45 protein-coding genes, 1 rRNA gene and 3 pseudogenes are annotated in these 51,316 nt (G+C 40.3%); 18 read left to right on the forward strand and 31 right to left on the reverse strand.

Annotated features, from left to right (window positions below; genetic code table 11):
- The 5 genes from rrf to gntU all read left to right on the forward strand — a co-directional run.
- Nucleotides 1-81 (forward strand): 5S ribosomal RNA (gene rrf, locus AACQ38_RS24180); the annotation flags it as partial.
- A gap of 1,032 nt (nucleotides 82-1,113) precedes the next feature.
- Nucleotides 1,114-1,290: a hypothetical protein gene (locus AACQ38_RS19635; RefSeq protein ID WP_162129052.1), complete on the forward strand. Its 177-nt coding sequence runs from the start codon at nucleotides 1,114-1,116 to the stop codon at nucleotides 1,288-1,290.
- Nucleotides 1,291-1,319: 29 nt separating this feature from the next.
- Complete coding sequence (gene gntR, locus AACQ38_RS19640) at nucleotides 1,320-2,315, forward strand: gluconate operon transcriptional repressor GntR (protein ID WP_011144881.1); 996 nt, start codon at nucleotides 1,320-1,322, stop codon at nucleotides 2,313-2,315.
- Nucleotides 2,316-2,483: 168 nt separating this feature from the next.
- Nucleotides 2,484-3,023 carry a gluconokinase gene (gntK, locus tag AACQ38_RS19645; protein ID WP_058588617.1) on the forward strand — a complete coding sequence of 180 codons (540 nt, stop codon included), beginning with the start codon at nucleotides 2,484-2,486 and terminating at the stop codon, nucleotides 3,021-3,023.
- Entirely contained in the window at nucleotides 3,023-4,360 is a 1,338-nt protein-coding gene (gntU, locus tag AACQ38_RS19650) for a gluconate transporter (RefSeq protein WP_011144883.1), read from the forward strand. Before gntK ends, gntU begins: the two co-directional genes overlap by 1 nt.
- Nucleotides 4,361-4,449: 89 nt before the next feature.
- Here the strand turns inward: gntU and AACQ38_RS19655 are convergent, their stop codons facing one another.
- The 13 genes from AACQ38_RS19655 to AACQ38_RS19715 form a co-directional block, all read right to left on the reverse strand.
- Nucleotides 4,450-5,370 (reverse strand): GNAT family N-acetyltransferase, encoded by a 921-nt coding sequence (locus AACQ38_RS19655; RefSeq protein ID WP_113026820.1) that lies wholly within the window; start codon nucleotides 5,368-5,370, stop codon nucleotides 4,450-4,452.
- A gap of 210 nt (nucleotides 5,371-5,580) precedes the next feature.
- Nucleotides 5,581-6,801 carry an SGNH/GDSL hydrolase family protein gene (locus tag AACQ38_RS19660; RefSeq protein ID WP_165578861.1) on the reverse strand — a complete coding sequence of 407 codons (1,221 nt, stop codon included), beginning with the start codon at nucleotides 6,799-6,801 and terminating at the stop codon, nucleotides 5,581-5,583.
- Complete coding sequence (locus AACQ38_RS19665) at nucleotides 6,788-7,924, reverse strand: SGNH/GDSL hydrolase family protein (protein WP_165578862.1); 1,137 nt, start codon at nucleotides 7,922-7,924, stop codon at nucleotides 6,788-6,790. The genes AACQ38_RS19660 and AACQ38_RS19665 overlap by 14 nt, the downstream gene beginning before the upstream one ends.
- Complete coding sequence (locus AACQ38_RS19670; protein WP_165578863.1) at nucleotides 7,911-9,332, reverse strand: MBOAT family O-acyltransferase; 1,422 nt, start codon at nucleotides 9,330-9,332, stop codon at nucleotides 7,911-7,913. The genes AACQ38_RS19665 and AACQ38_RS19670 overlap by 14 nt, the downstream gene beginning before the upstream one ends.
- 205 nt (nucleotides 9,333-9,537) lie before the next feature.
- Entirely contained in the window at nucleotides 9,538-10,329 is a 792-nt protein-coding gene (locus AACQ38_RS19675; RefSeq protein WP_165578864.1) for a protein bax, read from the reverse strand.
- A 1,267-nt stretch (nucleotides 10,330-11,596) separates the two neighbouring features.
- Nucleotides 11,597-12,688 carry a fimbrial protein gene (locus AACQ38_RS19680; protein WP_113026826.1) on the reverse strand — a complete coding sequence of 364 codons (1,092 nt, stop codon included), beginning with the start codon at nucleotides 12,686-12,688 and terminating at the stop codon, nucleotides 11,597-11,599.
- 11 nt (nucleotides 12,689-12,699) lie between these two features.
- Nucleotides 12,700-15,174 carry a fimbria/pilus outer membrane usher protein gene (locus AACQ38_RS19685; protein ID WP_165578865.1) on the reverse strand — a complete coding sequence of 825 codons (2,475 nt, stop codon included), beginning with the start codon at nucleotides 15,172-15,174 and terminating at the stop codon, nucleotides 12,700-12,702.
- Nucleotides 15,175-15,199: 25 nt separating this feature from the next.
- On the reverse strand, nucleotides 15,200-15,898 hold the full coding sequence (locus tag AACQ38_RS19690) for a fimbrial biogenesis chaperone (protein ID WP_011144891.1): 699 nt from the start codon (nucleotides 15,896-15,898) through the stop codon (nucleotides 15,200-15,202).
- A 67-nt stretch (nucleotides 15,899-15,965) separates the two neighbouring features.
- Complete coding sequence (locus AACQ38_RS19695) at nucleotides 15,966-16,547, reverse strand: fimbrial protein (protein WP_011144892.1); 582 nt, start codon at nucleotides 16,545-16,547, stop codon at nucleotides 15,966-15,968.
- Between the two features lie 832 nt (nucleotides 16,548-17,379).
- Nucleotides 17,380-18,501 carry a DUF4056 domain-containing protein gene (locus tag AACQ38_RS19700; RefSeq protein WP_011144893.1) on the reverse strand — a complete coding sequence of 374 codons (1,122 nt, stop codon included), beginning with the start codon at nucleotides 18,499-18,501 and terminating at the stop codon, nucleotides 17,380-17,382.
- On the reverse strand, nucleotides 18,498-19,643 hold the full coding sequence (locus AACQ38_RS19705) for a BamA/TamA family outer membrane protein (RefSeq protein ID WP_165578866.1): 1,146 nt from the start codon (nucleotides 19,641-19,643) through the stop codon (nucleotides 18,498-18,500). Before AACQ38_RS19705 ends, AACQ38_RS19700 begins: the two co-directional genes overlap by 4 nt.
- Complete coding sequence (locus tag AACQ38_RS19710; protein WP_165578881.1) at nucleotides 19,643-20,629, reverse strand: hypothetical protein; 987 nt, start codon at nucleotides 20,627-20,629, stop codon at nucleotides 19,643-19,645. Before AACQ38_RS19710 ends, AACQ38_RS19705 begins: the two co-directional genes overlap by 1 nt.
- Before the next feature lie 176 nt (nucleotides 20,630-20,805).
- A complete protein-coding gene (locus AACQ38_RS19715) occupies nucleotides 20,806-21,999 on the reverse strand; it encodes a benzoate/H(+) symporter BenE family transporter (protein WP_113026830.1) in 1,194 nt (397 codons plus the stop codon).
- Between the two features lie 143 nt (nucleotides 22,000-22,142).
- Between AACQ38_RS19715 and AACQ38_RS19720 the strand changes: the two genes are divergently transcribed.
- Both AACQ38_RS19720 and AACQ38_RS19725 read left to right on the forward strand, forming a co-directional pair.
- Complete coding sequence (locus AACQ38_RS19720; RefSeq protein ID WP_207631931.1) at nucleotides 22,143-22,298, forward strand: hypothetical protein; 156 nt, start codon at nucleotides 22,143-22,145, stop codon at nucleotides 22,296-22,298.
- A 114-nt stretch (nucleotides 22,299-22,412) separates the two neighbouring features.
- Entirely contained in the window at nucleotides 22,413-23,081 is a 669-nt protein-coding gene (locus tag AACQ38_RS19725) for an epoxyqueuosine reductase QueH (protein ID WP_011144897.1), read from the forward strand.
- 116 nt (nucleotides 23,082-23,197) lie between these two features.
- Here AACQ38_RS19725 and AACQ38_RS19730 read toward each other — a convergent pair whose 3' ends face one another.
- Complete coding sequence (locus AACQ38_RS19730) at nucleotides 23,198-23,416, reverse strand: hypothetical protein (protein ID WP_113043867.1); 219 nt, start codon at nucleotides 23,414-23,416, stop codon at nucleotides 23,198-23,200.
- A gap of 944 nt (nucleotides 23,417-24,360) precedes the next feature.
- Between AACQ38_RS19730 and AACQ38_RS19735 the strand changes: the two genes are divergently transcribed.
- Nucleotides 24,361-25,953 carry a toxin gene (locus tag AACQ38_RS19735; protein ID WP_165578867.1) on the forward strand — a complete coding sequence of 531 codons (1,593 nt, stop codon included), beginning with the start codon at nucleotides 24,361-24,363 and terminating at the stop codon, nucleotides 25,951-25,953.
- Nucleotides 25,901-26,287 (forward strand): hypothetical protein, encoded by a 387-nt coding sequence (locus tag AACQ38_RS19740; protein WP_165578868.1) that lies wholly within the window; start codon nucleotides 25,901-25,903, stop codon nucleotides 26,285-26,287. Before AACQ38_RS19735 ends, AACQ38_RS19740 begins: the two co-directional genes overlap by 53 nt.
- Here the strand turns inward: AACQ38_RS19740 and tcaC are convergent.
- Together tcaC and AACQ38_RS19750 are read right to left on the reverse strand one after the other, a co-directional pair.
- The gene (tcaC, locus tag AACQ38_RS19745; RefSeq protein WP_165578869.1) at nucleotides 26,247-30,704 is read right to left on the reverse strand and encodes an insecticidal toxin complex protein TcaC; all 4,458 of its coding nucleotides are present in this window, start codon (nucleotides 30,702-30,704) and stop codon (nucleotides 26,247-26,249) included. The genes AACQ38_RS19740 and tcaC overlap by 41 nt on opposite strands.
- A gap of 220 nt (nucleotides 30,705-30,924) precedes the next feature.
- Nucleotides 30,925-31,215 (reverse strand): annotated as a pseudogene (locus AACQ38_RS19750) (hypothetical protein); the annotation flags it as partial.
- 250 nt (nucleotides 31,216-31,465) lie between these two features.
- Here AACQ38_RS19750 and AACQ38_RS19755 point away from each other — a divergent pair.
- Together AACQ38_RS19755 and AACQ38_RS19760 are read left to right on the forward strand one after the other, a co-directional pair.
- Complete coding sequence (locus tag AACQ38_RS19755) at nucleotides 31,466-31,603, forward strand: hypothetical protein (protein ID WP_158536608.1); 138 nt, start codon at nucleotides 31,466-31,468, stop codon at nucleotides 31,601-31,603.
- 11 nt (nucleotides 31,604-31,614) lie between these two features.
- The gene (locus AACQ38_RS19760) at nucleotides 31,615-32,388 is read left to right on the forward strand and encodes a TatD family hydrolase (protein WP_165578870.1); all 774 of its coding nucleotides are present in this window, start codon (nucleotides 31,615-31,617) and stop codon (nucleotides 32,386-32,388) included.
- Between the two features lie 56 nt (nucleotides 32,389-32,444).
- Here AACQ38_RS19760 and AACQ38_RS19765 read toward each other — a convergent pair whose 3' ends face one another.
- On the reverse strand, nucleotides 32,445-33,140 hold the full coding sequence (locus AACQ38_RS19765; RefSeq protein WP_207631935.1) for a phosphohydrolase: 696 nt from the start codon (nucleotides 33,138-33,140) through the stop codon (nucleotides 32,445-32,447).
- 372 nt (nucleotides 33,141-33,512) lie between these two features.
- Here AACQ38_RS19765 and AACQ38_RS19770 point away from each other — a divergent pair, with 372 nt between their 5' ends.
- The 4 genes from AACQ38_RS19770 to deoD all read left to right on the forward strand — a co-directional run bounded on the left by AACQ38_RS19770 (nucleotide 33,513) and on the right by deoD (nucleotide 38,106).
- Complete coding sequence (locus tag AACQ38_RS19770; protein WP_173362516.1) at nucleotides 33,513-34,778, forward strand: NupC/NupG family nucleoside CNT transporter; 1,266 nt, start codon at nucleotides 33,513-33,515, stop codon at nucleotides 34,776-34,778.
- A 326-nt stretch (nucleotides 34,779-35,104) separates the two neighbouring features.
- Nucleotides 35,105-35,884 (forward strand): deoxyribose-phosphate aldolase, encoded by a 780-nt coding sequence (deoC, locus tag AACQ38_RS19775; RefSeq protein ID WP_165578871.1) that lies wholly within the window; start codon nucleotides 35,105-35,107, stop codon nucleotides 35,882-35,884.
- A 199-nt stretch (nucleotides 35,885-36,083) separates the two neighbouring features.
- Nucleotides 36,084-37,307: a phosphopentomutase gene (gene deoB, locus AACQ38_RS19780; RefSeq protein ID WP_165578872.1), complete on the forward strand. Its 1,224-nt coding sequence runs from the start codon at nucleotides 36,084-36,086 to the stop codon at nucleotides 37,305-37,307.
- Between the two features lie 82 nt (nucleotides 37,308-37,389).
- Complete coding sequence (gene deoD, locus AACQ38_RS19785; RefSeq protein WP_011144906.1) at nucleotides 37,390-38,106, forward strand: purine-nucleoside phosphorylase; 717 nt, start codon at nucleotides 37,390-37,392, stop codon at nucleotides 38,104-38,106.
- Between the two features lie 90 nt (nucleotides 38,107-38,196).
- Here the strand turns inward: deoD and AACQ38_RS19790 are convergent, their stop codons facing one another.
- From AACQ38_RS19790 to movA, 9 genes are all read right to left on the reverse strand, one after another.
- The gene (locus AACQ38_RS19790; RefSeq protein WP_011144907.1) at nucleotides 38,197-39,351 is read right to left on the reverse strand and encodes a trans-sulfuration enzyme family protein; all 1,155 of its coding nucleotides are present in this window, start codon (nucleotides 39,349-39,351) and stop codon (nucleotides 38,197-38,199) included.
- 17 nt (nucleotides 39,352-39,368) lie between these two features.
- Nucleotides 39,369-40,736, reverse strand: coding sequence for a pyridoxal-phosphate dependent enzyme (locus tag AACQ38_RS19795; protein WP_011144908.1), 1,368 nt, complete (start codon nucleotides 40,734-40,736; stop codon nucleotides 39,369-39,371).
- A 125-nt stretch (nucleotides 40,737-40,861) separates the two neighbouring features.
- On the reverse strand, nucleotides 40,862-41,050 hold the full coding sequence (locus tag AACQ38_RS19800) for a hypothetical protein (RefSeq protein WP_165578873.1): 189 nt from the start codon (nucleotides 41,048-41,050) through the stop codon (nucleotides 40,862-40,864).
- 15 nt (nucleotides 41,051-41,065) lie between these two features.
- Complete coding sequence (locus AACQ38_RS19805) at nucleotides 41,066-41,608, reverse strand: GNAT family N-acetyltransferase (protein ID WP_011144909.1); 543 nt, start codon at nucleotides 41,606-41,608, stop codon at nucleotides 41,066-41,068.
- Nucleotides 41,569-42,795 carry a hypothetical protein gene (locus tag AACQ38_RS19810; RefSeq protein ID WP_207631932.1) on the reverse strand — a complete coding sequence of 409 codons (1,227 nt, stop codon included), beginning with the start codon at nucleotides 42,793-42,795 and terminating at the stop codon, nucleotides 41,569-41,571. Before AACQ38_RS19810 ends, AACQ38_RS19805 begins: the two co-directional genes overlap by 40 nt.
- Nucleotides 42,767-43,273 (reverse strand): hypothetical protein, encoded by a 507-nt coding sequence (locus AACQ38_RS19815; RefSeq protein WP_165578875.1) that lies wholly within the window; start codon nucleotides 43,271-43,273, stop codon nucleotides 42,767-42,769. The genes AACQ38_RS19810 and AACQ38_RS19815 overlap by 29 nt, the downstream gene beginning before the upstream one ends.
- On the reverse strand, nucleotides 43,248-44,027 hold the full coding sequence (locus AACQ38_RS19820; RefSeq protein WP_165578876.1) for a multinuclear nonheme iron-dependent oxidase: 780 nt from the start codon (nucleotides 44,025-44,027) through the stop codon (nucleotides 43,248-43,250). The genes AACQ38_RS19815 and AACQ38_RS19820 overlap by 26 nt, the downstream gene beginning before the upstream one ends.
- 3 nt (nucleotides 44,028-44,030) lie before the next feature.
- On the reverse strand, nucleotides 44,031-45,107 hold the full coding sequence (locus tag AACQ38_RS19825) for a multinuclear nonheme iron-dependent oxidase (RefSeq protein ID WP_207631933.1): 1,077 nt from the start codon (nucleotides 45,105-45,107) through the stop codon (nucleotides 44,031-44,033).
- Between the two features lie 58 nt (nucleotides 45,108-45,165).
- Entirely contained in the window at nucleotides 45,166-45,243 is a 78-nt protein-coding gene (gene movA / locus AACQ38_RS24185; RefSeq protein WP_434086436.1) for a methanobactin-like peptide MovA, read from the reverse strand.
- 219 nt (nucleotides 45,244-45,462) lie between these two features.
- Here movA and AACQ38_RS19830 point away from each other — a divergent pair.
- The 3 genes and pseudogenes from AACQ38_RS19830 to AACQ38_RS19840 all read left to right on the forward strand — a co-directional run.
- A pseudogene (locus tag AACQ38_RS19830) lies at nucleotides 45,463-45,977 on the forward strand (transposase); the annotation flags it as partial.
- A 183-nt stretch (nucleotides 45,978-46,160) separates the two neighbouring features.
- Nucleotides 46,161-46,805, forward strand: a complete 645-nt coding sequence (locus tag AACQ38_RS19835; RefSeq protein ID WP_049789728.1) for a hypothetical protein — start codon at nucleotides 46,161-46,163, stop codon at nucleotides 46,803-46,805.
- A gap of 127 nt (nucleotides 46,806-46,932) precedes the next feature.
- Nucleotides 46,933-47,148, forward strand: a pseudogene (locus AACQ38_RS19840) (transposase); the annotation flags it as partial.
- 1,694 nt (nucleotides 47,149-48,842) lie between these two features.
- Here AACQ38_RS19840 and AACQ38_RS19845 read toward each other — a convergent pair.
- The 5 genes from AACQ38_RS19845 to AACQ38_RS19865 form a co-directional block, all read right to left on the reverse strand.
- Complete coding sequence (locus AACQ38_RS19845; protein ID WP_207631934.1) at nucleotides 48,843-49,091, reverse strand: hypothetical protein; 249 nt, start codon at nucleotides 49,089-49,091, stop codon at nucleotides 48,843-48,845.
- A gap of 187 nt (nucleotides 49,092-49,278) precedes the next feature.
- Nucleotides 49,279-49,482, reverse strand: coding sequence for a hypothetical protein (locus AACQ38_RS19850; RefSeq protein ID WP_165578879.1), 204 nt, complete (start codon nucleotides 49,480-49,482; stop codon nucleotides 49,279-49,281).
- Nucleotides 49,483-49,486: 4 nt separating this feature from the next.
- Nucleotides 49,487-49,633, reverse strand: coding sequence for a hypothetical protein (locus tag AACQ38_RS19855; RefSeq protein ID WP_165578880.1), 147 nt, complete (start codon nucleotides 49,631-49,633; stop codon nucleotides 49,487-49,489).
- A gap of 176 nt (nucleotides 49,634-49,809) precedes the next feature.
- Complete coding sequence (locus AACQ38_RS19860) at nucleotides 49,810-50,250, reverse strand: hypothetical protein (RefSeq protein ID WP_228903144.1); 441 nt, start codon at nucleotides 50,248-50,250, stop codon at nucleotides 49,810-49,812.
- The coding region (locus tag AACQ38_RS19865) for a VENN motif pre-toxin domain-containing protein (protein ID WP_242685632.1) at nucleotides 50,250-51,316 on the reverse strand (1,067 nt) is incomplete at its 5' end. The genes AACQ38_RS19860 and AACQ38_RS19865, both read right to left, overlap by 1 nt.

Consider the following 51,316-nt stretch of genomic DNA (forward strand, 5'->3'; position numbering starts at 1 on the left):
CATGCCGAACTCAGCAGTGAAACGCCGTAGCGCCGATGGTAGTGTGGGGTCTCCCCATGTGAGAGTAGGACACTGCCAGGCTTTAAATACCGTAGAAACCCTCAGCGAAAGCTGGGGGTTTTTGCATATCAGGGTCTGTATCATTTTATTTGCTTATATTATCTGGTTACCGTGTCTACCGCGACCTGTCTATCCGCATTATATAGGACAACTCCGTCGGAAATCGGATTTGAACGTCGCGACTCGCGACGGCCCACAAAGTGAACGGCTAAAGAGCTGTTTATAAGCCGATGAGATTTGTAAAGTTATCATGCTGACCGCCTAATAGCTGGAAATTTTGTATTTAGCGGTATGTTTTTTCACCCTCTGTATAAAATTTGCTTTGGGAAAATTTTTTCCCGCTTTTCTTAGATGATATAATTTGTTCTTCTTCCCGTAATTGGTGAAACTTCTTTGGGGTTTTGTCCTACACATCGTAAAAACTTTGCACTAGGGCTTACACCATGAGCTGCTAGACGAACTAAATTGTAGGAAATGAGGCTCGTTCGTCACTTTTAATGAATGCTTTCAATACGCTGATGATAAGTGTATACGCATGATTTCATTGTCTACGTTTTATCTCCCCGTAGCTGAGTTCAACCTTCTATATATGTTCCGTTGGGCGATATAGGCATGTCGGTTAACGGGTTATTTTCGATATCGGTTTTGAGCACCTTAATAACGCCGCTTTTTCTTAATTAGTTAAGTTAACGAGAGTTCTTTCCTAATTGCATGGCTACTTTGCTTAAGCTGACGACGTAGTTCATATCAAGTTTGAGCCAGTATCGAATGATTAAACCTTAATTTCTTCTGGACATTTCTCCTAAGCTGACTTAATGTCCCTGCTTCTGATTTTGATAGGTTTGGCAATTTTTGAGCTCTTACTTATTGTCATAGTGTGGTTCTTGTTGGTTGTGGTGGCTCATTGCTCTAAATCATTCGGTAATATATTAGCGGCGAAATCCTCTTAGCCACAAAAAATATGTCTTATATCTCCACTCTAAAGAATAAGACTTTACGATACACTAAATAAATTGGGATTACAGTTTCACATCCAGACTAAATTTTAAAAAAATGTATCCTTATAGTGTATATACCCAATGGATTTCAAGATGCATCGCGGCGGCAAGGGAGCGAGTCCCCGGGAGCATAGAGAACTATGTGACCGGGGTGAGAGAGTGCAGCCAACAAAGAAGCAACTTGAAAGATGACGGGTATAAATATGTCATAGCACTACGTTTATCATTCTAAACTTTACTCATTCTATATTGCATTGAAATATGAAGAAAAAACGTCCTATTTTACAAGATGTTGCTGATCGTGTTGGTATAACTAAAATGACGGTAAGTCGTTTCTTGCGTAATCCTGATCAAGTTTCTGAGCAATTGCGAAAGAAAATAGCGGATGCTTTAGATGAACTAGGTTATATCCCAAATAAAGTGCCGGATATTCTTTCTAATTCCACTAGTCATGCTATTGGTATTTTATTGCCTTCTTTGACTAACCAAGTTTTTGCGGAGGTTATTCGTGGTATCGAATATGTGACGGATAGTTATGGTTATCAAACTATGTTGGCTCACTATGGTTATCGCTCAGAAAAAGAAGAAGAGCGTTTGATTTCTTTACTTTCCTATAATATTGATGGTTTGATTCTTTCAGAACGTACTCACACTCCACGAACTTTGAAGATGTTGGGAACGGCTGGTATCCCTGTCGTTGAACTGATGGATTGTGTTTCTCCTTGTTTTGATATGGCAGTTGGTATTGACAATTTTGAAGCAGCTCGGCAGATGGTAATAGCAATGATTGAGCGTGGTTGCCAGCGGGTGATTTATCTTGGTGCGAGACAAGATGAAAGGACAATTATTCGTCTGGAGGGCTATGAAGCTGCAATGAAAAGCGCCGGGTTAAAGCCAGGCAAGATAATGACACCAGACAGCTCTTCTTACACATTAGGGGGGCAGTTACTGAATGAAGCACGAACAAAATATCCTGATGTTGATGGTCTATTCTGCACTAACGATGACCTCGCAATCGGAGCAATTTTCGAGTGCCAACGTCAAGGGATAGCTGTACCACATGATATTGCGATAGCTGGCTTTCATGGCCATGATGTTGGTCAGGTGATGACACCAAAACTTGCCAGTGTATTGACGTCTCGTGACTTATTGGGGCGGAGGGCTGCCGAATTATTAATGGCTCGGCTGAAGGGCGAACATTTACCGCAAAAAATAATTGATATCGGTTTTCAGTTATCTCTGGGAGAGAGTATCTAATCGGTCTGCTGGATTTGCGTTTTTTTGAACTCATTTGTGATAAATATCACATTTATATTTCCTGAATATTCTGTGTTGTTGCGAATTTCATCTCTACTTCTGATAATGTTACCGATAACAGTTACCGGTAACATTTTGTGGATAAAATATCTACGTTGAGGAGTTTATATGAGCGATACCCAGCATTCGAATCATGTTTTTGTGCTTATGGGGGTATCCGGTAGTGGTAAATCTGCTGTTGCCAGTGCTGTGGCCTATAAATTGGATTCTGCTTTTTTAGATGGTGATTTTTTACATCCAAGATCTAACATTAATAAGATGGCAGAAGGCTACGCGCTGAATGATGAAGATCGTGAACCTTGGTTGAAATCACTGAATCATGCAATTTTTGCTATGCAACGCACAAACCCGATTTCCCTGATTGTTTGCTCTGCTTTAAAAAAACATTATCGGGATATACTGCGTGATAATAATAAGAATCTTTCATTTCTTTATATGAAAGGCGACTTTGATTTAATTGAAAGTCGATTGAAGGCACGTAAAGATCATTTTTTTAAATCTCAAATGTTGGTATCTCAGTTTGAGGTATTAGAAGAGCCGGGGAGTGATGAACAGGATGTTTATCTGGTTGACATTAGATCATCTCTTGATGAAGTGATAAATCACTCGATAAGAATAATTAATAGTGTCATTTCAGGGGAAAAATAATGAGTACTTTAACCTTAGTGCTGACAGCGGTGGGTTCTGTGCTTTTACTATTGTTTTTGGTGATGAAGGCCAGAATACATGCTTTTGTTGCGTTAATACTGGTTTCTATGGGAGCGGGTGTTTTTTCTGGTATGCCACTGGATAAAATTGCTGAAACAATGCAAGAAGGAATGGGAGGAACGTTAGGTTTTCTGGCTATTGTTGTCGCACTGGGCGCGATGTTTGGTAAAGTTCTGCATGAAACAGGCGCACTGGATCAGATTGCGGTTAAGTTACTAAATAGTTTCGGTGAAAAGAATGCTCATTATTCATTGGGGATCGCTGGCTTGGTTTGTGCTTTGCCTTTGTTCTTTGATGTAGCTATTGTTTTATTGATTGGCGTGGCGTTCGCAGTCGCGCGTCGTACTGGCGGTAATGTAGTGAAGTTGGTTATTCCTCTGTTTGCTGGTGTCGCAGCCGCAGCGGCATTTTTGTTACCTGGTCCAGCGCCGATGTTGTTGGCTTCACAGATGAATGCTGATTTTGGCTGGATGATCTTGATCGGTATCAGTGCAGCGATTCCTGGGATGTTACTGGCGGGGCCAATCTTCGGTAATTTTATCAGTAAGTATGTCACTCTGGATTTGCCCGTGGATATAAGTGAGCCAAGCCTTGGTCAAGGTAAGATGCCATCTTTTGGTTTGAGTTTGTCACTGGTTCTGTTCCCTTTGGCTTTGGTTGGGTTAAAGGCTATTGGTGAGAATTTTGTTGAACAGAGTTCTGAGTTGTATCAGTGGCTTGAATTTATCGGTCATCCATTTTCTGCGATTTTGGTTGCTTGTTTGATTGCTATTTATGGTTTGGCAATTCGCCGTGGGATGAGTAAAGAAAAAGTGATGGATATTTGCTCTTCGGCTATTCAACCGGCGGGAATTATTTTATTGGTGACTGGGGCTGGTGGTGTATTCAAACAAGTATTAGTGGATTCTGGTGTTGGCCCTGCTTTGGGAAACGCATTGATTGGGGCGGGTCTGCCTATTGCATTAGCGTGTTTCATCCTTGCTGGTACAGTACGCGTTATTCAAGGTTCTGCAACTGTTGCCTGTTTGACAACTGTTGGTCTGATTTTGCCCGTTGTTGATCTTCTGGGATATTCTGGTGCCCAGCTTGCCGCTCTTTCAATTTGTATTGCGGGTGGTTCTTTGGTATTGAGCCATGTTAATGACTCAGGCTTTTGGTTATTTGGTAAATTTACTGGTGCAACAGAATCTCAAACACTGAAAACTTGGTCAATTATGGAAACTATTCTTGGGACAATAGGTGCCATTGTTGGAATGGTTTTCTTTGCCATGTTGTAATTCATATGAATTAAGAGATTGTATTAGATTAGTACCGCCTTCCTTAGAAGGCGGCAGGATAAGTTAACTATTTGGAAATATTGGTGACATTAAAATAGTGTTCTTGCTAACGGGTGGCGATGGCACCAGCGATCTTTATAGGCAAAAGTAGGTTTACCAATAGAATAGCGCATCGTTTTTTGATTCTGCTGACAGAGCGTTGAAGCATTTTGAATATTTAACCACATGACAATGCTTCCAAGGCTGAGATTAGCGTATTCAGGATCGTATCCACCGTTTACTGCATCGAATGAAACCCATTGAGGGCTGTCTGATTTTATAACTAAATCGTAGGCGGCTGGGGTTCCATTGATAGTTAATACACATCCGTACAGATGTTGTTTGAGTTCAGTGTATAGTTCGGTTAATTTTCCTTTTTCTTCTTCACTGTGTTTTTTTTCCCACCGTTTTTCGTACAGTGTGGTATAAATATCAACAAATTCTTGGCAGGTGAAGTCATCAATTTGATGTATTTCTCCGCCTGCACGCTTAAATTTATTAATTTCATTACTCCGATTTCTTCTTGTTTTATAAGAAAAATCTTCTTTAGCAAGGCATATTGTTCGCTTGTTTAATCGGCCATAATAGATGTTGACGAAGTTTTCTTTGTGCAGAGGTGATATGGTTTTTGACTTCCCAGGGATAATAGTTTTTAGATGTTTGGCAATAGGGAAGAGAATTTCATCGTAACTGAAAAAATAGTAGTCCTTTTGGTGACTTGCTGCCAGATGATGATCTTTACATGTAAAGTATGCCCCTTCGATAACGTTTTCTATTTGTGGATTTTCTTTGACGTAAAAGATAAAACTATTGCCAAATTTTTCATTTAAAAAACGTACAATATCTGGATGAGTAGATATTCCACCACCATAGAGAGAATACGCTTGTTGGTAACGTTCGAAACTACATTCTTTCCAGCCGGAGATGAGCCTTTTTATCGTGCTGAGAGGATACTTTTTTGGAAAAATCATATTTTAAATACTCTTTTTAACGCTATGCTTTACACATGGTATAAACTTATTTTCAACGCATTAAATACAGCAAAAAAGATAGTTTGTCTTTATCAAATGGGTTTTGTGTGAGCTCATACATATTGTAAATCTAAGATTATAAGTTTAATTTTTCTGCACTAAAAACAAGATAAGTATTTAGCACTACTCCCAGTCAAGCCTTATTGTTGCTTATTGACCGAGAGCATCTATTAACTGTTGATATAAAGTTTCAGCACTGCGCTCATAACCTGCGGCTGAAAGGTGAACATAATCAGGACGAGCAAGATCTTGTTGCGCCCAGCGCCTAATTGAGCATTTTCCACCCATATATGCACGCCAGTTCCAGAATAGTGTGTGCTGATCTTGAGCGACTTTTTGTTGAATATGGATGATATTATCCAACATTGTTGATTGTTGTGCTATACAACTTGTAAATTGGTTGTTTTTCAAAGAATCACCCGGCCCAATGATAAGGATAACTGTTTGTGGTAACTGATTACGAATCTGCTTTATCTTAGTTTCCAGTTGCTGGCGATAGCTTGGTAAGTCCAGCGAATGATTAAATGCCTCATTTGTGCCATAAGCGAGGATCATCATATCAGGATGCATTTGAACTAATGTATCAATCCATTCGGGCTGCCACTTATCCATCATATTAATAGTCGCACCATTGATACCCAAGGCGGATAACATAACACCTGGTTGTTTACGATTAATAAACCAGCCGCCTAATTTTAACTGATTATTTTGTATCGCCATAATATTAACTGGGAATGTCACTGATTCTTCAGTAGAAAATTGCCAGTGATCGTGGGTTGCCGGTAATTTCAGTATTCGTTTGGTTGCAGATTGTACCAGAATCTGAGCATCATCCGATGCTTGGTATAACGTTTTGAGTTGATAGCGATCATGGGATGGTGCAAACAGTCTTAGAATTAATTGACTTATTTGGCTATTGGGCTCTGCAATTGTACCGCCGATAGGAAAATCAGGCCGATTATCTTTGCGGCTGGTGGTGAGTTTCCATTGCTGCTTATTATCGGTCATACTGACCATAGCGTTACGTTGACCAGGTACATTAATTGGGCTAACAAAACCAATCCCTGCATTGCCAAAACGTTGTTGCAATAAAGAGCGGAGCTTGCCGGTAAAAAAGTCAGCGGCAGTATGGGAATCTCCTATCTGAACAAAATGCAGTTGATTATGGCGGCTGTTGTGAAGTTTATCCGCCAGTAAAGCTAAATTCGGTTCACCAAAGTCTATTAGCTGTTGGCCCTCTTTTGCAGACTGTTGTGTTGGCAACGGCCCTGGCTTTTGTTTATGGCACGATATCAAACTTAAAGAGAGTGTGATGACCAGACTAATGCTAGCAGCTTGGTATCGCCGACGAAGTTGTTTAACTATTTTCATTTTGTTTAGCGGGTTCCTGAATAAATTTAATCAATGAAAATATGTTATCTGAGATAGTTTGCTGGCCTTTCAGGCTAAAGTGTATACCATCACCGCTTCTGAGTTTAATTTTGTTACTATTGTCGCCGACATAATCGGAATAATCATTTGCATGATATTTGAAAATATCATTAACAGAAACATAGATTTCTCCGGCTTTCGTGACTTCTGATTGATACAAGGATCTCAGATATTTCATGCTGGCAGAAAGTTTTTTCTGTCGCATATTGGGAGGAGCAACCCAGATAATATCAGCACCGTGGTTACGTGCTTCGGTAAGGACCATTTCGATACGTTGGCGATAGAGGTTTTCCCAATCAGGACTGGCAAATTTCAGGTAGATGTTTCCATGTTTTGGTGGCATATCCCAGGGATCATTTGGCCCCAAAAAAATAACAACCAGCTTGATATCATGGTTGGCTTCCAGTGTTTTATTGATAGTTTCCGGCCAATTAAAAAAACTGGGATAAGCAAGTCCAGTACTTTGTTTGCTGAGATTAATACTTGAAATACTGTAATCCTGGTAGAGCCGACGTTTCAGATGGGGGGCGATACCCTGCATCATTGAATCTCCAGCAAACAGCACTTTATCTTTGGCTGTCAGTGTCACGTTGGTTTTAGCGATAACCGTACTGGGGGAAACATTATTCCTTAAATCATGGGGTATTGGTGAATTAACAGGATGAGTATGGGGCGATTTTTGTAATAACTCAGGGAAAGTTGCAGGCAGATTTGTAACAGGAGAGGGATAACCACTCAGAAGCTTGAGTCCAATCTGAAAATCCGCAGGCAGTGTGATATCAGTTTTCTGGAGAGTTTCCTGATGGTTGTTACTGTTATTGCTGGTAGTATGTGACAGGAAAGCTTCCCCCGCAGCGAGTACACCTTGTTCCAGGTTATCACCGAAATCCCAGAGCGGATGACCTTGCAAAGTCGCCCAAAGACTTTGCCGGTGATATTCCTGTTGCCAGAATCTATCCAGTGAACGATGATTTAGCCAAATTAACAGTAGGCTAGCTAATATTACGATAAAAATGACTTGCCCAGCCGTTTTTAAATTAGATTTGAATTCAGAAATTGGCATAAATGAATCCTGGTATTCCTTGTGGTGAAATCATAAATACCAAAGTCAGAATAATTGCTAATGGTATTGGGTAGCATATCCATGAAATCTGAGAATACATTTTCTCAACCATTATTTTTAGATTAATCAGCCACGGATAAATAATAAAGAGTCCCCAGAACATCAGTAACAACCCACTATTGGCTATTATCGAATGAAATAAATTTGATGATATCAATTGATTTAATAATATTAGTGCATCATCTAGAGTAGGACAACGGAAGAAAACCCATGCCAGACAGATAAAGTGGAAAGTAATGATTCTGGATAGAAATGAGATGACTGGGTTTTGGGGAATGTTTTGATTTTTTTTGTCTATTGGAGGAAATAACTGGTATTTAACATTGAGGATGATTAATCCCAATCCATGAATAGCTCCCCAGATAATGAAATTAATTCCGGCTCCATGCCATAACCCAGAGATTACCATAGCGACAAACAAATTAAGATTTTTACGTAAAAATCCTTTCTTATTACCACCAAGAGGAATATAGACATAATCACGGATAAATTCAGATAAACTGATATGCCAACGGTGCCAGAAGGCTTGTAAGTTTTCAGCCAGATAAGGGGCATTGAAGTTTTCAGGTACTCTGAATCCAAGGAGTAGTGCTAATCCAGTAACAAGATTGGTATAACCAGAAAAATTAAAATAGATATGCCAAGCATAGGCATAAATACTAACCAAGATTTGCCCTGCATTGTAGCTGACAGGATCATCAAAAACCGGATTAACATAATTTTCGGATAAATAAGAGCTGAACAAAAATAGTTTGGTTATCGCCAATGTAATCAATAATATGGCTCTTGATGGTTCAATGATCACTCTTGATGATATCTGGATTTGAGGCAGAAAATCTTTAGCTCGGTTTATTGGTCCGGCAACAATACTCGGAAAAAAGCATAGATATAAAGCGACATCAGGAAATGATGCTTTGGGTATTTCTTTTCTGGCGACAGCAACGACATAGCTGACGGAATGAAATGCATAAAAAGATAAACCCAGAGGGACGAGTAGTGTTAGTACGGGTAAATCTATGGACAAACCAAATTTGGCAAACGCTTGTTGGAGACTTTCTTGAAAGAAAGAATAATATTTGAATAGAGTAAAATACCCCAAAATACCTATTGTCAGGATAGTAAACGTGATGCGGTTGGATAGAAATTTGCTGGCTACGTTTGTTAAAAGATAAATAAATAGCGTATAGCCAAATAGGATGCTGGTGAAAAGCGGATTAAAGGAAAAGACAAACAGATAACTTGCGATTATCAGCAGGTAGTTTTGTGTTTTCGCATGTTTTTGTAGCATCCAATACAAGAGAAAGAAAGCAACAAAGGAACCAAGAAACTCAAAAGAAAAGAAATTCATATTAAACTCTGGTAAATCATTTTATCTCAATATAAGATTGAGTGATATTATAGTATTTAACCTAAACATTCTATCAATGAAAAGAATAAACCGGTGGACATAAGAAAATCATCCGTTCCATAGTTGGTTATGGTAACGGATGATTTTGGTACTTAGCACAAATATTCAAACACAAGATATTCATGCTAATGACTTACTCAGGCTCTTAGTCGTGATCGTTTTTAGCTAACTTCTGTGCCTGAGTAATAAGCCCTTTATTGCTGTTAAATACTTTGTGCAGGTAGTTGTTGTAAGTCGAACCCAATTGTGAATACCCTTCAAGATTATCAATCAATTTGCTGGTATTGAGTGATTCCTGAAGGCTTCTCTGCTTGGCGCGTGAAGCACGCAATGATTCATAAGCGTTATGGGTGTTCATATTTCTCATATAGGCTTTGACCGAATCATTGATAGTCGGATAGGCGGAATAACCTTTTATTTTACCTTGGGTTTTCTTACAGTTGTTACCGCAACGCATACCAAATAAGTTGTTATTCTGTTGTGCAAGCTTAGATGTTCCCCAACCAGATTCTGTTGCGGCCTGAGTGGCAACAAAATGGGTTGGGATGATGTCAACACGACTTAGTAGCTTGTTCCAGTTAATTTTTTTAGGCGAGCTGCTACAGCTCACGTTGTAGTTTTTACAAATTTGTAGCAGGCGCTTGATACCCTGTATAGACCAAAGCTTGTCATTTTGGTGTTCCAGTAGCCATTTCCGTTCCTGCATAATTTGTTGATTGTGTTGATCAATCACGGGGACAACAACATTTAAAAACGCTTTCTTACGTAGGGTGCCCGAAGGGTATTTTCGCAAATCTGGCAAATTGCTTTGCATGTCATTGTGAGAATACTCTATGCTTTTAGCTGTGCTAGTTGAAGCATGACTAAAAGCGGAAAACAATAGTGAGATAAAGAAAGCGAAGATGGCAGTTGTCCTCATCGTTGTTTGAGAGGGCATTGCTTTTCCTCGTTTGCTCTGAATAAAAAACAGGCTGATATTAGCAAAATAAATCCAGCATAGCCAGAGTTATTAGTGATTCATAAATATATTTTCTGTAATAAAAATTATTATTTTGCTAATTTGTTCTGTGGTTTTTTATTAATTTCTATATGGTTATGTGCTGTTTGTGTACAAAATATTGCCTGTCTAGATTGAATTATTCATCAGATATGATCATGATTTTTGAGTTAATTTTGTGCCTGTAAGTCGCTTTATCAAAAGAAAAGTGATTTGTAAACCAGCTAGTGTAATATCGGAAGTGATTGAACTTAGTTTTATATAGTACTGTTAATTATAGTACTGCCAATCGTAAGAACACCGCAGCGAGTAATAAACTAATTGATATTAATATTGCCGTTATAAGAATAAGTATCATTTTCATAAAAAGGTAACCTGTTACCGATATGGTCTCTTTCCTCTGAGTTAAAACTAAGTCGTATCTGTCAGGTTTGAGCTAATTTCATAATAGAGCCATTGTTATTGGTGCGGTGCAGGATATTCGATATGGTTATAAATGTTAAGTTAAAATAAGTAACAATGTGTTACAAATATTTACTCCGGGTGATATTGTAAGAATATAATAATAGAGGGGTATATAAGAATAAAAAAATTTTAATAATTTATTTGTGGATAATATAAATATTTATCTTTCTATTTTTATATTAAAGGTGTTTTTGGAGAATAAAATTTATATTGTTCCTGTGCTATTTCAAGTTATTTTTCACATTTTTATATTACGTGTAATTATATTTTTTTCTAAGGTTTTTATTTGTTATTTATTTTTATATCATTGATTTTAATGAAATATTTTTATTGTCAATCAATGGTGATTGAATGTTTTCATATGTTTTATTTTTCTATTTATGTGGTTTTTTATTGTATTACTCTCTTTTGAATATATTTTTTATTCTGGTTGTTTGTTATTTTTATTTATTCTTTAATAAGGTTGTAAAATATTATCTTGATATTATTTTTTTAATTTTATTGATAAGTGAAAGTATGTTTTTTTCTATTTTTCATAGAATTCCACTATTTTGTTGATAAATTAAGCGAGTTTGAATAATTACTTAATGTTAGGATTATCATTGTGTTACGTAAATTCAGGGAAGGTTATAAATGTAAATGAATTTTTCTATAGAAACACTTTATTACAAATTATTACTGATTGAAACATAAAATTTTAATTCGAATGAGGGAAATAAGAGGCATTCCCTTTGCCTCTTGATTAATTGTATTCAAAGTTCAGTACAGAAGTTGCTTTCAGTTCCCCTGCTATGATGTTTTGGGGATCATAAACGTGGTAGTAAGCATTAAGGTCGATGGTAAAGTGTTTATCGATGACATTACCGGAGTTTTTACTGAATAGTAGTGTTGCACCTTGGGATGAGGATTGCGAAGCACTGAAAGTTATCGGCGTTGAATCATTTGTCTGAGAAACACGGATACCAACACCTTTAGCGGCACCTGCTTTGCTATCAATTAAAGTTCGATTGTCATTTGGTAGCAGATTATTACTGCTCAGGTAAGCTTTAACTGAGCGTGAAGTTTTACCGTTTTGGAGATATTTGCATTCAAAGTTGAGGGTAAAAGGCGTTTCTCCTTTATCTGCTCCGTTAAGCAATCTAATGCGGTTGACTTTTGGTAGATTCACTGTTAACCCCGCATTTAAGAAGTGACAAGTTGTATCTCTGTGATTAAAAATCATCGTGACGGGTTGATAATAGATATCTTCAGAATGTGTCGGCCACTCCCAAGTAAGAATAAAAGTCAGGAAATCGGTAGCGAAACGGAGAATGGCATCAAGGAGTCCTAAGTTGGTGGTATCCATCGCAATTACAGCCGTTTTTAATGTTGCAGAATTGCCGGAAAAGACGTGAATATTACTACCACCGGGTCTGCCACTCAGTAGCTTTACATTAAGTGTAAATTGGGCTTGCAATTTGCTGGCAGGGTATGTGTCGTTACTGTTTCCCAGATTAATACTGTTGCCAGGAGAAAGATTCGTGATAGTCACTTCGGCATAATTTTTGCCACCATTGAATCCTAAAACAACTTTGTTTTTGGTAAAAGGCGAACCGTTAGCAACCGAGTTTTGTTTCCATAGTGAATTTCTTGTGCATGTAAAATAGCCAGAATATTGGGTGTTGAGTATCCAGGTTGCATTACTGTTCAGAGTGAGATGATCTGTCATATCAACCAGGATTGCCGGTGCCGGTATTGCATATTTGGGTTGGCAATCGGCATAGGCTATGCCACTGCTCAAACTGATTATGGCCGCCAGATACAATGGCTTAAGATATGATGGTTTAAGTTTCATTATCTTCTCCCTTAACGGCAAATATTGGCGTTTGAGCTCATTTCAGGCTGTGGATCATTTATTATGCAGCTCTTTTCACCTAGTTGACCGATGTGGACATAAATTTGCGGTGGTAATTTTTCTACTCGTAGGAAAACCATACTACCCTGACCAACGTATCCTAAGCTGTTACCTTCTGAATCGACAATTTCAGTACCGAAAGGTAAAGGTTTACCATCAGCCTGAGCGGCGTAGAAGATAAAAGTCTTCCGCTGGTCTGTTTTAAATCCGATATGGGTAATCGCGCCGGAATATGGCGCGACATCTCTGATGTTACCGATAAGTTCAGCGGCCCCTTCTGGCACTTCACTGGTATCTAGCATGATGGCATTTTTACGATAAGGAGAAAGATAAGGTATCAGCAACTTACCGCTGGTGTTTGTCACCATGCTTTTATCACCATTCACAGAAGCGTTTGCTGTGCCCGGTGCGTCAATGATGGCGAAAGTTTCCCCAATTTGATTAGCCGCCAGAATTCCGCCTCGATAAGCAACTAAACTGCCGGTTGCGCCAAGTCCCATTTGGCGGTACTCCTTGGATTGGCTATAAGAACTACTCAGTGTGGAAACGGATGTTTTGTAGGTCAAATTTGCACTGGTTGTTGTCGAACCACTTTTCTGATCTGAAATGTTGAAGTGGTAATTCAAACGGTTGTTTGGGCCTGCGCTGCCGCTTAATCCTAAGTTACTGTTGTCATAGTGACTTTCATTGATTGAGACATTATTGGTCAAATAGGCAGGGTAGCCAAACAACTCAAAAGGAACAGACAGCATCAGATAATAGCGCTGTTCCTCTTTACTTTCTGTTTCATTGATATTGTATCGGACACGGTTTGCTGTCAGGGAATAATTGATTTTCCCCAGACTATTGGAATACCCCATTTGATATTCTCTACTTTTATTCTGGGTTCCCCAGTAATTACGAAATGTTCCCGAAAGAAAAAGTGAACCTGCACGACTACCAAGATTCTGGTTCAAATTGATATTAAAGGTATTTTTTTGATGAGAATAATATTGTTGGTTATATCCATTGCTTATCCAGTCATGCAGATCAATCGCATCGATTAGGGTGAGATAATTTTTAGTTGAATAACGATAAGCCGCCAGCGAGAAATTTGTTTTTGTTTGTGGGATATAACGGCTATAAGCCAATTTGTAGCTTTGCCCTTTCATGGTTGGGCTATTATCAAATTTGGCGCTGGACTGTGAAACGTCAATTGAGACAGCGCCAATGGGTAGATTAAAGCCACTACCTAGCAGTAGTGAGTAATAATCTTTACTGATAATGGTACCTGTATAACCGGTCAGGACATTATTAAAACCATATTGATAGCTGGCTTGAAAAAAGTTTGGTTTATAACGACTGTTGGCAATATGTGTTTTACCTGCACTGATATCATATTTGCCAAGACCTTCTTTCATCATATTAGGAACGGATGAAAAGGGAACGGTAAAACTGTTAGTACGCCCGTCTGCTTCCGTCACTGCAACTAGCAAATCACTACCTGAACCTGTGGGTAAAATAGTATCAATAGCAAACGGTCCGGGTGGTACATTACCTTGATAAATAACAACATTATTTTGGGTGATTTTTACCAGAGCATTAGTCTGCGCAACTCCCCGAACGATAGGGGAAAACCCTTGCCAGGCATCGGGGTACATGCGCATATCGGTTTTCAAATTGATACCTCGGAAGCGGAAAGAGTCGAATAAATCGCTTGATGTATAGCTGTCACCAATGCGAAATTCTGAATTAATTGATGAAATTCCTCGTTGCAGATAACGGGTATTGTTACTCCATTTATCACCATTTGAACGCGTATAGTGATAAGAGGATTGATCACGTAATTGCCAGCCAAATAGATTCAAACCGCTATTAAGTGACACGTAAGCATTATCTTCATCTTCACGGTCGCGGTTTTGTTTATTCCTATTCTGAGTATGGTAATAGTTGGCATTGTAGGACAGCATAGCGCCGGGGATACCTCTGTCCCAGAACGCAGGATCGATATAGCCTTTTAGCTCGTTTTTGATATATGCCTGCGGGACGACCAGATGCAGGCTGAGTTTAGGAACATCGAGATTAGCGGTTCCTTCATGTATTATTTTAGTAAGAAGAATTTCATCTTTGGATAAATTCGATTCTGGTAATTGGTTTTTATCAATTTTTATACCTAACCTGGGAAGATCTTCATTAAGTAAGTAAATATCTTTGCCATCGTTCTGGATATTAATATCAAATCTTCCTTTCCAGTCATTATTCAGATATATGTCAATACCATAACGACCAGCGGGTAGCTCTGAAGTGGAATAAAATCGGGATAAATCCGCTTTTGCCGATTCACCAACCAGAAAGTCAGTATTAAATGTTGTGGCATAGCATAAACAATCTGTATACAGAAGGGTACTTATTATCAGAGCTAACGGACTAATTTTTTGTCTTATCATGTTCTATGCTATGCCAGTAATATCACTATTGAAGTGGTAAAGTTAATTTATTTATAGCACCAAAATCATCAACAATAGCCAGAGTTAATTTGTCTCCAACTTTTACTTTTTCATTGGTACTGAATGAATGAGAAGAGAACGGTTTTATAATTGTTCCTTCATTGAGTAAGTTAGGTTGAGTGTCAGAAGATTTAAGGCCGACAATACTCATGAAATAGGGTGATGCATTTTCCAATTTTAGTTGGCTACCCTCACGTTTTAATACAATATGTTGTTGGATCTGTTTAGGTAAGATAGAAAGCTTATCAGGCCGGTAGAAAAATTTGATCCGGGTACGAATTGCGATTTGCATAACGTTTTTATCACTAATATTTTCTGCAACGGGAGGAATATCCAGAACATTTAAATAAAACAGCGATTCACGATCCGTGGGTAGATTGTTACTGATGTATTTAATTCTTAATTGTTGCCCGTTATTGCCATCAATTTTGACGACTGGAGGGGTGAGTAAAAAGGGGACTTTAGCTGTTTCAGGTGTTGAATTAGGATCGCCATCATCTATCCAGGATTGTACCAGAGAGGGTTGATCCCCTGCATTTAATAATTGAACTGATACCTCTTTATTACTGGCTGGGTAAATAACACGTGTTGTGTTAATAACGATGTTAGCATGAGCAGATAAAGTCGTTATCCCTAATAATATAGTTAAAAATAATTTCTTCATAACGTTATTTTTGCCAAATTAAATAAGCCTATTTATCTAAATAGGCTTTATTTATTGTAGTAAATCATTATAAATAAGTAACGTGATAAGTAACCATTGTTACTATTTTACCGTGATCTGCATCACCAGCGCCTACTTTGTAATATTTCGCATAGAAATCGACAACTTCAGGTATTGTCTCAGAGCCTTTGATTCCTGTATCAAACGCTTTATTCAGCATAATAGGGTTATTTTCTTCGGCGTGTTTAACAATCGCGATACCTACGTTTTTCGGCTTACCATTTGCATTAAGTTCTTGGTTAACCAGGTACTTAGCATCGTTAGAAATAGTATGTGATGATGAGAACTGGATTTTCAACATAGAGGTTGCTGGATCAAAACCAACGGCTTTGGACTGGCAGTTAGAAAATTCTAGTGAAAATGCTTTCTTACCAAAATCAATTAAGCCTTCTTTTTGTCCGGCTTGAGTGACTGAGATCGGTTCCAATATAATCGACAGATTAGCTGAAGCACCACCATTAATAGTACAAGTGGCATCAGTGACTGCACCAGAGAAATGTAATGTACCGCCGGCAGCATCATTGGCTGCAACAGCAGAACCCGTAGCAAAAATAAGCGCAGCGGTGGTTGATAACGCTAGTTTATTCATTTTTCCTCTCCAGGAGTAGGGACATCTTAATTGGCTTTATCAGGGGGGTGAAGATAGGGGCCCTGAATCCCCCAATACATCAGAAAAATTAAAAAAACAATATGAGTATTTATCTATTAAATTGATTTAATATTATAAATTTAAAATAAAAATCAATATATTATATGGTCGAAAATAGTTTAGTAACTTGAGTTTTAGTTGAATAAATCTAATTGTTGCCAATGAAAGTTCTTATTTTATCTACTTAGATAAAGCTGATATTGTTTATACATATTTATAACTTGGAAACGTATATTATAGACGATTAAACCTATTTAAGAAGGGATTTTTATTATTTAAGTTAAATTAAGAGTGAAAGTCTAATTTTTCGATAAAAATAAGTGTAATACACAGATTGAGAGTGTAATTAAGAATTATATTCTTGTTTTTGTGATCTTTTTGATATTTTGTTTCTTTTTTTGTTGTTGTGCTGGTTAATATTCTTATGATTTTTTAATTTGTTTTTTTAGATGTTATGTAATATTAATTATTTTATATCAGTTGTTTATTGGTGTTTTATCTTTGTAAATATTTCAATACGATTTTTTTATCCTGTGAAATAATTCCTTATTGATGTAGGCTTTCTCTTTATAGATTAATTTAAGTAGGGTGGGCATAGTTTAGTTTTATTATAGATGATGTTGAGTTTATATTATGATGTAACATTATGGAAATAGTAAATTATAATTGATGATATTACAAAGGAATTATTGTTTGAGAAATAGTAATCTAAAATCTCTCATATATTTTAACTCATAATGTTATATACATTCTTTCATAGAAAATATATGCATCAATGATTCTCTTGTTGTTCTTTTGCTTTTTCTGCCAATTGTGGAAAATCAAGAGCAATCCAATAACTTTCTGGTACAGGAAGATCTTTCATTTGGCGGCTAGGCCACAATTGTAATTCGGCCAATTCAGATAATCTGTAGCCAGTATATTGTTGTGGCAGGGTAAGTCTGAGTGGAACTTGCTGTTCTGTAGGCACCATATTAGGGGTACGATCGCTGTGAGTATGGAAATCACGTTGAAGGATTAAACGTTTATCAGGCACGCGACGTTTGCTGTCCCACCAGATACCATCAACCTGTTCAAACATTTTCCGTGTTTCATCAGGGGATAAGGCTTCTAGTTCACGTAGTGCAGGAGGCAGAATAGCTTGCATTGATAGACGGTACTGTTTCATTGACGGTACTTGCCCAGCCAGTATCAAAGAGAGGGAAAGACGAGCGCCTAATAGATTGGAGTAGAGATCTTCAGGAGAGAACGCAGATACTTTTTCAGAAAATCCCGGTACAGACTGATAACCGTACCATTGGGCGATTTCATGCCATGCAGCAAGTTCAAAAGCCAATTTTGCGGCTAGATAAGCAGTTAAGGTATAACGTTGTTCTATCGATGCTGGTGGTGTGAATTGATAGAATTGGATACGGCGTAATGCTAATTCGCTGCTGAGTTCTATTTGCCACTCTTCTCCAAGACGAGGCCAGATTTGACTGAACAGAAAAACCGCATTATCAGCGGTATCCCGTACATGGGAAATATCAATGAATCCGCCCCGGCGGGTATATATCATCCCCACTTTTTCATTACTGAGCCCTGTTAATGAAGCAACGGTACCAAAAAAACTGTTGTTATAATTATGTGCCCCAAGATTATCGGCATCCAGCACATTACTTATGTGGTAAAAAGGTACTGGAATGGTCAGTAATTCAGTTTTTAAATTGTAGCCAAAAGCACAGCAAGCTCTTAATCCTTCGGGAGAGGGAATCGGAGCAAGAACCGGCCATGCACGGGTGGCTTCGGCGGTTGTTTCACTATTTAAGTCAGGTTGTACTGGTGCGATTGAAGAAAAAGTTCCCTGGCATCCTGCGACTAACGTTAAAGCAGTAATCCATAAACGCAATTTCAAAACGCCTCTCCTACCTGAAAATAAAATCCATTGCTTTTTTTACCGATACCAAAATCCAGCCTGACATTCATTTTAGGTTTGAATTCAAAACGATAGCCTGCGCCAACGGTGGGTAACCAGTTTTCTGAGCCAATATCTTTTGCATAATGGCTTAGAGTGCCCGCCCCAGCCCATAGAACAAAGCCATGTCGCCAGTCCAATTTGTGCCGATATTCCAATTGGGTGCTGATAACATTTTTGTCCCGGTATCTGCCTTCATAATATCCGCGCATCCGATGACTATTACCTAGCATTGACAGCATATTCCAGGGCACTTGGCCGTCAGTGAAACGACCATAACTATCGAATGCCAGTACAGATTTTTCATCTAATTGATAATAGGTGCTGTATTGCATATCAACGGTATTAAACCGGCGGTCACTGCCTAATGCCGGGGAAAAATGGGTATAGGTAATATCAAGAACGTGTCCTTGATGAGCGTTAGGCAGAAAATCCCGAGTGTCATAGCTGAAATAGGCACTGACGCCTGAACTCAATATGGACCGGCCATCGTTTTCTGCTGCAAAAAGTTTTTTAGCACCGTTATCAGGGTCTTTGGCATGTAATGATGAAAAATTCCAGCCAGCGCCTAAATAGGTAGAATCAGCAACTCGATAGAGAACTCTGGGTTGCAAGTGCAGTTCCTGTGAGTGATATTTTTCTTTGCGATCATCTGTCTTACCTGCTTGATATCCTGTTCCCCAGTAGTAGGTGGGAACGTTGTTCAATGTACCGGAAAGAAAAAAACGCCATTGATCATCAGCAAAGAAATTGTAGTTATCAAATGTGAAGCCAAAGGCACCTGTTGAAGAGGCAAATCCATTCAGGGAAAGAGAAGAGATTTGGCTGGTATGATCATTATTATCTGGCCGATAGAGACCAATGACAGCAACACCGAGACCAGCACCTAACTCTGGAGTGTAGAAAGGGCCGGGTAAAATGCCCCAGTCAATCGCTTTACTGCTGTCATAGGTATTACTGCCACCTAATTTTTCTAGCCAGCCATCGATTTTTTTCCTGCTGAGTCGTGCTTCGCCATATGAGAAATCAGAAATAAAAAGGCTGACTAAAGCCAGCCCATATAAAGTACAGCGGATGTTCATTAAAAGCGGAACTCTCCTGAAATATAGCAACTGTTACGTTTGTTAAAGCCAACTTCAGTCAGTAGATTGAAATTGCGTGTGACTTCCAGTCTTGCACCAACGGTATTATTCCAGCGGGATGCAACATGCTGTTTTACTTTGAATTTCATACTTTCATAATCGTCGAATGCACTTACTAATTTATCAAACATGGGGGGTAAATCCAGATTACTAATATTTCCCTCAAATTTCTGAGTAATTTTCTGGTACATACCACCGGTCCATACCTGCAATTTGGTATTTCCTTGGCCTGGGATGATTGGCTGGAATATAAACTCATAACCAACACGTGGTGTAACAACCAGAGCGCTAATTTTACCATCCAGAATATCTAGATTAGTGTAGGTATAGTTAGTATCAAGTGTACCGAAAAACTGATCGTAACCTCCTGCTAGAGTAAAACCGCCACCATAGGTTTTACCTTTAAAGTCCAATTTGAAAGGAATATCTTTCATATCAGGAATAGGGAAACCACTAAATCTGATTCCCTCAATGTTGGTTTTCGATGATCCTTTTGTCCAACCATAAACGCCATAAACATTCAGAAAAGGTAGAACCCAGGCATCTAGTTTGAGCATATGCGACTCATTCTTTTCTCTGGTTTTACCTGTCTGGATATCCAGCGCATCTTCAAAACCTGGGGTATTCGGTATAATGATTTTAATATCGTCTACAATGATATTCTGCCGCATATTCATATAACCGTAACTGGCGCCAAAAGGTTCCGGTAGGTCATAACCTTTAGCTCTGGCCTCGTCACCCCAAATTGGGAGTATTCGTGATTCTTGCTTATTTGGTTTTCTGGATAAACTACCATCAGCAGTCGTTTGGTTTCCACCGGACTGGCTGACAGAGAGTGAAAGAATTGGGCGGTCATCAGCGTAGCTATAGGGGATTGCCAGGCAGGATGAAAGAACAGCTAACTTGCTAATATCAGAAAATTTTATGTCAAAAAAATTCATAATAGGAAGCTCGGTTTTGCTAGTAGGGGAATTAAAGTTTTCATTTAACGTTATTGATTTCTCACCGTAATATTTAAAGCGCAACAAACCCGGCAAATTAGCACAAGTTGTATGGATAAGAAATATCATAAGATGCTGAAATGTATAATTTTGCTGTATGTTTAATAAGCACTTTTGTTTTTTCTGGGCAACGATGATAGGAACATAGTTATTACGCCACCTATTAATCCCCAGAATGCAGCTCCTACACCAAGTAATGTTACGCCAGATGCGGTGATTAAAAATGTTATTACCGCAGCGTCCCGTTGTTTTTCATTCTGTAGCGTTTGTAGCAGGCTGCCGGAAATTGTTCCAAGCAATGCTAATCCGGCAATAATATGAATAAGTGCTGCCGGTAGCGCGCTGAATAACATACTGATTGAACCACCGAACAGCCCTGCTATCAGGTAGAACACACCTGCTACAGCAGCGGCCATATAGCGGCGATTTGGGTCAGTGTGGATTTCCGGACTCATACAAATTGCTGCCGTAATGGCGGCAATACAGACGGAAAAACCACCAAAAGGTGACAAGATCAGTGAAATGAGTGCAGTCCAGCTTATCAGTGATGAAACAGAAACTGGATACCCTGCGGCTTTCAGTGTGGCTACGCCGGGTGCGTTTTGGGATGCCATCGTGACGATGAAAAATGGAATACCGACACTCAATAACGAAGAGAGTGTGAAACTGGGCGCAATAAATTCAGGGGCAACAAATGCGACTGTGGATTGTTGTTCAAAGTGAATACCTCCCTGTAAAGCGGCGATAATCAGCCCCGATAATAGTGTTAAGATGATGGCATAGCGGGATAAATATCTGCGTGCCAGAAGATAAGTTAAACACATTCCGGCAGTCAGTACGAAGTTGACTGAAAATGAGGAAAAGGCATCCAAACCAAAGCGTAATAGAATACCGGCTAACATAGCGGCGGAAAGTGCCTGTGGGATATAGTTCATCAATCGAGCAAACAGACCAGTAATACCGCACAGCAAGATCAGCGCTGAGGCAAAGATAAAGATACCAATGGCTTCATTGATTGATGTTCCTGGTAGCGTTGTCGCCAGTAGCGCGGCACCCGGTGTTGACCATGCGGTAAGGACGGGGATACGGTAATAAAGCGATAGCCCTAGGGAGCTGATACCCATCCCAAGCCCTAGCATACTTAGCCAGCCGCCGATTTGCATGGTGGTGGCACCTGCGGCTTCCGCAGCCTGAAAGATAATTGCTGCTGAACTGGTATATCCAACTAAAACAGCGACAAATCCGGCGGTGATTGCCGGAAAAGAGAGGTCACGCAGAGAAATTGCATGGCGCATCGTGGTCTCCATTTAAATTATTTTGGTTAAAAGCATCTGAATTTGGCTATAATTTGATTAACTATCAGCGTAAAACACATTTATCCGTAGTGAACTTCCTCGCACAAACTTTGATAACAACACTATACCCTATGGATTTCAAGATGCTTCGCGACGGCAAGGGAGTGAATCCCGGGAGCATAGCAAACTATGTGACCGGGGTGAGCGAGCGCAGCCAACAAAGAGGCAACTTGAAGGATAACGGGTATATATATGACAACAACACAATAACTGATAGAGATTGCCGGAATTCCAACTAATTGAATATTATCGTAAAGGTAAGTCAGTCATAGGATAAATTTTTGCCGAAAAATTTGAAGCTAAAAATAACTATATTCTATAATCAATTCTTATAATTATATGGAGCCTGCTAAATGGAAAACTATGTTCGCCCTGTTTTAACGTTACCGGATAATGCGGAACGATTATTATTGCACTCTTGTTGTGCTCCTTGTTCTGGTGAAGTGATGGAAGCGCTACGTGCTTCTGGAATTGATTACACCGTCTTTTTCTATAATCCGAATATTCATCCCAAACGGGAATATTTAATTCGCAAAGAAGAGAATATTCGTTTTGCGGAGCAACACAATGTGCCATTTGTCGATGCGGATTATGACAGCGATAACTGGTTTGAACGTGCTAAAGGCATGGAATTGGAGCCAGAAAGAGGTGTTCGCTGCACCATGTGCTTTGATATGCGTTTTGAGCGTACTGCTTTGTATGCTTATGAAAATAATTTCAGCATTATTTCAAGCTCATTGGGCATTTCCCGCTGGAAAAACATGCAGCAGATAAATGATTGTGGAAAACGAGCGGCAAGTCAGTATCCGGGGATTCAATACTGGGATTACAACTGGCGTAAACAAGGTGGTTCAGCTCGGATGATTGAAATTAGTAAACAGGAAAGATTTTATCAGCAGGAATATTGTGGTTGTATCTATTCATTGCGTGACACGAATAAACACCGTAAATCTCAGGGACGGGATATCATCAGGATTGGTGTTAAATATTATGGTGATGAAGATACTGAAGGGGCTTGTTAAGCTTTTCACGATAGCCTGTTGAGGGGGGGATTTCCCCCCTGAATTTACAGTTATGATACGACTAAACTTGTGTCATAACGATTGCGGACATAAATAGTAGTTTTAGGCCGGAAAACTCAGTGAGCCTTCTTCTTGGCTTCTTTGCTTTTTGCCTTCTGGTGTGAGCGTTGTTTGGGGGCGGTTTTGCCAGATTTCTTCTCTGCTTTGGTATTTTCCATATGGGAAGACGTCGCCTTGGTATTCGAAGATTGGGGGGCGGGTGTGCTAGGTGCAGCCAATACCGCGCCAGAGAATAACAGTGATAATACAGTTATAGATAAGCCTAAACGTGTCATGATAATTTTCCTGTGTTTTAACTTTGTTTCACTTGCTGGAATACATTTTGCGCGACTCAGTAAGCTACTTGCTATTCCAGATTTGTTTTAACGCACAGTGAGTATACGGGCCTGATCATTAATTCAGCAATTTAAGATAATGCTTTTTTATAGTTTTTTATAATTCGTTGAAGAATCGTTGAAGTTTTTGGGCATAATTTGCCTGATAACAGAGGGTGTTTATTTAAAGCGGTGGGTTTTCTATTGACATGTATACCCCGGGTTTTGTGCGTTGTTCGTGTTAGCTGTTCATTCATAAGCAGGTTTGCACAAGCTGTAATTAATTATTATTGCCAGTCTGCTTGCACACTATTTATAACTTATAGGTTATAGCCTATAGGAAATAATCATGTTTTAATGAAATAAACGTAGTCTATTTATATTTTCGCTGAAATATGTTATTTATTTAATGCCAAATCTATTCATTAAAGTAATACTTTCTAGGCTCAATTGCGGAAGGAAATAATTATCTCTAAAGTGTTACACCTGTAGTAATTAATTAACATAGGTATAATCTAGTGAAATTATCATGTAATAATATTGTTTTTTATTTAGATAGATTAAAGAGAAATATTATTACAACTAATTTCTATCTCTTTTGTGGACAATGGTGAAAACTATACTATTATGAAATTGGTGCATTGAAATAATTAATGCTGATATATACCCTATGGATTTCAAGATGAATCGCGACGGCAAGGGAGTGCAGCCAACAAAGAGGCAACTTGAAAGATAACGGATATAACAGTTCAGTAACTACATCACAGTCTATAATAACAGACTGAGCATATTAACGCTCTATTAGGGAAAAACTTATACCGTTCATGATGAAAAGGCAATGAGGCGTCATGATAACTCATTGGCTGTAATCGGAAGAGTAATGTTAACCAAGTGGAGATAGATATATGTCTAAATACAAATTAAACCGATATTTATTAGCGAGTTCTATATTATGTTTTTTCACATCAGGAAATGTTATTGCCGCCAACCCTAAAATATCTGCATATTATCTGAGTGGGCCTGCTGCACAGGTGGATACTCAAGAATATTATGCCAGCCTTGATAATTTTAAAAAATTAAGTAGAGATATCTCTAAGAACAAGAGTAACTTTAATACGTTGGTATTGTCTTTCGTCCAGCCTGGTTTTGTTAATTATGAAAAAAATAGCCTGAAATGTTCAGGATTGTTTGGTTATACCTGTACTTCTGGTCAAAGTATTAGCACCAAAGAAGCTGAAAATGCTAGGGCTGATTTTATGGCATTAAAAGGTGTGATTGCTGATTTAAAATCTCATGGTGTGAGCACTTATATTGCAGTAGGTGGATGGAACTTTAGTTGTTATCCAAAAATTTATGATATAACTGCCAGCAAAAAAGATGCTTGTGGTAATGAACCCGGTGCGGTTTATGACATCTTCCCTAATCCCCTGACTAAAATTCCTCGATTTGACAGTACTATTACGGGTAAAGCAGCAGATAAGGCATATAGAAATATTGTCAATTTGGCTGCTAACTTGGGAGTCGAGGGAATTGATGTGGATTATGAAGAATTCTGGCACGCTGATATTAATGCAAAAAGCTGGAAATTAACGCCTGACTCAATCAAGGTTCCCCTTAATAACAGTGAAACTCTTATTACATCAACTTTAATAGCAAAGGGACTAGGCGGTTATGTTTATGATGCGTCAATGAAGATTGTTCCTGGTGCAGAAAAAATTCCCCGTGCAATGCCTGCAACCGTGGATAAATTCGCCGCTATTTTAAAATCTTTTTACACTTCAATTAATGCCGTTAAACCATCACTTAAGCTAAGTATTGCAGGTCCTGCAACGGGAGGTATCCCGAATATGTCCGCTAATTGGGGAACCAATGCGAGGAATAGTGATATTTATGGTGGTGCTTGGTGGGGAGGAAATCTCTATGGTTTAATTTATAATACCGCGCTGAGTTATCCCAGTCTGATCAACCGACTCAGTTATATTGGTGTGATGACCTATGATTTAAGTGAAAAAGATTGTGGATTTATTGGAGGAGGTGAAACATATATTCCTTGTGACCTTCCTGGACAGGTTAAGTATTATTATGGGCAATATATTAATTGGCTTAAATCGGGCAATGAAGTTGTTACCTTTCATATCAAACTGAAAGGGGCACGTAATTACGCTCAGGCATCAGTTCAACCGCAAAAATTATTGGTTTTGCCGCCGATTACCGTTGGATTTGAAGTTGGTAGACCCGCAACCGGTAATTTACCGCTGACGAAGAGCGCTCTTAACAGCATATTAGATGGTACGATCAAATATGGTAAAACGGGTCTGATAATGTGGGATCTATTTAAGAATGAACGTTATGACGGTAGTAACTGGAAAGATGAGTGGGCAACACCTAATGATCTTTTGTCTACAGCTTGCAAAAAAATAGGGCTGACAGGAGAGCATTATAATTGTGATAGTTCTGTCCCGACACCTGATCCTGTTCCGGCTTTTATTAAGAAATAACATTGACGTTGATATTTCATTTTTAATTCTGCAAGTATATACCCTATGGATTGCAAGATGCATCGCGACGGCAAGGGAACGAATCCCCGGGAGCATAGATAACTATGTGACCGGGGTGAGTGAGTGCAGCCAACAAAGAGGCAACTTGAAAGATGACGGGTATATATGTGGGTTTCCTTTAAAGGTGATTTGCATTATCAAAACGGTGGAACTTATCGGAAATACTAAATTTTCAAAGTTGATAGATACTGCCCCGCAATATACCGCGGGGCAACAGATAAAAATAGGTAAAACTATGGGGTTCTTGATGCGGTATCGTTTTCATCCTCACTGACGATAAACCACGGAGTGTACTGTTTTTCTCGCAAATATTTCTTAGCGGTGATGACCTTGTATTCCCGTCCCAGTGGATCATAAAGGTGGGTATCGGCAAACAGGTCATCTCGTGCGCTGTCATCACTAACGTAGCGCCAGTTATTCAGAAAATAGGGTTGATAAGTACGTACCGGTTGGCCTTTATCGTCATATTCTGTGCGACCGGAAACGGCCCATCGGGTGTCTGTAGCGGCACTGACCAGAGCGCCATTTGCATCCACAACCAGCCCACCGTCCTCTTTACGTTGCCAGGCATCACCGGGCTCATGACGGACTGAACTCTGGAGTAACCGGCCAAAACCGTCACTAAAACTCACGGTCTGTTGGTGCTGTTGTTGCGGATCGTTATCGTAGCGATCAGTGGTGATCCCCAGTACATGTGGAGGTAAACGGGGAATACTTGCCAATAGCGAGATGAGTTGAATCGTGAGGTTCTGCTGACCTATTCCCCGTTTCCCGCCTAGCGCACACACTTTCCCATCTTCGGTAACCATATGAGCGGCACGCAGTTGCGCCCATAGCGCTTCTGCCTCTTCTGGTGACTGAGAAAGCTGAGACAAAGATAACAACGGCATCCAGCTATCAACGGCATAGACTAAACATTGGGCAACGGGGAGTACTCCTGTTAACGCTAGCGCTTTATCTACGGAATCCGGTGGTGTAAAGGGCTGATTAGAATAGCCTGTGGCTTGTCCTGCTTCCGTACCCCAGAACCGGCTGGTGGTCACGCGACCTAGCGCGTCCAGTGTCACAATATGTTGATTATCATTAATATCTGTCAGTTGTACCGGCGTAAGGAAACGATAATCGTAACGGGCTTGCGTCGTTAATCCAGCGGCATCCTGAGTCTGAATTATTACGCAATGATGGGTATCCCAGGTCAGAGTGGTTTTCCCTGTCAGTAACGAGTTACGCTGAGTCTGAGGCCGCCAGAACTGGGTGGCATCACCGTAATCGGTATAGCCTTGCCGTGCCACCCATACTGGGCTTTCTGATCCGGTATTAAATAACCGCGCGACTTGCTGATAACCGGCCTGTGTCAGTGTGGTATTCAACCCCTGTTCTTCAATCACCCCTTCATACGCCTGTAATGAGGTATCGTCCATCATGGCGGTTTCTTGAAACGCTACCAGCGCCTGTAACGTGGGCTTTTCTAGTGTGACTTCCGATTGACCGGCGGTGTAAAACGTCTGTTGTTGCCCCAGATAAACGGCTGCTTTTTCATCTGCTAGTAGGCCATCGGCTTTCAGCAAGACTTCAAGAGAGATCCCTTCGGTTGGAATTTTGGTCCGGTCATAAGTATAAACATCACGGCGTTGTGCATTTGGTAAACCTAATCGCCAGTTTTCTCCGTCAGTCAGGTGATGCCAGCTATTTTTTTGCCTCACCAGACGTAATCGTTGTTGCTGGTCATCATAGCTACTGTCGAATAGTGTTTCCGGCAGGGTAGGTGGGTAGGGATTTACCGCCGGTTTTTCGCGGCGTGGCCAGGCAATATCGACACTTTGCAGTGATTGACCAAAGATATCGTGTTGCAGTCGGATACTCTGGCTGAGCTGTGGATCACTGATGATACGTTCATAGTGGTAGCTGCGATTTTCAATGGCAGTCACCCAGGCAGATAATTCGGTTTCTTTCTCTACGGGAATAGAGCGTACCTGATAGCGTGATTCACTGACGGTATAAGGCACCGTTTGACTGTCCGTTCCGTCCAGACCGTAGAGCTCGGTGCGTAGCAGTTGGCCTTTAAGTGCCCGCGTCAGCCAGTTACGTTGTGTCTCATTGGGGGTGAATGCTTGATCTGTCTGGTTAGCGTTATCCCAGACGGTATAACGGGTTTCAAATCCGCTATAAGCCTGAGTATCTGCCTGCCAATATTCTGTGGCTAATTGGCTGTCTACGTCATCTATCCCGGTGGCAAACCAGCTAATGCTCAATGACGGTGCCGCCTGTTCGGGGGCGGTGCCGTGAGAAAATGTTGTGGTATCTGTCTGTTTGACGCAACCAAATCCTCTGAATTCCCGCTCTTTACCATCCCAAACACCGTGGCTGTAGCTGACTGCACTCGTGAGCCGGTTACCGCTGATTTCATCCTGAATTTCGGTATGCCACAGCAGATGCATTGGAAACGGCAGGTAACAAGCTGGAGATTTGCCTGCTTTGGTGAGTTGTAATTTCTCATCCAACCAGAATTGCGCGGAGCTACGATAATGTAGAGTGTGATGTGCACCCCGGTTATTGTTCATCACATTTAGCAACCAAGGTTTGGTTAGCGACAAATCGCAACGCCAGTGATGTGGTGCCATATGTGGCACTGTCAGGATCAGACTGGCTATCCCTAGCCCTTGAATATCAGCGACTTGGAGTTGGCAAGTATTGTCAAATTGTACGCCTTCTGGCAAAGCTAACGTCAGCGGGGCATCAAATTGATTACCACTTTGGTTGAGATAAATGAGCAAAGAGCCGGATTGCGCATAGATAATGTCAGTGGTGCCGGAGCCGTCGATATCCGCCAAAAACAGCCGTTCGGGATTGAAGCTAGTTTCGGGCTGGTTAAATCCTGGCAGGGTCAGTGGTTGACCGAAACGGCCATGTCCCAGATTAGGCCAACAAGTGACGCGATTAGCCCTGATTTCCACTAGATGCTGTTGACCGGAACCGAGCATATCGCTGAAAGCCACCAGTTTGCGGGCGTCGGTTCCAGTAACTGGCAGAGTGATACCTGTGGATTGGGGGACATCTTGTCCTTTACGCCAGCCGTTTCGTTGGTTGGCGTACAGACGCACGCTTTTCGGCCCGATCAACACTAAATCGGATAAGCCTGCCCCGGTAAGGTCAGCGAACTGGATGCTTGGGTGAAAATATTCTACTGGCAAGGCATTGATTGGCGTAAAGTGCGTCCATTTTCCATCGGGTTGCTGGCTATGGTATCCGCGAATACCGGAGGCGGTGATTACCCAATCCAGTTGGCCGTCTCCGTTGATATCCATCAATGAGGCATTATCCTGCAAACTGGGTAGGGTAGGCAGTGGGGCGATTTTGTCGTAAGTGACGGCATTACTATCCCCGTCTTCCTGACGTTGCGGCGCTTTATACCACCAAGCACCGCGATCTTGGTACAGCATACCCGGCAACCCTTCTCCTCGCAGATCAACCAATTGATAACGTTGCTGCGAGTTAAAATTATCTAGTGCATCAAAACGTTGCCATGTTGGCATCTTCTCTAGGTTGAACCGCTGCCAGGCCAACTCTAATGGTGGCAGAGTGATTGGGCTGCCATCCGGTTCGTGACTCAATTGGCGGGCGGCAATCAATGTGGTGACGCTGGCATTTCTATCGTAATCCAGTATTAAGCGTCCAACCAGTTCCGGGGCGTCATTGGTACCGGCTTCTCCGGCCATGAGCGCGGTACGGTGAAACATCAGTACTTGTTGGCATAAGCGGCGAGTACGTACTTCAAAACCGTATTCATAGCGAGAGAAGATATCCTGGCGTACAGGCCATTGTGCTGTACCTGCATCCCATTTCGGCACGGTATGAAGTGACGTATCGCGTTCACCGTGGTCAAAGACCAGATGAAACAGCCACTCTTCCGGTGTCGGAGGTGTGTTATCCAGTACGAACAGGCTGGTTTGCGGTTTGATGTTACCGTAGTTCACCTGTACCAGATAGCGCTGTGCGGTAGCATTGGGGTGAGCGGTTTTTTCATTGTCGTCACAATGGGTTTCATCTTCGGCTCGGTATTGATAACTGACATGTTCACCGGTTGGTGTCACGGTTTCTTCCAGCAACCACTGGGCGATTTGTTGATCATTTTGCGGATTTGCCAGACAAGCCTGTGCGGTTTTCCCTAAGATGTGCAGTTGGCCGTCCGGTGACGATATCAGCCAGAAAGCGCGTCCTTCTTGACCGGAGGCCGGTTGCCAGTATTCGATTCTGCTGAAATCCACGATCTGGCGGGCTTGATAGCGGGTCACGGTATAGGAGATTGGCAAGGTCACGCCTTGCCGCGTCTTAACGTCTTGACGGATATCTGGTTGCCCTTGGTTATTTAGGGCAATATTCATGACTTCGCCTTGTGGAGATAAGAACGTGTCGTCATTACCGTATTGTGGAATGCCATGTTGGGTGCGTCGGCTAATAGTCATGACGCCACATTGCCAGCCGATACCGAAAGGCCCGTTACCTGCACTACTGCTGTAAAGCAGCGATAATCCAGGCGCAGTCCCTCTGCCAGTCGAAAGGGGCAACGGCAGAGATAGAGTGGCCATTCCATCAGGGCCGGCAGCACTTAGCGCTTCTCCCATGCCATTGATAGCTCCGCCACCTTTGGGAAGTGACAGCGTTGTAATCGATACTTCTGGTGAATCCTGCATAAAAGTACTCCTTAATAACAGGCCCCTAATAGGGAGGGACCTGTGATCGACAAAGAAAAAAAATTTATGCGTCTCGAATGATGTAATTCAGATGCACAATGATGTCACTCAGATTGGCAACTAGCCCACGTTGCGTTCTTTCTTTACCGGCATGGAAAATATTGAGCTCCAGTGTACCGGTTGTTGCTTTTCGACCTTCAAAAGGCAGAAAACGGCTATCTAGGTTGCTCAGAGTGGTACTACCGACATTCAAACTTTGTCCGACACGTAACCAGGTCAGACGTTGCCAAAGTGATGTAAAACTTTTCGGCCAGTTATTTTCTCCTAATAGCAAGGTATTCACTTGCGTTATCGTACCTTTATCCATCTCATGCAATGTGGCGATAAGTGAAGCTGCATTTTCAGCCGTCATATCTTTAGCATTTAATTGATCGAAATAGCGGATCATTTCATCACGGGAAACGGTGACCTGAGTTTGCCACTATTTAAAACATGATAGTGTGAGTAATAAGTGAGTTTTAGTGGTACAACTATTGAAGCGGCGGCTTGATCTGGATTACCCGCAATCAATATCTATCTTAGGTATTTAGAATCATTTTCACTATTTGGTAAGAGTGTTAACTGATGGAGGAATGACTTTATAGCGTGAAAGCTTATTATGTTAAGCTTAATTTTTATTAATGTAGGAATAAAAAATTAATTTAATCATAGCGGTAAAGAAACCTCGTAAAAGTTTCAGACTGAAAATAATCAGACTTGAATTGATCGGGGCATTTCTGGTCTTTTACCGGGTGATGGCTCCTCGCCTTATCGGCATAGATATCTACACAGTTTCCGTCAAAAATGGTATTGATATTCAGTATGCCCTCAATTTTTCTATCGTCAGAACAGATAAATAACGGATAGTTTCATGTTTATTGATACTCACTGCCATTTTGATTTCCCTCCGTTTCGTGATGATGAACAGCAGAGCCTGCAACGGGCGGCACAGGTTGGTGTGGATAGAATTATTGTCCCCGCTATTAGTAGTGCAAATTTGCAACAGGTATCTGAATTGGCTTGTACTTATCCTGCAATTTATGCTGCATTGGGTTTACATCCTCTTTATATCGATCAACATCAGGAAGCGCATCTTGCGGATTTGGAATCGTTTCTGAAACAGAAACACGAAAAGTTGGTGGCGGTTGGGGAGATTGGGCTTGATCTCTATATGACTGAACCCCAATTTGAAAAACAGAAAGCGTTGTTATGCGATCAATTGCGGTTAGCAAAACAGTATGAACTGCCGGTTATCCTTCATTCCCGAAAAAGCCATGATCAACTGGCAGCGATCCTAAGAAGAATCAACCTTCACCGTACCGGTGTAGTACACGGATTTGCGGGTAGCTTATCGCAGGCGGAGGCTTTTATCGGTTTGGGATATTACCTTGGGGTAGGGGGAACCATTACTTATGAAAGAGCGCAGAAAACACGTCGCGTAATGGCTGAACTCCCGTTAACGTCTCTGGTGCTGGAAACCGATGCTCCAGATATGCCGCTTTTCGGTTTTCAGGGAGAACCTAACCGGCCGGAAAAAATTGCCGGAGTTTTTGCTTCGTTATGTGAGCTCCGCCGCGAAGCTCCTGATGAGATTGCTCGCCAACTTTATCATAACAGTGTTGAGTTATTTGGATTAATTATATGATTTACAGAGTGATTTTAACGACTATTGGTAAAGCTCCAAGGTTATAATATTTGCAATTAATTTTCCTTGAAAAAATCCTTTATAAATTCATCCGTATCAATTAAATCACCTTTAATTTCGCTCGACAGTTTGCTCAAAAAGTCAACCAAATATTGGGCATTCAATTGTGCAATCTTCTTACCCTCTGTGGTATTCATTTTTTCGGGGAGTTTAAATAACTTTGTCTGAAAGTGATCGATTGTATAGGATTTGTCATCCAAGGGGCGATTAAGTGCAAAGGGATCATCATGATGAAAAAGCCCCTGACCGAGCATACCCGCTATATAAAATACTCTGGCGAGTCCAATAGCCCCTAATGCATCCAATCGGTCTGCATCTTGGAGTATTTTAGCTTCTATTGTTTTGGCAGGTAAGTTTGCGCTGTAGCTATGGGTTATAATGGCGTGTTCTACCGCATCATAAAGTTCTTTTGGGAATTCTGGAAATTCAATAGATAGAATTTTTACGGCTTCCTGTGCTGCAAGTTTTGAAGACTGTTTTTTTTCTGGATGATCCTTTGGTAATGACACAATGTCATGTAAGTAACTTGAGGCAATGATAATTAAAGGCTCACCTCCTTCTTTCTCCATGATTCTTTTCGCGTTATTTGCAACACGGATCAGATGCCCAATATCATGAGCATTATCATTAGAGTGAGCGAGTCGATGTTTCAAAAACTCTCTCAAGCGTTCTTCTAGCATATTGGTTTTCATTATTTTCATATAATATGTCTTCTATCTTCTATCTTCTATCTTCTATCTTCTATCTTCTGTCTTCTGTCTTCTGTCTTCTGTCTTCTGTCCTTTAGCTGTGCTTACCTGATAATTATTTCTTAATTGTTGATTATTTTGCCATTCCGAGATTAGATTATCTATTGAAGATTATTTCCGCAAATTTGTGTGATTCACATCACATTTATCATTTTTTTATTGCTTTTTTCAGTAGATATTTGTGATGTCAATAGCTTGTTCATTCCGATGACTGAGTATAATCAGCGCCGACTCATCGTCAGTGAACGATTTACGTTCAACTGGCATATTTAATTTATTATTAAGTGAACAGGGATTCTTCCAATGCAACTCTTTATGAGCTTGGTCGGGATGGTAGTGCTGATTTTGATCGCAGTACTCTTTTCCAGTAATTATCGCGCTATTAAACTCCGTACTGTCCTTGGTGCCTTTTTGATTCAGATCGCTATCGGTGCTTTTGTACTTTATGTTCCCGCAGGTAAGAAAATATTAATGGGTATGTCTGAGGGAGTTTCTAGTGTTATCCAGTTTGGTCAACAAGGAATGGATTTTATTTTTGGTGGATTAGTTTCCCCCAAAATGTTTGAACTGTTTGGTGGTGGGGGATTTGTTTTCGCCCTGCGTGTACTGCCTATTATTGTTTTCTTCTCTTCATTGATTGCAGTGTTGTACTACATTGGTGTTATGCAGCTAGTTATCAAAGTCTTGGGGGGGGGACTGCAAAAGATTCTCGGAACTTCACGTACAGAATCTTTGTCTGCGACAGCGAATATTTTCGTGGGCCAAACTGAGGCACCACTGGTTGTTCGCCCTTATATTGCGACTATGACTCAATCTGAACTGTTTGCGGTAATGAGTGGTGGTCTGGCATCCGTTGCGGGTTCAGTACTGGCGGGTTATGCATCAATGGGTGTTCCTTTGGAATATCTGATTGCGGCTTCCTTTATGGCGGCACCAGGTGGCCTGTTGTTCGCGAAATTGATGGTGCCTGAAACTGAAAAGCCACGCGATACTGTTGATGCAATGTCACTGGTCGCTGAAGAGGAACGTCCTGCTAACATTATTGATGCAGCCGCCTCTGGTGCTGCTTCTGGTATGCAATTGGCATTGAACGTCGGGGCAATGTTATTGGCGTTTGTTGCCCTGATTGCATTGTTGAATGGTATTCTCGGTGGAATCGGTGGTTGGTTTAATTATCCACAACTTTCTCTTGAACTGGTGTTGGGGTGGGTCTTCGCGCCAATTGCTTACCTGATTGGTGTTCCGTGGAATGAAGCAACGGTAGCAGGTTCTTTCATCGGTCAAAAAATAGTTGTGAACGAATTTGTTGCTTTTATGAATTTCGGTGCCTATTTGAAACCGGATGATGTGGTTATGGCGGCGGGTTTGCAGGTTCTATCAGATCATACTAAAGCAATTATCTCCTTCGCATTGTGTGGTTTTGCTAACCTTGCTTCCGTTGCTATCCTGCTAGGGGGTCTGGGCGGTATGGCACCGAACCGCCGCGGAGATGTTGCTCGTTTGGGAATGAAAGCCATTATCGCGGGCACATTATCCAACTTAATGAGTGCAACTATCGCAGGCTTCTTCCTGGCTCTGTAACGTTGCTGAAATTAGGCAGGTGGGATAATCCCGCCTGCAATCTATCGTCCTACCGGTTTATCTTTAATTCGTGATGAAGAAGCAGCGTCTTTATACTCTTTATACTCTATTGTTTGTTGGACGTGAGTTATACCCGTCATCTTTCAAGTTGCCTCTTTGTTGGCTGCACTCACTCACCCCGGTCACATAGTTCTCTATGCTCCCGGGGATTCGCTCCCTTGCCGCCGCAATGCATCTTGAAATCCATAGGGTATATATTTTTTGTCGTGTATTATTTGGTGATAATCTAGCAGAAGCTAGCCGCGATAATAACGTTGGAGAGTTTTATGACCGATTTAACCGCAGCAGCGCAGCGTGCGCTGAGTTTGATGGATTTAACGACACTCAATGATAATGATACCGATGAAAAAGTGACGGCACTTTGTCATCAGGCGAAAAGCCTCGCGGGCAATACTGCGGCTATCTGTATCTACCCTCGTTTTATTCCTCTGGCACGTAAAGTATTACGTGAACAGGGCACACCTGAAATCCGCATTGCAACAGTGACAAACTTCCCACATGGTAATGACGATATTGACATCGCTTTAGCTGAAACCCAAGCGGCTATTGCTTATGGCGCTGATGAGGTCGATGTGGTTTTCCCATACCGTGCATTGATGGCCGGTAATGAACAAGTCGGTTTTGAGATGGTAAAAGCGTGTAAAGCCGCCTGTGCAGAAGCGGATGTGCTGCTAAAAGTTATTATTGAAACTGGTGAACTGAAAGAGGCATCTCTGATCCGTAAGGCATCTGAAATTTCAATCAACGCGGGTGCCGATTTTATCAAAACATCTACAGGTAAAGTGCCGGTTAACGCGACATTGGCAAGTGCTGAAATCATGATGAAGGTGATTCATGAGATGGGTGTGGGTGAAACGGTTGGCTTCAAACCGGCTGGTGGCGTGCGTACCGCTGAAGAGGCTGCACAATATCTGGCATTAGCTGATCATATCATGGGTGACAAATGGGTTGATGCCCGTCATTTTCGTTTTGGGGCTTCTAGCTTGTTAGGCAACTTGCTAAATACTCTGGGCCATCAGGGGCAAAAACAAAGCAGCCATTATTGATAATCGCTCACCGCATCAGTCGGCGCGTAACGGCTTTAATCATGATTAATACCCTATGGATTTTAAGATGGATCGCGACGGCAAGGGAGTGAATCCCCGGGAGCATAGCGAACGATGTAACCGGGGTGAGTGAGTGCAGCCAACAAAGAGGCAATTTGAAAGATAACGGGTATAGCGTGATTTGACGCAGGAGAAAATTATGAAACGTACATTCATCATGGTATTGGATTCTTTTGGCATTGGTGCCAGTAAAGATGCCGAAAAATTTGGTGATCAAGGATCTAACACCTTGGGGCACATTGCAGAAGCGTGTGCCCGTGGTGATGCGGATATCGGTCGCAAAGGGCCTCTGTATTTGCCGAACTTAAGCCGTTTAGGTTTGGGGAAAGCGACTGAGGAGTCCTGTGGAACTTTCCCTGCCGGCTTGGATAAAGACGCGGACATTATTGGTGCTTACGCTTACGCCAGTGAACTCTCTTCCGGTAAAGATACACCGTCAGGTCATTGGGAAATTGCCGGTGTCCCGGTGCTGTTTGACTGGGGTTACTTCAAAGATGAAGAAAACAGCTTTCCGCAGGCATTGTTGGATAAACTGGTAGAACGCGCAAATCTGCCAGGTTATCTCGGTAACTGCCACTCTTCTGGTACGGTTATTCTGGATAAACTGGGTGAAGAGCATATGAAAACGGGTAAACCGATTTTCTATACTTCCGCTGATTCGGTATTCCAGATTGCTTGCCACGAAGAGACATTCGGTTTAGATCGTCTGTATGAGCTATGTGAAATCGCCCGTGAAGAATTGACTGATGGCGGTTACAACATTGGCCGGGTGATTGCGCGTCCGTTTGTTGGAGACAAAGCGGGTAACTTCCAGCGTACCGGTAATCGCCATGATTTAGCGGTAGAGCCACCTGCTCCCACCATACTGAAAAAATTAGTCGATGAGAAAAATGGCGAAGTCGTTTCTATCGGTAAAATTGCCGATATCTATGCAAACGTCGGCATTACGCAAAAAGTGAAAGCGACCGGCATTGATGCATTGTTTGATGCAACGCTGGTGGAAATGGAAAAAGCGGGTGACAACACCATCGTATTCACTAACTTTGTCGATTTCGACTCTTCTTATGGTCATCGTCGTGATGTTCCGGGTTATGCGGCGGCATTGGAACTGTTTGACCGTCGTCTGCCTGAAATGCTGAAGCGGGTGAAAAATGATGACATTTTAATCCTGACCGCCGACCACGGTTGTGATCCAACGTGGGCTGGTACTGACCACACACGTGAGCACATTCCGGTGCTGATTTATGGACCAAAAGTGCAACCTGGTTCATTGGGTCACCGTGAAACTTTTGCTGATATTGGACAGACAGTCGCTAAATATTTTGAACTGTCGCCAATGGAATATGGCAAATCAATGCTCTGACCCCACTTATTTGGCTGCTTTTCTTTTAGGCAGCCATATATCACTAAAATAACCATTAAATAAAAAAATAAGGAATTTAATTATGGCCACGCCTCATATTAATGCTGAGATGGGTGATTTTGCAGACGTTGTTCTGATGCCAGGCGATCCATTACGTGCGAAATATATTGCTGAAACTTTTCTGGAGAATGTGCGGCAGGTAAACGATGTACGCGGTATGTTGGGGTTTACTGGTACTTATAAAGGCCGCCCAATTTCTGTGATGGGGCATGGTATGGGTATTCCATCCTGCTCTATCTATGCGAAAGAGCTTATCACCGATTTCGGTGCTAAAGTTCTTATCCGTGTAGGTTCCTGTGGTTCAGTACGTCACGATGTTAAATTGCGTGATGTCGTTATTGGCATGGGGGCATGTACTGATTCCAAAGTTAACCGTATACGCTTTAAAGATCACGATTTTGCGGCGATTGCTGATTTCGATCTGGTCCGTAATGCTGTTGACGCGGCTAAAGCAAAAAACATCAATGTGCGTGTAGGTAACATCTTCTCGGTTGAACTGTTCTATACACCTGATCCACAACTGTTCGATATCATGGAAAAATATGGCATTCTGGGCGTAGAAATGGAAGCTGCGGGTTTTTACGGTGTTGCGGCTGAATATGGCGCAAAAGCACTGACTATCTGTACCGTTTCTGATCACATCCGCACTCATGAAAAACTGACCGCCGAGGAACGCCAGACGACTTTCAATGAAATGATTGAAATTGCACTGGAATCCGTTCTGTTGGGTGATAAATAATTCCGGTTCTACATTTGCTGTTGATTGCATAAAAAGAGCCGTTTTTATTTAAATGCCAGCCAGTTGAAAAAATTGGCTGGCATTATTCTTTTATTGAGCGGCTTTTTCCAACGCTTGAGCCAAATCGGCGATAAGATCCTCTGCATCCTCTATACCCACAGAAATGCGTACCAACTGTGGTGTGATCCCAGAAGCAAGGCGTTTTTCTAATGGAATAGACGCGTGAGTCATACTGAATGGTTGGCTGATCAGGCTCTCCACCCCGCCCAGACTTTCTGCCAGGGTAAATAGTTTTAGCTCTTGAATTAACCGGCGGGCATAATCATCATCACCTTTTAAGTGAACAGAAATCATACCACCAAAGCCTTTCATTTGACGCTTCGCCAATTCATGCTGTGGATGGGAAGCGAGACCGGGATAGAAAACGGTTTCGATCTGAGGTTGTTGCTCCAGCCAATGTGCGATCTTTGATGCACTATCAATGTGGCGCTGCATACGTAGGGCAAGTGTCCGCATTCCGCGCAGCACCAGGAAACTACTAAAGGGATCGAGCACGCCACCGACAGAGTTTTGCAGAAAACCAAGTTTTTCTGCTAGTTCTGCATTTTTTCCGACGACGGCCAGTCCTGCGATCACATCAGAGTGGCCGTTTAAATATTTAGTGGCGGAGTGCACGACGATATCAAATCCCAAATCAACTGGGCGTTGGAGATATGGTGAAGCGAAAGTGTTATCTGCAACACTAATAATACTGTGACGTTGCGCTATTTGTGCGATAGCCGTCAGATCTGCCAGTTTCAGCAACGGATTGGTAGGAGTCTCCACCCAAATCATTTTTGTGTCGGGACGAATGGCTGCTTCAAGGCCGGAAATATCATTGGCTTCCACGTAAGTGACACGCAAACCGGCGGTGCGGCTACGTACTTTTTCGAGTAGCCGGTAGGTACCACCGTACAGATCATCGACTGCCACCAAATGGCTATCCTTATCCAAGAGTTCTAGCACCGTGGAACTGGCAGCGAGCCCTGAACTAAAAGCGTAGCCTCGGCTACCGTTTTCCAGTTCGGCGATCGCGCTTTCCAGAGCATCACGAGTTGGGTTGCCACTACGGGAATATTCATAACCAGTGTGTTGACCGGGGGCTGATTGGGCGTAAGTTGATGTTGCATAAATTGCCGGCATTACCGCACCCGTGTGATCTGGTGTGTAGCCGGCGTGAACAGTTTTAGTATCGAACTTGGTCATAAAGTCATTCCTAAAAATCAATTAAGTTGCTGACGCCATGCGTTCAGCACATCTGTGCGAGTTACCAGCCCAAGAAAACGGCCATTATCGACGATCAGCGCCACATGTCCGGCGTCGAAAGTTGCCATCAATTGTTGCAGAGAATCGTTTTTATCCAGCGTTCTCACCTGATGAGTCATGGCGTGGCTAACGGGCAGGCTAAAATTGCGTGGATCAGCCTGCACGGTGTGCATCAAATCCCACTCGTCGATAATGCCAACGACTTGCTCTTCTTTCAGCACCGGTAATTGAGAAATCTCATACAAGCGCATTCGGGTATGTGCAGTTTTTAACGTATCTTCTGGCGATATAAAAACCGTAGCGCCATCCTGATAGCGGTAAGTAATATAATCGCTGAGATCGTGCTGTTGCACACGTGATTGGAATCCCTGTTCCAGCATCCAATAATCGTTAAACATTTTTGACAGATACTTGTTTCCGCTGTCACACGCTAGCGTAACCACACGTTTGGGGGTGGTTTGCGCACGGCAGTAGCGCAGTGCGGCGGCGAGCAAGGTTCCGCTGGAAGAACCCGCCAGCACACCTTCCTTTAGCAACAGATCACGGGCACTGGAGAAAGCTTCTGCATCACTGACACGGTATGCGTGGTGCACTCGACTGAAATTGCCCAGAGGAGGGACAAAATCTTCGCCAATACCTTCCACCTGCCAACTCCCGGCCTCACCATATTTGCCGTGTTCGATATAGTCTACCAAGATAGAACCAGTTGGATCTGCCAGAACAAACTCAGTTTCCGGCGAAACTTGAGCGAAATAGTGGCTCAAACCGCCGAGCGTACCGCCGGACCCGACACCGATCACCACGGCATCGACATTGTGGTCCATTTGCTGCCAGATTTCCGGTCCGGTAGTGGTAGTATGCGCTGCTGAATTAGCCGGATTATTGAACTGATCGATATAATAAGCACCGGGGATCTCTTGCGCCAGACGTAGGGCATAATCTTGATAGTACTCTGGATGACCTTTGCTGACATCAGAACGAGTAAGACGTACATCGGTACCCAGAGCACGCAGATGAAACACCTTCTCTCGGCTCATCTTATCTGGAACAACCAGAATCAATTTATAGCCTTTCAAGGCAGCGACCAGTGCCAACCCGATGCCGGTATTACCAGCAGTAGCTTCGATAATTGTCCCACCAGATTGAAGTAACCCTTGTTCTTCCGCCTGCTCGATCATGGAAAGAGCAACGCGATCTTTAATAGATCCGCCGGGATTTTGATTCTCCAGCTTAATAAATAATTGACATGGGCCGGTATTCAGATGCGTTAACTCCAGCAATGGGGTATTACCAATCATATCGAGAACAGAGCGTGATGTGGTCATATCATATCCAGATAATCCGTTGTATTCAGATAGTTATGGAGGATAACGCTGTATATGTATTTGTTTGAAAGAATGAATAGCAACCATATATAGCTAAAAGGAATATATTAGTTTTATTTTAGATGTTAAGAAGTATAGACGTTTAGATTTCCCAATTTATTAAAGTGTGAGGTATACCCGTCCTCTTTCAAGTTGCCTCTTTGTTGGCTGCACTCGCTCACCCCGGTCACATCGTTCTCTATGCTCCCGGGGATTTGCTCCCTTGCCGTCGCGATCCATCTTGAAATCCATAGGGTATATTGTTCCTTCCACAAAAAATCTTAGCTTAATCACCGGTTGTTTGTTACATTGTCTATTACTGTTTCAGATATTCCTTTAGTCATATAGTATTCATCTGTCAGTTCACCATTTATAAATAGTGAGCTAGTTCTGATGCCAGAAAAAATAAAACCTGATGACAAATACAGCTTTATTGCCAATGTGTTTTTTATTGCAACGGTTAATTCAAGTCTACTAACTCCATTTTTCCGTGACCAATCTTGTGCTTTGTTGAGTAGGGTTCTTGCTATGCCTTTATTTCTATATTCTTTTTTTACTCCAAGAACAATAGAACCCAGATGCCTGTTCCTATTGAACACCCCTCTAGATATAACAATAAAGCCAACAATGTTTTTGCTATCTTCGCATATTAACATTTGCCTGTCTTTTCCGAATCCTTTTATTATATCCGCCTGTTCTTCAACGCTTGTTTTTCTTTCTTCTGGCTCAAGCAACATAAATTCCGATGTGTTATCCAAATCATTAAAAAAAACAATGAGATTGTTTGCATCTTCTACGTTAACTTCTCTAAAAATAAAGATTTCTTTTTCCATAGCGAGTACCATATTAATGAAATTAGCGCATACAGTATATTACTGCATACAAAAATCAATAAGATTTCGAATGATGTCGGGCTAATTAATGTAGAGGTGACCACAAGTATGGTGGTAATGGGAATCACCTTAAGATATACAGATTTTGAATTTGGTGATTTGCTCCTTATTCTGTTAATAATAGATACGGAAATCAAGTCAAAGAATATGACTAATGCACAAGTTATTATATCTATTGTTTCTGTTAGCGTATTGAATACCATCAAACTGATTAATGGTGAGACGGTTGAAAAGATAATAAGGTAAAATAAGTTGGTACCTATAGCTATATTTAAAAAATTGTTTTCATCACTTCTGTAATTTGCAGCCAATGAAATAACAGCAGAAAAGCCCGTGACAAATAGATAATTCATAACCCCCATGTAAACAAATAACTTTGATAATTCTATGTTTGAAATTAATGTCGATACAAACCTTATTAAAATAGACATCAATATCACTAATGATGTAGATGTTAAAGCCTCATTTATTCCTATATTCACAATATCTTTAATGTAAGGTAAGTCAACTTTTTTCCATTTTATAAATTTTATTAATGGGATTGAAGATGAGATGGCCATGTATGCCCTTGAGATACTGATAGCAAGAGCAATAGAAAATATTAAATCACCAGTAAATAAGTATAATGCAATCAGGGCGAATACATTTGTTAATATACTGAATGAGTTGACTTTTACCATGTACCTTTCTTGTTTTGTAGACTCTAGAATTGCGCAGTTAACAGAATATATACATAATGGTATAATTCCGATTGATAGTATCCATGCTATTTTTTTCGTTACTGTATGGTCACTGTAATAATGTATTGATACCACAGATATTAGAGTTATTAATAAGCCTATTACCGTTCCTGTTATTAGAAGCCAAGTGTAGTTTTCGTAAGTGTAGTTTTTATTTTTAATGTCTGATTTTATATTAATGCCGATGAAAAAGGTACATGAAGCAACAACAAATATCTGAACCAACTGTGATGATAGTAAAAAAAATCCGGCATCGTCTGTAGACAATTGATATATTAGTGCGGTAATAATAAGTTGCATTGCCATATTTAACATTCTACTCTTAAACATTGTTATCGATGGCAATATAATACCCTTGTCAAATATATATAATTTCTTTTCTTCCATCATGATGTCCATTATCCATAATATCAATCTTAGCTATGTATAACTTTCTTGCAATTGACGCTTTTTTTGACTTTTTTGCTATAAACTTATATCCTTCTTTAATCTTGGAGTATATTATTATCTCTTCTTTCTCGCTTTTATCAAAATAAGTCCATTGGCTTGCTGAGAAGATTAATAAATCATTCATCATCTCATCTGTAAGGTGCTTTTTACTTTCATGTTTGAAAGATAAAAAGTATGCAAATATTCTCCAATCGAGATGATATTTTCTTTTGTTTGCCCAACGTATAAATTCTTCTACTTCTTCAAAAGAAACTTCAGCTTTAGATCTGCTCAGAGGGTTGTTTAGTACATTAGTTATATTATAAATCATGAGCTTAGATAGAGAGTCTGATTTGTTTTTTGGTAGTTCTAATGCGGATTCTCCAGTTACAACATAAGAGTAACAATTTCTATTGTCTGCATAATTCGATGTCATTAATCCAGTCTCCTAATACAAAATTATCATCTCTTTCAACAGATAGTGATGTAAGATTGTCCTTACTTTCTGTTCCCAATTTATTAAAATACTTTAATGAAAGATTAGATATTCTATCTGCATGAGTGTCAACCAAAAAACTAGGGCGTAATGATGTTTCTGCATAACCACCAATGTGAAGATGGTTCATTTCTATATCAAGCCATTCTTCAAATGGGGTTCCCGTGTTTTCTTGTGCAATTACAGCATTTGATATGTCAAACAAAAGTCCATTACCGCATTTTTTTGTCATTTCTTTAAAAAAATCTGGTTGTAGCTTGGCGTTTTCATCAAGTATTGAAGGGAAGTTTTCTAAATAAATTTTTTCGCCAATTATATCTTGCCAAAGGCTTACTGAATCGAAGTATTTATCTTTTTCAGAAGAGTAATCTATTTCACCCATTGTTGGTAAAGGATAGCTATTATGATAAAAAATACCAACATGATCAGATATATATATGGGGTTTAGTTCTTTTTGGAGTAATCTTATTCTTTTCCCTATACTCTCTAAATCTTGTTTGCTTCTGTGCATATATTTAGAGTTCATGATATGAAACGCTATCGGTAATCCTTTGCTTATGCCAAGTATTGAGTCAGGAGTGCACTGCAAAAAGTTATCTATTAATATCTCTATGAAATCGACCTTTCTTAATGATATTATCTCCTTTAGAACGCTTAGTTCTCTATTTCCCGACCAATTGGTTCCTATTTTCATGATTCACCTATTCACAAAACTTTCGAATGATTTTAAATAATGAACTGAATTTATAGTTTCATCTTCCTCTTCTTTTGTTAGGCATAGGTTTACTTCACTTTCTTCTATACTTAATATCCAACTAGATATAAGCGACTCAATGTTTTCCGACTTAGCGATTTCAATTTCCTTCTTGTTTTTTATGGCTGCTAGCAGAGTTTTTGATAGGTATGATTTCGCATAATTTCTCATGTTGGTATTTGAGGGTTTACTTGTTTCTTTATTTTTTAATAATATTGAATTCAATTTTTCAAAGTCATTATTATAACCAGATAAGTTCTTTAACCAAGAATTTTCTGTGTGCTCAATATTTATATAGCAATTTTTTTTGATTAATTTGCTGGAAACTATTTTCTCAAAAGAATCCCAAACAATATGATGAATTCTCTCTGAATGTCCATCATGAAATGCTCCATCCTTTCCCTCAATTATTCCTGATAGATGAACCTCGACTACATTATCCCAATCTATCATTCCAATAAATATAAGAGGATCAACTTTTGCATTTACTGAATTGATGATTAGATGAGCCAGGTCAACTATTTGTTTAGAATTACTTTCTTTACTTATGTAATTCGCGCTTATTATCGCGTTAGAGATCTCACTTGGTCCACCAGAGTAAAAGTTTGAATTTTCTATCCATGTATCTATTTGATATGTGTGAGAAACCCTTTTTAAGAAATTTATAGCATTTCTTTCTTTCCTCTTGCTTCTTTCATAATGGGGAGTAAAACCATATTTACCAATGTTATCTTTTCTATTTCCACACAAATGAAAACCAATGCTAATTGTTTTTTCCGTGTTGATTATTCGTGGCATAATGTTATTAATATAGTTACAGCCTGATTGAATATCTTCTGTTATTGCACTTCTGGCGATGTGAAGAGAGAATTTTCCATCGTATCTTTCGAATGGAGTTCTTTTTTCTGCAACTGATAAAATATTGTATGCAGTAATCCCTAATTCTATCATCGATACTTTACTCGGTATGTGTATTTCACCGCTAAGAAAATTAGGATTAAAACCACATGCTATTCTCATGTCTGCTTCCTTATGTAGAACATGGCCAGCCAAATTGGTTAGCCATACGCCAATATTTTTATTTATTGTATGAACCGCAGGTCATTTCTTTATCTTCAACTTCGACCTCAATTTCAACAGATGTTTTCTTTTGCATGTTTATATCCTCGATTTAATTTTAAAAATGACTTTTCATAAAGTCACCTCACTATATAATTTATAATATTCACAGTGTCTTTTTATTTTCTTTTTAATTGTGATTTATATCACAATAAATGTTAATAATATGTTACAGCCAGGTTATTGACAAAGTTATGATTTTTCAACCCGCAATTTGCTTTAATTAAGCTCCGTTCACCAAACGGGGTTTGCGGCCATGTTAAGAACACCCCCTCTCCAGACTTTCTCACCAGAAACGCTCTTGTTTGACGAGCTGGCCCTTAAAAATCATTTGGTCCGTCAAGTCGATGCCGTCATTGATTTCGAATTTATCCGCGAATTAGTAGTCCCATTGTATTGCCACAATAATGGCTGACCGGCTATCGATCCAGTTATGTTGCTCAAGATGATGTTACTGGACTATTTTTATTTGGTATTTCCAGTGAACGCTGTCTGGTACAGGAAATTCAGGTTAATGTGGCTTACCACGGGTTTCTGCGCTTCGGACTGACAGAGAAGGTCCCCGATTCCTCAACCCTGAGTCAGAAATGTCGTCGTCGTTTCAGTCACAGCGAGGTCTTCCGGCAAATTTTTTACAACATTGTTGAGTAAGCGATTGCCAAGAGATTGGTCGGTGGACGGGTACTCTGTACTGACAGCACCCGTCTGAAAACCAGTGTCAATCTGCACAAATCAAGGAACGAACAGCGAGCTGTGCCCCCCTGTACCTATTAAAGCAGTATCATGGGCACCATTAGGCCCGTTTTTGTGGGTTGCTGAAGGTGAAAATACAATGCCTTTTGGTAGCAACAGTTCAAAATATCAAGCAGATAGAGTTGCTGATCGCAAGGCTTTATTATTTTTATCTGTGGATGGGGGAATATTCAGTGTAGCAGGGTCCAAAATGGCATTTGGGTGAGTGCTCAGACCAGCTTAGTGAGAAAAAATGGACACAGCATTTTTCATAATGAAAAAAACAAACCTCATTATTTTGAATGGGGTTTGCCAGCGGTCTGTAAAGCAGTTCACTTTTTTTATCTTTCCGACCAGGAATATGACATAAAAGGATTTATTGATAAATTTGAAGAAAATAGCAAATTTTTATGCAATGTTTTTTCTGCGATTGTAGGATTGCATATTAAAAGAATTTTTCTAAAAGAGCTTGAAGAGAATTATGAAATAGAACCTGAATTTTATAATTCACGAATTTATTTATCGGCAGAAAAACGTGGTAATATAATTGATGCTTTTGAAACAGTTTTGCCCTATTACTTAGCGCCTAAACAGAATAGCCAGTATGAACATATTTATCTTCAACCAAGGGGAGATGATTTATTGTATTTTGTATCACCATGCAATTCACCTAATCAAACGATTGCAAAAGAGAACTTAATTTACAATATTCTGACTATGGATAAAGAGGGAAAACAGATAAATGCGATGGAACAAAATATCACATCTATTTTCCTACGTTCTTTTACCAACGATATATTAAGGTTAAGGGAGGTCAGTAAAAGCTCTTTATTTGAGAAAATAGCTAAGATATATATTGAAAACTAGCTGGAAATTAAAAGATTTTCTCTGAAAAAGCGGAAGGATTATACCGGCGGCACTGAGGCCATGCTAAAAGTCACGGTGCCATCTTTTCCTTCGAAAGGGTACTCCCGCCGACATAAAGCTGGAGAGGAATAATTGGCAAAAGTAGAAACGCAAAATCCAGAGCATACATGCCCGTATCGCAATATCCGCAAAGATTACCTTCATAAAGTCACGATGACTATCAGCGAAAACCACCAGCAAAAACCACGCCATGATCGTCATTGAGGACTTAAAGGTGAAAAACCTGTCAAAATCAGCGGCGGGGATGGTTGAACACCCCAGGCCCCACGTCAGGGCAAAATCCTGATTAAATCGTGCGATACTGGATCAGAGTTGGTATGAAATGCGCCGCCATTAGGGGAAAAAACATAATGAACGATTTTCAAGAGGTCAATTAACTCTTGAAAAAACCTTAGTGTTTACGTATCCCTGAACTGATTCAAAACATTTAACAGGATTAACCGGATTTTAAAAATCATTTAAAAAATGGACTTTGATCTTAATGCCATTATTTGATCTGTTACCTTCTATGGTTTTAAACCTGAAAAATAAAATAAAGAATAAACTGAATGCAAATTTAATGAAAATGGGGAAGATAAATAGGGGATATAAAACGTAAATACCATTTATTAAATCTTTTCTAGTGATAATAAAATCCTTTTTATCGTTGATGAGTCAGCTAAGGGGTAAAAACAGGTACTCCATTAATGCCAGATTTTTAAATGGTATAGAGTGATTAAAAACGGCCTATTTACGGCCATAATCATTTGAAAATACGAGTGCGGATAGATTAAAGGATTTATATAACAGCTTGATTTAACATAATAAATTTCACTTTTTAGCAGGGCAGTTAATGACATTTAATCGAAACCCATTAACCATTAATGGCAAGTTAAAAAGCAATCAGCACGATAGAGAAAGTTTTTTAATGAACTGAAAGTGAGATGTTTTCTCACCGTCATTTTAAGGCGTAAGCTATAAAAATAATGCAATAAAAAAGAGATAAAACGGTTAATCTGGTAGGATTTAAGCTTTTTAAAAAAAGAGGGGTTATCGGAGAAAACATCAAGGGATATCTTTAATATCGTCAGGCTATTTACCGACTGATTGATAAAAACCACTCAGGATTACCAGTAAAACAGAGCCAGTAAAAATAAAATGTATAAAGGATAAAAATAACGGTTAAAACTTTATGCCGATTAAAACCAGAGATTAAAAAAATGATTTTTAATAGTAGCTTAAAAGCTGTCTATCATAAATATTTCAGTGAAAAATAAGAAAAAAATTGGTTTTGTTAATGTTCATGTTTCTGGAAAAGAGGGAATATGATCATATGAGTAATTTAATCAAACAATCTATTTTCCCAAAGGAGCAGACTTTAATAATTTTTTTAAATGGTATAAATTTTTCCATAAAACCAGTTAAATAATCTGTCATAAAAAAGTTCAAGTGAATGATTTAACAGAATACGAATCTGGTTAATTACAGTGTTATTATTTTTCATTTATTATGTAAAACTGTAAAATACGCTGGATTAAACGGCTTTACACTGTTTTAATCAGTTTAGTCTACGATTTGATTTAAACTATGCTGCTTTTTATGTCTTTAATGTGATCTGGGATTAAAATCAATTTATATCCTTATTTTCTAAATTTTTTTCGTGCTTTGTTAACGCTAAAATACCTGTCCAACGGTGATCACTTTTCTGGCTGATTAATCTGCTAGGCTTTTTATCCTTGCTGGTGTAATGAGGTATTATTCGATATTGAAAAAATTATCAACCGATAAATATGCTATCTTAAATGTTCGGTGATGCGACAATATGATGTATTTTAAATAGGTTTTTCAGCAACGTGAGATCCCAACTAAAAATTAAATGGCCTGAATCTGGTGGAGTTACTGACTCAGGTATCATTAGCCGCTTAGTGTAAACTGTCCAGCTTTATTGGGCACTTCATATTGGTTGGGAGCCCATTTAAATTTGCTATAAATTGCATATTATCTGCAATCTGTTATATCTATTTTTATATTCTCTCCATCAGAGATATTCCGTATTTGCAGAGCAAAATTAGCTTTAATTCTCATGGCTTCAAATGATCGCGATAGATAAAGATTCTCCAACTCATATTTTCCTCCTGCAACGAAGGGAATTTTAGGTATTAAATGATAACCAGATTGAATAGGTCCATTAATTTTTTGCCAGGAATGCGCTAAAGAACACCCTGTTAGGACTTCGTAATCTTCCAATATAATTCCACGCCATTCATTTATGCTTTCAGCCAATTTATCAAATAAAGCTGTTTCAGGATCGAATGCATAGATACAATCATCTTTTAAACAAAACTGATTTCCAAAGATATCTTCTGCAAAAAAAGAGCGTTTTTAACCATATCTTCATATGAATTAATCCATAGTTCACTGTTATTCTAGCCTATTAGACCGATTTTTTCGCCCACTTTTTCATATGGAAAAACTTGTAAGGCTGACTTAAACCCATAAAATCCATTTTTTTCTTTAATAGATAACTTAATTCATCTACTAATGATGGCCCATAAACAGAAGCAATGTATTTTTCTGGCTTAATAGAAGAAATGTCATTACTACAAATAGATAATAACTTGTCAGTTAAAGGCCGCATTTTTTTATTTCTCCGTCTGACATACAAAAGGGTATCTTTCCACACAGGATAAGGCACTGGTGATATCCCGGTCTGCCAGTGTAGAAACGTGGTCATGGCCTTGAATTTTCCCGCCGAGGTTGGTGATGTCCTGCTGGGTGGTTAAATCCACTTTACCACCCTGAATAGAGCGTAAGCATCTAGTTATCGCATCTGGCTGTAGAAAGATAATATAGAGCAATTTTGCATTTAAACTTGAGCAAATATTTACTGTAATTCTTTATACAGAGCTTTCCCCTACTTATTGGGTGTCCAACTTTCGGGGAGGGCATATGATCGGGATTAATGTTATTTCAGCATTAGAGAAAGCTTACTTATGAAGTTGTTTTTATTGAATTCAATATGTAATACGTAATTATCTCTTACATATTTTATCCATCGGTTAATGTATCCCAACAGCATATCTGGTTTGCCTCCTCCGCTTGAAGTTGGTGTTCCCATGATTTCAATAAATTCGGACTCTTTTCCCTTTAGCTCTATACCTTCTGGTAGCTCGCCGATATAACCAGTAAAGCCTTCACTAGGTTCTATAAAGAAAGTAATTTGATCTATAATATTATTCTCTAGCAAAAGTAAAATTCCTGAACTATAAAAAGAATAATAAATCCTTTCTCCTAAAATATCAGGGGAAACATCAGGCATCTCATTAATTTCTTGAATTAATAAAACAAAACGACGATCGAGCTTCGAGCACCCAAGCAAAGCTATAATTTCTTGTAATTTCAACATTATTTCATTACTCCTTTACTTCGATTACGTTCTACGATCTGTCGTACCGCATCATCAACTAATTTAGGGTCATAACCACGTTCTATCATATTACGTCTCAAAGCTTCGGTATCACGGCATACAGCACCACAAAGATCCTGTGCGTCTTTCTGAACTTGAGCTGGAGTATTTTTACCTCCATAAGTCGGGCTGGCTTTATGTGCATCCCGTGGAATTTCAACGGCCGTTGCATTTTGATATAAAGTTTTTTCCTCTGCGGGGGTTAGTTTTCTTCCCAACTCATTTTCTTTTGCTTTTCTAAGTGCTGCAAATGACGGAATATGATCATGCTCTAGTCCATCCCCCACGACTGCACGAGATTTTAATTCCTTGTAGGAGTTAACGTCGAGCACCTTAACAGCCTGGATCTCATCATTGGCTTTGTTAATTAACTTAGAGGCTTCGGCAACATCCCCTTTCACTAAGGCTTTTTCTGCCGCTTTAATGGCTTTGCCTGCGGCATCACCTGCAACAGGCACTAAACCGACAACTGCCGCTAGATAGTCTATCGCACTCTGGGCTTCTGCAAAACTCTTGATATCACCAGCAATCGGAACGAAGTCAATTCCGAAAGAAGTCGCTCCTTTAAAGAGTTCTGCCCGGTAGGCATCTATTTTGGCCGAACAAGCATCAGAGCTAAGCCCCGCACAGTGCTGTACCTTAAGCTCGGCCTCTGCCGTTTCAATCTGTTTTAACGCCTTTTGGTATTTGTCAGCTTGTGATTCGCCAGATAACTGATGTTCGACAATATCACTCAGTGCATTATTCTCAACCGCATTCTTCCCGGTCTGGGCCCCGGTGATGGCGCTTCCGGTGGAGTCACCGGCAATGCCGCCGGCCAGCCCGGCCGCCAAAGTAGAAAGAGTGCTGATGGTCTGTTTTTCCTCTTCACTTAAGTCGCTGACTTTAGCATTTTCGCCGTGAATATGCTTCATCAGTTCTCGGGCAGCCAGTTCACCGCCCGCCGCGCCTGCTGCACCCGCCAGCGCATTGTTGCCACTGACTTCGGCGGCTACTGCCCCCAGAA

Source organism: Photorhabdus sp. RW14-46 (genome assembly GCF_963887965.1).
GTDB lineage: Bacteria > Pseudomonadota > Gammaproteobacteria > Enterobacterales > Enterobacteriaceae > Photorhabdus > Photorhabdus laumondii.

Bases quoted from the DNA above. Each gene is read 5' to 3' on its own strand.
- deoC (WP_165578871.1), top strand. From the start codon at position 35,105: ATGACCGATTTAACCGCAGCAGCGCAGCGTGCGCTGAGTTTGATGGAT.
- AACQ38_RS19685 (WP_165578865.1), bottom strand. From the start codon at position 15,174: ATGATAAGACAAAAAATTAGTCCGTTAGCTCTGATAATAAGTACCCTT.
- AACQ38_RS19695 (WP_011144892.1), bottom strand. From the start codon at position 16,547: ATGAATAAACTAGCGTTATCAACCACCGCTGCGCTTATTTTTGCTACG.
- AACQ38_RS19720 (WP_207631931.1), top strand. From the start codon at position 22,143: ATGCTTCGCGACGGCAAGGGAGTGAATCCCGGGAGCATAGCAAACTAT.
- AACQ38_RS19665 (WP_165578862.1), bottom strand. From the start codon at position 7,924: ATGCCAATTTCTGAATTCAAATCTAATTTAAAAACGGCTGGGCAAGTC.
- AACQ38_RS19820 (WP_165578876.1), bottom strand. From the start codon at position 44,027: ATGAAAATAGGAACCAATTGGTCGGGAAATAGAGAACTAAGCGTTCTA.
- deoD (WP_011144906.1), top strand. From the start codon at position 37,390: ATGGCCACGCCTCATATTAATGCTGAGATGGGTGATTTTGCAGACGTT.
- AACQ38_RS19850 (WP_165578879.1), bottom strand. From the start codon at position 49,482: ATGCGGCCTTTAACTGACAAGTTATTATCTATTTGTAGTAATGACATT.
- gntR (WP_011144881.1), top strand. From the start codon at position 1,320: ATGAAGAAAAAACGTCCTATTTTACAAGATGTTGCTGATCGTGTTGGT.
- AACQ38_RS19760 (WP_165578870.1), top strand. From the start codon at position 31,615: ATGTTTATTGATACTCACTGCCATTTTGATTTCCCTCCGTTTCGTGAT.
- AACQ38_RS19660 (WP_165578861.1), bottom strand. From the start codon at position 6,801: ATGAAAATAGTTAAACAACTTCGTCGGCGATACCAAGCTGCTAGCATT.
- AACQ38_RS19725 (WP_011144897.1), top strand. From the start codon at position 22,413: ATGGAAAACTATGTTCGCCCTGTTTTAACGTTACCGGATAATGCGGAA.
- AACQ38_RS19690 (WP_011144891.1), bottom strand. From the start codon at position 15,898: ATGAAGAAATTATTTTTAACTATATTATTAGGGATAACGACTTTATCT.
- AACQ38_RS19815 (WP_165578875.1), bottom strand. From the start codon at position 43,273: ATGACATCGAATTATGCAGACAATAGAAATTGTTACTCTTATGTTGTA.
- AACQ38_RS19860 (WP_228903144.1), bottom strand. From the start codon at position 50,250: ATGTTGAAATTACAAGAAATTATAGCTTTGCTTGGGTGCTCGAAGCTC.
- gntU (WP_011144883.1), top strand. From the start codon at position 3,023: ATGAGTACTTTAACCTTAGTGCTGACAGCGGTGGGTTCTGTGCTTTTA.
- AACQ38_RS19715 (WP_113026830.1), bottom strand. From the start codon at position 21,999: ATGCGCCATGCAATTTCTCTGCGTGACCTCTCTTTTCCGGCAATCACC.
- AACQ38_RS19825 (WP_207631933.1), bottom strand. From the start codon at position 45,107: ATGAGAATAGCATGTGGTTTTAATCCTAATTTTCTTAGCGGTGAAATA.
- movA (WP_434086436.1), bottom strand. From the start codon at position 45,243: ATGCAAAAGAAAACATCTGTTGAAATTGAGGTCGAAGTTGAAGATAAA.
- AACQ38_RS19680 (WP_113026826.1), bottom strand. From the start codon at position 12,688: ATGAAACTTAAACCATCATATCTTAAGCCATTGTATCTGGCGGCCATA.
- AACQ38_RS19805 (WP_011144909.1), bottom strand. From the start codon at position 41,608: ATGGAAAAAGAAATCTTTATTTTTAGAGAAGTTAACGTAGAAGATGCA.
- AACQ38_RS19635 (WP_162129052.1), top strand. From the start codon at position 1,114: ATGTATCCTTATAGTGTATATACCCAATGGATTTCAAGATGCATCGCG.
- AACQ38_RS19655 (WP_113026820.1), bottom strand. From the start codon at position 5,370: ATGATTTTTCCAAAAAAGTATCCTCTCAGCACGATAAAAAGGCTCATC.
- AACQ38_RS19795 (WP_011144908.1), bottom strand. From the start codon at position 40,736: ATGACCACATCACGCTCTGTTCTCGATATGATTGGTAATACCCCATTG.
- AACQ38_RS19675 (WP_165578864.1), bottom strand. From the start codon at position 10,329: ATGCCCTCTCAAACAACGATGAGGACAACTGCCATCTTCGCTTTCTTT.
- AACQ38_RS19735 (WP_165578867.1), top strand. From the start codon at position 24,361: ATGTCTAAATACAAATTAAACCGATATTTATTAGCGAGTTCTATATTA.
- tcaC (WP_165578869.1), bottom strand. From the start codon at position 30,704: ATGCAGGATTCACCAGAAGTATCGATTACAACGCTGTCACTTCCCAAA.
- AACQ38_RS19810 (WP_207631932.1), bottom strand. From the start codon at position 42,795: ATGGAAGAAAAGAAATTATATATATTTGACAAGGGTATTATATTGCCA.
- AACQ38_RS19770 (WP_173362516.1), top strand. From the start codon at position 33,513: ATGAGCTTGGTCGGGATGGTAGTGCTGATTTTGATCGCAGTACTCTTT.
- AACQ38_RS19765 (WP_207631935.1), bottom strand. From the start codon at position 33,140: ATGAAAACCAATATGCTAGAAGAACGCTTGAGAGAGTTTTTGAAACAT.
- gntK (WP_058588617.1), top strand. From the start codon at position 2,484: ATGAGCGATACCCAGCATTCGAATCATGTTTTTGTGCTTATGGGGGTA.
- AACQ38_RS19790 (WP_011144907.1), bottom strand. From the start codon at position 39,351: ATGACCAAGTTCGATACTAAAACTGTTCACGCCGGCTACACACCAGAT.
- AACQ38_RS19730 (WP_113043867.1), bottom strand. From the start codon at position 23,416: ATGACACGTTTAGGCTTATCTATAACTGTATTATCACTGTTATTCTCT.
- AACQ38_RS19705 (WP_165578866.1), bottom strand. From the start codon at position 19,643: ATGAACATCCGCTGTACTTTATATGGGCTGGCTTTAGTCAGCCTTTTT.
- deoB (WP_165578872.1), top strand. From the start codon at position 36,084: ATGAAACGTACATTCATCATGGTATTGGATTCTTTTGGCATTGGTGCC.
- AACQ38_RS19670 (WP_165578863.1), bottom strand. From the start codon at position 9,332: ATGAATTTCTTTTCTTTTGAGTTTCTTGGTTCCTTTGTTGCTTTCTTT.